53 protein-coding genes and 3 pseudogenes (2 of these 56 only partly in view) are annotated in these 55756 nt (G+C 67.6%); 26 read left to right on the forward strand and 30 right to left on the reverse strand.

The window, feature by feature from the left end:
• The 3 genes and pseudogenes from BST11_RS04200 to BST11_RS04210 all read right to left on the reverse strand — a co-directional run.
• Positions 1-70, reverse strand: a pseudogene (locus tag BST11_RS04200) (PPOX class F420-dependent oxidoreductase) (it extends 375 nt beyond the left edge of the window).
• A 4-nt stretch (positions 71-74) separates the two neighbouring features.
• Positions 75-1190: an acyl-CoA dehydrogenase family protein gene (locus BST11_RS04205; protein ID WP_083136737.1), complete on the reverse strand. Its 1116-nt coding sequence runs from the start codon at positions 1188-1190 to the stop codon at positions 75-77.
• 7 nt (positions 1191-1197) lie between these two features.
• Entirely contained in the window at positions 1198-2358 is a 1161-nt protein-coding gene (locus BST11_RS04210) for an acyl-CoA dehydrogenase family protein (RefSeq protein ID WP_083136738.1), read from the reverse strand.
• Between the two features lie 195 nt (positions 2359-2553).
• Between BST11_RS04210 and BST11_RS04215 the strand changes: the two genes are divergently transcribed.
• From BST11_RS04215 to holA, 3 genes are all read left to right on the forward strand, one after another.
• Positions 2554-3423, forward strand: a complete 870-nt coding sequence (locus BST11_RS04215) for a ComEA family DNA-binding protein (RefSeq protein ID WP_083136739.1) — start codon at positions 2554-2556, stop codon at positions 3421-3423.
• 74 nt (positions 3424-3497) lie between these two features.
• Positions 3498-5027 carry a ComEC/Rec2 family competence protein gene (locus BST11_RS04220; protein ID WP_083136843.1) on the forward strand — a complete coding sequence of 510 codons (1530 nt, stop codon included), beginning with the start codon at positions 3498-3500 and terminating at the stop codon, positions 5025-5027.
• A gap of 30 nt (positions 5028-5057) precedes the next feature.
• The gene (gene holA / locus BST11_RS04225) at positions 5058-6017 is read left to right on the forward strand and encodes a DNA polymerase III subunit delta (protein ID WP_142276189.1); all 960 of its coding nucleotides are present in this window, start codon (positions 5058-5060) and stop codon (positions 6015-6017) included.
• A 9-nt stretch (positions 6018-6026) separates the two neighbouring features.
• On the opposite strand, the gene rpsT is transcribed toward holA, so the two are convergent.
• On the reverse strand, positions 6027-6287 hold the full coding sequence (gene rpsT / locus BST11_RS04230; protein ID WP_067320858.1) for a 30S ribosomal protein S20: 261 nt from the start codon (positions 6285-6287) through the stop codon (positions 6027-6029).
• Between the two features lie 261 nt (positions 6288-6548).
• Here rpsT and BST11_RS04235 point away from each other — a divergent pair, with 261 nt between their 5' ends.
• On the forward strand, positions 6549-7121 hold the full coding sequence (locus BST11_RS04235) for a hypothetical protein (protein WP_083136844.1): 573 nt from the start codon (positions 6549-6551) through the stop codon (positions 7119-7121).
• Here the strand turns inward: BST11_RS04235 and BST11_RS04240 are convergent.
• Positions 7089-7931: a ribonuclease Z gene (locus tag BST11_RS04240; RefSeq protein ID WP_083136741.1), complete on the reverse strand. Its 843-nt coding sequence runs from the start codon at positions 7929-7931 to the stop codon at positions 7089-7091. The two genes, BST11_RS04235 and BST11_RS04240, sit on opposite strands and share 33 nt — an antisense overlap.
• 171 nt (positions 7932-8102) lie before the next feature.
• Between BST11_RS04240 and BST11_RS04245 the strand changes: the two genes are divergently transcribed.
• Positions 8103-8531 carry a CBS domain-containing protein gene (locus BST11_RS04245; RefSeq protein WP_083136742.1) on the forward strand — a complete coding sequence of 143 codons (429 nt, stop codon included), beginning with the start codon at positions 8103-8105 and terminating at the stop codon, positions 8529-8531.
• Between the two features lie 102 nt (positions 8532-8633).
• Here the strand turns inward: BST11_RS04245 and BST11_RS04250 are convergent, their stop codons facing one another.
• Positions 8634-9248: a type II toxin-antitoxin system PemK/MazF family toxin gene (locus BST11_RS04250; protein WP_083136743.1), complete on the reverse strand. Its 615-nt coding sequence runs from the start codon at positions 9246-9248 to the stop codon at positions 8634-8636.
• On the opposite strand from BST11_RS04250, the pseudogene lepA reads away from it, so the two are divergent.
• The 3 genes and pseudogenes from lepA (at position 9249) to BST11_RS04265 (ending at position 12862) form a co-directional block, all read left to right on the forward strand.
• Positions 9249-11209: pseudogene (lepA, locus tag BST11_RS04255) on the forward strand (translation elongation factor 4).
• Positions 11210-11211: 2 nt separating this feature from the next.
• Positions 11212-11961 (forward strand): sensor domain-containing protein, encoded by a 750-nt coding sequence (locus tag BST11_RS04260; RefSeq protein ID WP_083136745.1) that lies wholly within the window; start codon positions 11212-11214, stop codon positions 11959-11961.
• A 100-nt stretch (positions 11962-12061) separates the two neighbouring features.
• Positions 12062-12862: a sensor domain-containing protein gene (locus tag BST11_RS04265; protein WP_083136746.1), complete on the forward strand. Its 801-nt coding sequence runs from the start codon at positions 12062-12064 to the stop codon at positions 12860-12862.
• 28 nt (positions 12863-12890) lie between these two features.
• Here the strand turns inward: BST11_RS04265 and BST11_RS04270 are convergent, their stop codons facing one another.
• Both BST11_RS04270 and BST11_RS04275 read right to left on the reverse strand, forming a co-directional pair.
• Positions 12891-14918 (reverse strand): glycoside hydrolase family 15 protein, encoded by a 2028-nt coding sequence (locus BST11_RS04270; RefSeq protein WP_083136747.1) that lies wholly within the window; start codon positions 14916-14918, stop codon positions 12891-12893.
• Positions 14919-14977: 59 nt separating this feature from the next.
• A pseudogene (locus BST11_RS04275) lies at positions 14978-16265 on the reverse strand (FAD-dependent oxidoreductase).
• A gap of 35 nt (positions 16266-16300) precedes the next feature.
• On the opposite strand from BST11_RS04275, the gene BST11_RS04280 reads away from it, so the two are divergent.
• From BST11_RS04280 to BST11_RS04300, 5 genes are all read left to right on the forward strand, one after another.
• Positions 16301-16495 carry a hypothetical protein gene (locus tag BST11_RS04280; RefSeq protein WP_083136748.1) on the forward strand — a complete coding sequence of 65 codons (195 nt, stop codon included), beginning with the start codon at positions 16301-16303 and terminating at the stop codon, positions 16493-16495.
• Positions 16496-16819: 324 nt separating this feature from the next.
• On the forward strand, positions 16820-17866 hold the full coding sequence (locus tag BST11_RS04285) for a sulfate ABC transporter substrate-binding protein (RefSeq protein ID WP_083136749.1): 1047 nt from the start codon (positions 16820-16822) through the stop codon (positions 17864-17866).
• Positions 17863-18747 (forward strand): sulfate ABC transporter permease subunit CysT, encoded by an 885-nt coding sequence (gene cysT, locus BST11_RS04290; RefSeq protein WP_083136750.1) that lies wholly within the window; start codon positions 17863-17865, stop codon positions 18745-18747. The genes BST11_RS04285 and cysT overlap by 4 nt, the downstream gene beginning before the upstream one ends.
• Positions 18744-19556 (forward strand): sulfate ABC transporter permease subunit CysW, encoded by an 813-nt coding sequence (gene cysW / locus BST11_RS04295; RefSeq protein ID WP_083136751.1) that lies wholly within the window; start codon positions 18744-18746, stop codon positions 19554-19556. Before cysT ends, cysW begins: the two co-directional genes overlap by 4 nt.
• 21 nt (positions 19557-19577) lie before the next feature.
• Positions 19578-20663 (forward strand): sulfate/molybdate ABC transporter ATP-binding protein, encoded by a 1086-nt coding sequence (locus BST11_RS04300; RefSeq protein ID WP_083136752.1) that lies wholly within the window; start codon positions 19578-19580, stop codon positions 20661-20663.
• Positions 20664-20704: 41 nt separating this feature from the next.
• Here BST11_RS04300 and BST11_RS04305 read toward each other — a convergent pair whose 3' ends face one another.
• The 4 genes from BST11_RS04305 to BST11_RS29200 form a co-directional block, all read right to left on the reverse strand.
• Complete coding sequence (locus tag BST11_RS04305) at positions 20705-21406, reverse strand: sirohydrochlorin chelatase (RefSeq protein WP_083136753.1); 702 nt, start codon at positions 21404-21406, stop codon at positions 20705-20707.
• Positions 21403-22146, reverse strand: a complete 744-nt coding sequence (locus tag BST11_RS04310; protein WP_083136754.1) for a phosphoadenylyl-sulfate reductase — start codon at positions 22144-22146, stop codon at positions 21403-21405. The genes BST11_RS04305 and BST11_RS04310 overlap by 4 nt, the downstream gene beginning before the upstream one ends.
• Positions 22143-23810 carry a nitrite/sulfite reductase gene (locus BST11_RS04315; RefSeq protein WP_083136755.1) on the reverse strand — a complete coding sequence of 556 codons (1668 nt, stop codon included), beginning with the start codon at positions 23808-23810 and terminating at the stop codon, positions 22143-22145. Before BST11_RS04315 ends, BST11_RS04310 begins: the two co-directional genes overlap by 4 nt.
• A gap of 114 nt (positions 23811-23924) precedes the next feature.
• Positions 23925-24023, reverse strand: coding sequence for an Ms4527A family Cys-rich leader peptide (locus tag BST11_RS29200; protein ID WP_372509706.1), 99 nt, complete (start codon positions 24021-24023; stop codon positions 23925-23927).
• A 194-nt stretch (positions 24024-24217) separates the two neighbouring features.
• Here BST11_RS29200 and hemW point away from each other — a divergent pair, with 194 nt between their 5' ends.
• The gene (hemW, locus tag BST11_RS04320) at positions 24218-25390 is read left to right on the forward strand and encodes a radical SAM family heme chaperone HemW (protein WP_083136756.1); all 1173 of its coding nucleotides are present in this window, start codon (positions 24218-24220) and stop codon (positions 25388-25390) included.
• 3 nt (positions 25391-25393) lie between these two features.
• Here the strand turns inward: hemW and BST11_RS04325 are convergent, their stop codons facing one another.
• Positions 25394-26599: a sodium-dependent bicarbonate transport family permease gene (locus BST11_RS04325; protein ID WP_083136757.1), complete on the reverse strand. Its 1206-nt coding sequence runs from the start codon at positions 26597-26599 to the stop codon at positions 25394-25396.
• Between the two features lie 623 nt (positions 26600-27222).
• On the opposite strand from BST11_RS04325, the gene BST11_RS04330 reads away from it, so the two are divergent.
• Together BST11_RS04330 and BST11_RS04335 are read left to right on the forward strand one after the other, a co-directional pair.
• Positions 27223-28575, forward strand: coding sequence for a salicylate synthase (locus tag BST11_RS04330; protein ID WP_083136758.1), 1353 nt, complete (start codon positions 27223-27225; stop codon positions 28573-28575).
• 112 nt (positions 28576-28687) lie between these two features.
• On the forward strand, positions 28688-29692 hold the full coding sequence (locus BST11_RS04335; RefSeq protein ID WP_083136759.1) for an acyl-ACP desaturase: 1005 nt from the start codon (positions 28688-28690) through the stop codon (positions 29690-29692).
• A 3-nt stretch (positions 29693-29695) separates the two neighbouring features.
• Here the strand turns inward: BST11_RS04335 and BST11_RS04340 are convergent, their stop codons facing one another.
• The 4 genes from BST11_RS04340 to BST11_RS04355 all read right to left on the reverse strand — a co-directional run bounded on the left by BST11_RS04340 (position 29696) and on the right by BST11_RS04355 (position 33821).
• Complete coding sequence (locus BST11_RS04340; RefSeq protein ID WP_083136760.1) at positions 29696-30859, reverse strand: NDMA-dependent alcohol dehydrogenase; 1164 nt, start codon at positions 30857-30859, stop codon at positions 29696-29698.
• Positions 30860-30969: 110 nt separating this feature from the next.
• Positions 30970-31764 carry an SDR family oxidoreductase gene (locus BST11_RS04345; RefSeq protein ID WP_083136761.1) on the reverse strand — a complete coding sequence of 265 codons (795 nt, stop codon included), beginning with the start codon at positions 31762-31764 and terminating at the stop codon, positions 30970-30972.
• 248 nt (positions 31765-32012) lie between these two features.
• Positions 32013-32645 (reverse strand): TetR/AcrR family transcriptional regulator, encoded by a 633-nt coding sequence (locus tag BST11_RS04350; RefSeq protein ID WP_083136845.1) that lies wholly within the window; start codon positions 32643-32645, stop codon positions 32013-32015.
• A 51-nt stretch (positions 32646-32696) separates the two neighbouring features.
• Positions 32697-33821, reverse strand: coding sequence for an NAD(P)H-dependent amine dehydrogenase family protein (locus BST11_RS04355; RefSeq protein ID WP_083136762.1), 1125 nt, complete (start codon positions 33819-33821; stop codon positions 32697-32699).
• Between the two features lie 140 nt (positions 33822-33961).
• Between BST11_RS04355 and BST11_RS04360 the strand changes: the two genes are divergently transcribed.
• Complete coding sequence (locus BST11_RS04360) at positions 33962-35107, forward strand: ABC transporter substrate-binding protein (protein ID WP_083136763.1); 1146 nt, start codon at positions 33962-33964, stop codon at positions 35105-35107.
• On the opposite strand, the gene BST11_RS04365 is transcribed toward BST11_RS04360, so the two are convergent.
• Positions 35099-36172: a dihydrodipicolinate synthase gene (locus BST11_RS04365; RefSeq protein WP_083136764.1), complete on the reverse strand. Its 1074-nt coding sequence runs from the start codon at positions 36170-36172 to the stop codon at positions 35099-35101. The two genes, BST11_RS04360 and BST11_RS04365, sit on opposite strands and share 9 nt — an antisense overlap.
• Before the next feature lie 114 nt (positions 36173-36286).
• Between BST11_RS04365 and BST11_RS04370 the strand changes: the two genes are divergently transcribed.
• Positions 36287-37525, forward strand: a complete 1239-nt coding sequence (locus tag BST11_RS04370; RefSeq protein ID WP_083136765.1) for a cytochrome P450 — start codon at positions 36287-36289, stop codon at positions 37523-37525.
• Between the two features lie 81 nt (positions 37526-37606).
• On the opposite strand, the gene BST11_RS04375 is transcribed toward BST11_RS04370, so the two are convergent.
• Entirely contained in the window at positions 37607-38644 is a 1038-nt protein-coding gene (locus BST11_RS04375) for a dihydrodipicolinate reductase (RefSeq protein ID WP_083136846.1), read from the reverse strand.
• 312 nt (positions 38645-38956) lie between these two features.
• Between BST11_RS04375 and BST11_RS04380 the strand changes: the two genes are divergently transcribed.
• Genes BST11_RS04380 through BST11_RS04390 form a run of 3 tightly spaced genes read left to right on the forward strand, consistent with a single transcriptional unit; the run spans position 38957 to position 41922 of the window.
• A complete protein-coding gene (locus BST11_RS04380) occupies positions 38957-40030 on the forward strand; it encodes a spirocyclase AveC family protein (RefSeq protein WP_083136766.1) in 1074 nt (357 codons plus the stop codon).
• Between the two features lie 54 nt (positions 40031-40084).
• Entirely contained in the window at positions 40085-41188 is a 1104-nt protein-coding gene (locus tag BST11_RS04385) for a dihydrodipicolinate reductase (RefSeq protein WP_244897507.1), read from the forward strand.
• A complete protein-coding gene (locus BST11_RS04390) occupies positions 41185-41922 on the forward strand; it encodes an alpha/beta fold hydrolase (protein WP_083136767.1) in 738 nt (245 codons plus the stop codon). Before BST11_RS04385 ends, BST11_RS04390 begins: the two co-directional genes overlap by 4 nt.
• On the opposite strand, the gene BST11_RS04395 is transcribed toward BST11_RS04390, so the two are convergent.
• A complete protein-coding gene (locus tag BST11_RS04395; protein ID WP_083136768.1) occupies positions 41866-42678 on the reverse strand; it encodes a mycofactocin-coupled SDR family oxidoreductase in 813 nt (270 codons plus the stop codon). The two genes, BST11_RS04390 and BST11_RS04395, sit on opposite strands and share 57 nt — an antisense overlap.
• Before the next feature lie 109 nt (positions 42679-42787).
• Between BST11_RS04395 and BST11_RS04400 the strand changes: the two genes are divergently transcribed.
• On the forward strand, positions 42788-43570 hold the full coding sequence (locus BST11_RS04400) for an SDR family NAD(P)-dependent oxidoreductase (RefSeq protein WP_083136769.1): 783 nt from the start codon (positions 42788-42790) through the stop codon (positions 43568-43570).
• Here BST11_RS04400 and BST11_RS04405 read toward each other — a convergent pair.
• Both BST11_RS04405 and BST11_RS04410 read right to left on the reverse strand, forming a co-directional pair.
• Positions 43567-44652 carry an NAD(P)H-dependent amine dehydrogenase family protein gene (locus BST11_RS04405; RefSeq protein ID WP_083136770.1) on the reverse strand — a complete coding sequence of 362 codons (1086 nt, stop codon included), beginning with the start codon at positions 44650-44652 and terminating at the stop codon, positions 43567-43569. The two genes, BST11_RS04400 and BST11_RS04405, sit on opposite strands and share 4 nt — an antisense overlap.
• Before the next feature lie 57 nt (positions 44653-44709).
• A complete protein-coding gene (locus BST11_RS04410; RefSeq protein ID WP_083136848.1) occupies positions 44710-46320 on the reverse strand; it encodes a class I adenylate-forming enzyme family protein in 1611 nt (536 codons plus the stop codon).
• Positions 46321-46435: 115 nt separating this feature from the next.
• On the opposite strand from BST11_RS04410, the gene BST11_RS04415 reads away from it, so the two are divergent.
• The 3 genes from BST11_RS04415 to BST11_RS04425 all read left to right on the forward strand — a co-directional run bounded on the left by BST11_RS04415 (position 46436) and on the right by BST11_RS04425 (position 49559).
• Positions 46436-46966: a nuclear transport factor 2 family protein gene (locus tag BST11_RS04415; RefSeq protein ID WP_083136849.1), complete on the forward strand. Its 531-nt coding sequence runs from the start codon at positions 46436-46438 to the stop codon at positions 46964-46966.
• A gap of 131 nt (positions 46967-47097) precedes the next feature.
• Entirely contained in the window at positions 47098-48330 is a 1233-nt protein-coding gene (locus tag BST11_RS04420) for a CaiB/BaiF CoA transferase family protein (protein WP_083136771.1), read from the forward strand.
• Complete coding sequence (locus BST11_RS04425; RefSeq protein WP_083136772.1) at positions 48327-49559, forward strand: cytochrome P450; 1233 nt, start codon at positions 48327-48329, stop codon at positions 49557-49559. Before BST11_RS04420 ends, BST11_RS04425 begins: the two co-directional genes overlap by 4 nt.
• Before the next feature lie 11 nt (positions 49560-49570).
• Here BST11_RS04425 and BST11_RS26990 read toward each other — a convergent pair whose 3' ends face one another.
• The 6 genes from BST11_RS26990 to BST11_RS04450 are packed head-to-tail and all read right to left on the reverse strand — an operon-like array spanning position 49571 to position 53557.
• Positions 49571-49735: a hypothetical protein gene (locus BST11_RS26990; RefSeq protein WP_211284622.1), complete on the reverse strand. Its 165-nt coding sequence runs from the start codon at positions 49733-49735 to the stop codon at positions 49571-49573.
• Positions 49736-49756: 21 nt separating this feature from the next.
• Positions 49757-50308 (reverse strand): hypothetical protein, encoded by a 552-nt coding sequence (locus BST11_RS04430; RefSeq protein ID WP_083136773.1) that lies wholly within the window; start codon positions 50306-50308, stop codon positions 49757-49759.
• Between the two features lie 14 nt (positions 50309-50322).
• On the reverse strand, positions 50323-51276 hold the full coding sequence (locus BST11_RS04435; protein ID WP_083136774.1) for an LLM class flavin-dependent oxidoreductase: 954 nt from the start codon (positions 51274-51276) through the stop codon (positions 50323-50325).
• 7 nt (positions 51277-51283) lie between these two features.
• Positions 51284-52117 (reverse strand): SDR family NAD(P)-dependent oxidoreductase, encoded by an 834-nt coding sequence (locus BST11_RS04440; RefSeq protein ID WP_083136775.1) that lies wholly within the window; start codon positions 52115-52117, stop codon positions 51284-51286.
• Complete coding sequence (locus BST11_RS04445) at positions 52110-52517, reverse strand: nuclear transport factor 2 family protein (protein ID WP_083136776.1); 408 nt, start codon at positions 52515-52517, stop codon at positions 52110-52112. Before BST11_RS04445 ends, BST11_RS04440 begins: the two co-directional genes overlap by 8 nt.
• Complete coding sequence (locus BST11_RS04450; protein ID WP_083136850.1) at positions 52517-53557, reverse strand: zinc-binding dehydrogenase; 1041 nt, start codon at positions 53555-53557, stop codon at positions 52517-52519. The genes BST11_RS04445 and BST11_RS04450 overlap by 1 nt, the downstream gene beginning before the upstream one ends.
• Positions 53558-53657: 100 nt before the next feature.
• On the opposite strand from BST11_RS04450, the gene BST11_RS04455 reads away from it, so the two are divergent.
• Complete coding sequence (locus BST11_RS04455) at positions 53658-54530, forward strand: helix-turn-helix domain-containing protein (RefSeq protein ID WP_083136777.1); 873 nt, start codon at positions 53658-53660, stop codon at positions 54528-54530.
• A 162-nt stretch (positions 54531-54692) separates the two neighbouring features.
• Here BST11_RS04455 and BST11_RS04460 read toward each other — a convergent pair whose 3' ends face one another.
• Positions 54693-55292, reverse strand: coding sequence for a TetR/AcrR family transcriptional regulator (locus BST11_RS04460; protein ID WP_083136851.1), 600 nt, complete (start codon positions 55290-55292; stop codon positions 54693-54695).
• Between the two features lie 23 nt (positions 55293-55315).
• Positions 55316-55756, reverse strand: the end of a protein-coding gene (locus BST11_RS04465) for a lipid-transfer protein (RefSeq protein WP_083136778.1). Its footprint extends 738 nt past the window's final position; the window shows 441 of its 1179 coding nt (coding positions 739-1179); its start codon lies beyond the right edge, outside the window — the gene reads right to left on this strand; its stop codon occupies positions 55316-55318.

The following is a 55756-nucleotide window of genomic DNA, read 5'->3' on the forward strand; positions in this document are numbered from 1 at the left end:
ATGCACGGTGCGGGCAGCCTCAGAAAAGCAGCGAGAGGGACTCGACGACCTTGCCCGAGGACTCGGCCATGGCCTCAGAGGCGGGCCAGGTCGTAGCCACCGAGGTGGTCGATGAGGTTGTGCAGGTGGTCGCCCGAGGTGCCCAGGGTGTGCTCGATCGCGGTGATCCGGGCCGCGTAGTGGCTGACCGGGTATTCCGCGGTCACCCCGATGCCGCCGTGCATCTGGATCGATTCCTGCGCGATGTGCCGGCCCGACCGGCCGATCTGCACCTTCGCGCGCGACGCGATCAGCGGGTCGAGGTTGCCGTCGGCGATCGACATCGCGGCGTACAGGCTCATGCTGCGCGCCAGCTCCAGCGACACGTACATGTCGGCGGCCCGCTGGGTGAGCGCCTGAAACTTGTTGAGCGTCACGCCGAACTGCTTGCGGGTCTTGAGGTAGTCGGTGGTCAGGCGCAGCGCCTCCTCCATCGCCCCGACGGCCTCGGCGCACAAGGCGGACTGGACGCGGATGATGGCGTCGCGGATGGCCGGCGAGGCGTCCCGAACCTCAGGCGCGTCGCCCAGCGGTTCGGCCGGGGCGCCGTCCAACTCGACCTGCGCGCCGCGCTGTCCGTCGAAGGTCCGGTACGGGTGCCGGGTCACCGAGCCGGCGTCGACCAGGAACAGGCCGGTGCCTCCGTCCGGCAACGCGGCGCTGACCACCAACGCGTCGGCGCAGTCACCGGCGAGCACCGGGTTCTTGCGTCCGGTCAATGTCCACGAATCGCCTTGCCGCGCGGCCTGAGTCGCGACGGTGGCGGTCGGCGTGCGCTGGCCCGGTTCCAGATGGGCGAAGGCCAGCAGGCGCTGCCCTGCCGCGACGTCGTCGAGTTGTTGCTTCTGGGCGTCGGTGCCCAGCCCGGCGATCAGCGCACCCGGCGCGAGCGCGGCGTGCAGGATCGGTTCGGGGGCCAGCCGGCGCCCGACCTCGGTGAGCACCACCATGATCTCGATCTGGCCCGCCTCCTCCGGTTCGAACCCGAGGCCGAGGATCCCGGTGTCGGCGAGCTGGCTCCAGACCTCGCGGCTCCAGCCGAGATCGGTGCCGATGACCTTGTAGCGGGTCTCCGGGTCATAGGTGCGCGACAGCAGGTCGCGGGTGGTGTCGCGGAGGAGCGCCTGCTCGTCGCTCAGCTGAAAGTCCATGGCTGCCTCACAATCCGAGAATGGTGGACGCGATGATGTTGCGCTGCACTTCGCTGCTGCCGCCGTAGATCGACGTCTTGCGGTAGTTGAGGTAGTGCGGGGCGCTGGTTTGCGCCCAGCCCGGGGACGCGATGTCCTCGCCGTCGGCGGGCAGCGAATCCGGGCCGGCGACCTCCACGAGCAGCTCGGTGGCCACCTGTTGCAGCTGGCTGCCGCGCAGCTTGAGCACCGACGACGCCGGGTTCGGTTGCCCGTCCGCGGAGTCCGAGACCACCCGCGACTGCGTGAGTTCCAGTGCCAGCAGCTCGTTTTCGGCCTCGGCCAGCCGCGCCGCGAACAGCGGGTCGTCGAGGACACCGGTCGCCGCCGCGTGCCTTTTCACCTCGGCCAGGCGCACCTTGGTGCGCCCCACCCCGGCGATGCCGGTGCGTTCGTTGCCCAGCAGGAACTTTGCGTAGGTCCAGCCCTGGTTCTCTTCCCCGACAAGCTGATTGGCCGGCACCCGAACGTCCTCGAAGAAGACCTCGTTGATCTCCTGGCCGCCGTCGATCGTCTTGATGGGCCGTAACGTGATGCCCGGCGTCTTCATCTCGAAGAGCAGAAACGAGATTCCGGCCTGACGCTTGGGCGCCTGCGGGTCGGTGCGCACCAGGCAGAAGATCCAATCCGCGTACTGGCCGAGCGTCGTCCAGGTCTTCTGGCCGTTGACGACGTACTCGTCGCCGTCGCGGACCGCGGTGGTGCGCAGCGACGCCAGGTCCGAGCCGGCATCGGGCTCGGAGAACCCCTGGCACCACCAGATGTCGAGGCTGGCCGTGGGCGGCAGGAAGCGTTGTTTGATCTCCTGGGAACCGAATTCGGCGATCACCGGGCCGACCATCTTGGTGTTGAAGTTCAGCGGCTCGGGCACGCACGCCAGTTGCATCTCGTCGGCCCAGATCTGGTGCTGCGTGGGCGTCCAGTCCTTGCCGCCCCATTCGACCGGCCAGTTCGGCACCGCCAGCCCGTGCTCGTGCAGGATCTTGTGGCTGGTGACGATGTCCTCGCGCCGCACCGCTGCCGAACCCCGGCGCACCCGCTCGCGCAGCTCCTCGGGGATCTTGGTGGTGTAGAAGGCGCGCAGCTCGTCGCGGAACGCGGTTTCCTCGGGTGTGAGCGCCAATTGCATGGCAGCCTCCTTCGTCTGGGGTGAGCGCGGCGACCCGCCGCGGATGAGGTTGCCCGGTCCCGGTCGATCGCTCCGTCTTCCATCTTGACCCATCGCGTTCGGCGGTTGTGCACAGCCTCGGATTAGTCCACACCCCCGCACCGCGACCCCGTCGCGGGGAGCCGCCCCGGCGGTCGGCGCGCCTACGGTCGGCCCATGCGAACAGAACTGCCCGCCGAACGGCTGCAGCGCCGGCTCGGTGCCGACCCCGAGGCCGATCCGCGCGCCGACCCCGGCGACGAATCGGGCTCGAACCACGACGCCGCGGACGGGGACCAGAACTCGCTGTTGCCGCGGTGGCTGCCCGACGCCTCCGAGGGTCGCGGCTGGGTCGCGAAGCTGCGCGCCGACCCCGGCCGCGCCGGCGCCATCGCGCTGGCGATCGTCGCCGTCCTCGCCGTGCTGGTCACGGTGTTCACCCTGATGCGTGACCGGCCCCCGCCGGTGATGTCGGCCAGGCTCCCGCCGGTGGAGAAGGCCCACACGGCCGACCCCCGATCGTCGGCGGCCCCGGGTGCCGGCCAGCCCGCCGGCCGCGACGGGCCGGTGGTGGTCAGCGTGGTCGGCCTGGTGCGCACGCCCGGGCTGGTCACCCTGGCGCCCGGCGCGCGCATCGCCGATGCGCTGCAGGCCGCCGGGGGTCCGGTGAACGGCGCCGACACCATCGGATTGAACATGGCCCGCCCGGTCGGCGACGGCGAGCAGATCGTGGTGGGGCTCGCCCCCGCGCCGGGCCAGCCGGCGGTGCTCGGCAGCTCGGTGGCCACCGGTGGGCCCGCCGCGGCCGGATCGCCGGCTCCGGCGGGGCCGGGGTCGCCCAAGCCCCGGGCCGGTGACGTGGTCGACCTCAACACGGCTTCCGTGGAGCAACTGGACGCCCTCCCCGGGGTCGGGCCGGTCACCGCCGCCGCGATCGTGGCGTGGCGGCAGGCGCACGGCAAGTTCACCAGCGTCGACCAGCTCGCCGATGTCGACGGCATCGGCCCGGCGCGGCTGGAAAAACTGCGCCCGCTGGTCCGTGTCTGACACCGGTGCGCGACCCGGGCCGCGGCGAGTCGGCGGTGTCGCACGCCGCGGCGCACGTCGTGGAGCGTGTGGACGTGCGGCTGGTACCGGCCGCGGTCACCGGCTGGGTGGTGACCGCCGCCGGGATATGGTGGCCGCTCGGCCGGGTCGCGGCGTCCTGCTGCGTGGTGCTGGCCGCCGCCGGGGGCGCGCTGGCCTGGCACGCGGGGCGGCGACCCGGCCGGGCCCGGCGGCTGGCCGCGCTCGGCGCCGGCCTGGTGGCGGTGGGCGTGGTGGGCGCGGGGTTCGGGCTGGCCATCGCGCTGCGGGCCGACGCGGTCGGTCACCACCCGATCACCGCGGCGTTCGGCACCGCGGCCCCGGTGACGGTCACCCCGACCGAGAGCCCGCTGCCGTTGGGTAGCAGCCGGTTGATGTTCCGCGCCACCCTGCAGCGCCTCCGCGACGACGCGGCGTCGGGCCGGGTGGTGGTCTTCGCCCGCGCCGGGGACTTCGGCGACCTGATGGTGGGGCGGCCGTTGCGATTCACCGCGCGCATCAACCGCCCGGCCCGCCGCGACCTGACCATCGCGGTGCTCAACGCGTCGGGCCGCCCGACCGTGGGCACCGCCGGCGCGGTGCAGCGCGCGGCGCATGCCGTGCGGGCCCGCTTCGCCCGCGCCGTGCGCGAGGTCTTGCCCGCCGACCAGGCCGCCATGCTGCCCGCCCTGGTCCTCGGCGACACCACGGCGGTCACCGGCGAGACCAGCCGCGACTTTCGGGCGGCGGGGATGACGCACCTCACGGCGGTGTCGGGGGCGAACGTCACGATCGTGTGCGTGGCGGTGCTGTTTTCGGCGCGGTGGGTCGGGCCGCGCGCCGCGGTCGCGCTCGCCGCCGTAGCACTGGTGGCGTTCGTCATCGTCGTGCAGCCGACGGCAAGCGTGTTGCGGGCGGCGGTGATGGGCGCCATCGCACTGACGGGCGTGCTGTCTTCCCGTCGGCGCCAAGCGATTCCGGCGCTGTCGGCCACGGTGCTGTTGTTGCTGGCCGTGGCCCCGCACCTGGCCGTCGACGTGGGCTTCGCGCTGTCCGTGCTGGCGACCGCGGCGCTCATCGTCATCGCGCCCGTCTGGTCGCGGCGCCTGGTCGCCAGGGGCTGCCCCAAGCCGCTGGCGGACGCGCTGGCCGTCGCGTGCGCGGCGCACGCGGTGACCGCCCCGCTGGTCGCCGGCATCTCGGGGCGGCTCAGCCTGGTCGCGGCGGCCGCCAACCTCGCGGTGGCGCCCGTGATCGCGCCCATCACCGTGCTGGGCAGCGCGGCGGCCGCGTTGTGCGGGCTGTGGCCGGCCGGGGCGCAGCTGTTGGTCCGGTTCACCGGGCCGGAGGTGTGGTGGGTCCTGCGGGTGGCGACGTGGGCGGCCGGTCTGCCCGCGGCGACGGTTCCCGTTCCGGCCGGCGTGCCCGGCGTGGTGGTGGTGTCGGCCGGCACGTTGTCGGCGCTCGCCGCGGCGGCGCTGCTGTGGCGGCGCCGCTGGTTTCGCCGGGCGCTCGGGTTGGCCGGAGCCGCCGTCGTGATGTGCGCGGTGGCGTCGACCCTTTCGGGTCTCGTCGCACCCGCGTGACACCATCGTGGGGTGAGCGAGATTGCGCAGCTGCACCTGGTCCTGGGCGACGAGGAGTTGCTGGTCGAGCGGGCGGTCGCCGACGTGCTGCGGGCGGTGCGCAAGCGGGCCGGCGGCGCGGAGAACCCGGACATCCCGGTGAGCCGGATGCGCGCGGGTGACGTCGACGCCTACGAGCTGGCCGAACTGCTGAGCCCGTCACTGTTCGCCGACGAGCGCATCGTCGTGCTGGAGGCGGCCGCCGAAGCGGGCAAGGAGGCGGCGGCGGTGATCGCGTCGGGCGCCGCCGACCTCACCGCGGGCACGGTGCTGGTGGTGGTCCATTCCGGTGGCGGGCGGGCCAAGGCGCTGGCCACCGAGCTGCAGTCGCTGGGAGCCGAGGTGCACCCGTGCGCGCGCATCACCAAGCTGAGCGAGCGCATCGACTTCGTCCGCAAGGAGTTTCGTGCACTGCGGATCAAGGTCGACGAGGAGACGGTGACGGCCCTGCTGGACGCGATCGGCTCCGACGTGCGGGAGCTGGCCGCGGCGTGTTCGCAGCTGGTGGCCGACACCGCCGGCGAGGTCGACGCCGCCGCGGTGCGCCGCTATCACAGCGGCAAGGCCGACGTGAAGGGATTCGACATCGCCGACAAGGCGGTGGCCGGCGACGTCGCCGGGGCCACCGAGGCGCTGCGCTGGGCGATGATCCGCGGTGAGCCACTGGTGGTGCTGGCCGACGCGCTGGCCGAGGCCGTGCACAGCATCGGACGCGTGGGCCCGCTGTCCGGCGACCCGTATCGCCTGGCGTCGCAGCTGGGGATGCCGCCGTGGCGCGTGCAAAAGGCGCAGAAGCAGGCCCGGCGCTGGTCGCGCGACACGGTGGCCACCGCGATGCAGGTCGTGGCCGCGCTCAACGCCAACGTCAAGGGGGCCGTCGCCGACGCGGACTACGCGCTGGAATCCGCGGTCAGGCGGGTCGCCGAGCTGGCCGCCGACAGGGGCCGCTGAAACAGGCGCTCAGAGCTTGTTGAGGGCCCTTGCCAGGGCCGACTTCTTGTTGGCCGCCTGGTTCTTGTGGATCACGCCCTTGCTGGCCGCCTTGTCCAGCTTGCGGCTGGTCGACACGAGCAGCTCGCCGGCCTTCTCCTTGTCGCCGGCGTGGGTGGCCTCGCGGAACGCGCGCACGGCGGTGCGCAGGGACGACTTCACCGCCTTGTTGCGCAGCCGGGCGCGCTCGTTCGTGCGGTTGCGCTTCTGCTGCGACTTGATGTTGGCCACGCGTCAGTTCCTTCTCGAATCCGTGCTTGCGGTGTTTTCGGGGGGTTTCCACACCCGATGGCACCCGATGGCGACTGCCCAGGTTATCAGCCGGCCAGGCTTTCCCCCAAAAAAGGTAGGCGTGGCCTGCCCGAACGCCGGGCCGGCGGGGTAACGCGACCCCGGGCATATCGTTCACGCATGAAGGATGTGCGCCCCCTGGTGGTGCTGTCCGGGCTGTGCGTGGGCCTGCTCTTCGGTGGGATCGCCACCGGCGTTGCGCTGGGCGGCGTGCCGCCGTTGCCCTACGGATCGGCCGGCGCGGTCACGGCGTACGTCCGTGCGCAGCCGGTCGCGGTTCACGTCATCGCCACCGCCACGTTCGCGTCGTCGGTGCCCCTGGCGCTCTACGCCGCGGTCGCCGGCGCGCGGTTGCGGCGGCTCGGCGTCACCGGGTCCTGGCCCGCGATCGCGCTGACGGGCGGCACCCTGACCGCCGGGTCGCTGGGCCTGACCGGGCTGCTGGGCTGGACGCTGTCACGGCCGGACATCGCCGCCGATGCCGTGGCGGTGCGCGCCCTCTACCTTCTGGTCTTCCTGGTCGGCGGCGTCGGGCACGTCGCCGCGCTGGGCCTGCTGGTCGCCGGGGTCGCGGTCCCCGGCCTCGTGGCCGGGTTGCTGCCGCGGCCGGTGGCCTGGTCCGGCGCGGCGACCGCCACCCTCGCCGCATCGGCGACGCTGGTGTTGGTCTGGCCGGCCCTGGGGGTGATCCTGCCCGTCGCGCGGGTGTGCGCGTTGGCCTGGCTGGTGGTGGCCGGCGCGCTACTGCCGCGCGCGCACCTCGACGCGGTGTAAATCGTCGCCGAGTTCGACGCGCCCGCCGAACTCCGACGCGGCCAGCGCGCGCCACTGTTCTTCCTGGCCGGGCACCAGCGCCGGCACGTAGTGCGTCATCACCAGCGTCCCCACGCCGGCGCGGGCGGCGGTCGCGGCGGCTTGCTCCACCGACGAGTGGTAGTCGCAGATGTCCCGCAGCCGCTGCTGCGGGATGTTGATGACGATGTCCTTGCGGATCACCGTGTGCACCAATGCGTCCGCGCCGCTTGCCAATTCGTCGAGGCCAGCGCAGGGCACCGTGTCTCCGGCCAGCACGACCGAGGTGTTTTCGGATTCGATGCGGAAGCCGATCGTCGGCGTCACCGGTCGATGATCGGTCGGGGCCGCGCGAATCGATACGCCGTCGCGGTCCCACACCGGGCCGTCGGTGTATTCCTGCACCTCGACCGCCGGCGGCGCGTTGAGGTCGGCGTGATGGGCGATGCGGTAACCGATGTCGTGACGGAACGCATTCAGCGTCGCCTCCACCGCCTCGGCGGTTCCGGGTGGCCCGATGATCGGCAGCGGCGCGGGCTCGGGCGCAAACGTGGTGATCCACCGCGTGATCAGCAGGTCGCCGAGGTCGCCGATGTGGTCGCTGTGCAGGTGGGTGAGCAGCAGCGCCGACAGCCCGGCGGCGCCCACGCCGACCGCCGCCGCGCGCTGCAGCACGCCGCGCCCGCAATCCACCAAGAAAGCCTGGCCGCCGGCGCGCACCAGGGTCGCCGGCCCGGCGCGGTTGGGGTCGGGGATGGGGCTTCCGGTTCCCAGCAACGTGATCTCGATCATGGGCCCATCCTCGCAAGCCGCATCGAAGGGCCTCGGCTATTCGGCGCGGCGTGTTTGGCGCCCGAGGCCGGGGGTATGGGAGCCGTCGGCTGCCGGTCTTCGTGCTTTCCCGCCGCGCGAGTTAGCCGTAGCCTGGTGTGAAGCGGATCACAAGCGGCTTGGAGGCCTTTGATGCGGATCGCGGACGTCTTGGGGAACAAGGGTGCGGCGGTGGTGACGATCAACCCCGAAGCAACCGTCAAGGAGCTGCTCGCCGGGCTGGCCGAGCACAACATCGGCGCCATGGTGGTGGTGGGCGACGAGGGCGTCCTCGGCATCGTCTCCGAGCGCGACGTCGTGCGCGAGCTGCACACCCACGGCGCCAGCGTGCTGTCGCGGCCGGTCTCCAAGATCATGACCGCCACGCTCGCCACCTGCACGAAATCCGACACGGTCGACTCGCTGAGCGTGCTGATGACGAGGAACCGGGTGCGCCACGTGCCGGTGCTGGACGGCAAGAAGCTGATCGGCATCGTCAGCATCGGCGACGTGGTCAAAACGCGAATGGAAGAACTCGAGGCCGAGCAGCAACAGCTGCAGTCCTACATCACGCAGGGATAGTGCAGGGATAGTCCCGCCGCGCCGAACGCGCCCTCACGGCGGCGATTTCGGCGATTTTCCGCGGTGGCTTCCCGCTCGGCGGGCCCAATAGTCCCCAATAATCTAGGTCCAGGCGTATTCCGCGCGCAGCCGGGCCGCCACCACGTCGAACAGCTCGCGGTCCAGGATCGCGCCCTCGCGGCGGATGCCCTCCTCGGGCACGTCGAGCACCCGGTCGAGGCGGACCCAGCTTTCCCTGCCCTCGTAATCCCAAGCGCCGGCACCGATTCCGACCCAATCGGGGTCGCCGGCGCGGCGCTCCTGGCTGGACACCATCAGCCCGAGCAACACGCGGCGGTCGCGCCCCACCACCAGGACGGGGCGATCCTTGCCGCGGGTCGGGTCGTCCTCGTAGGCCACCCAGGTCCACACGATCTCTCCCGGGTCGGCGCGCCCGTCGAGGTTGGGCGCGTAGACGAGCCTGCGCGCGCGCTGGGCGGTGGGGAAGCTGACGCTGGTCACCGGGCGGCCCGCGGTGATCGCGGAGGGTGGCTGCGGCGCGGCGGCGGCGATGACGTCGGCGGTCAGCTTCACGGCGTGCTGGAGTTCGCGCAAGACGGTCTGCGAGTTTTGCACCTGCCGGACCAGACGCGGAGCCCGGTCGAAAACCAGGTTCTCCGCGAACCGTTGAAACGTCTTCCACTGTGACTTTCCGGGCGACTTCCTGTCCGGTGCCATATTCGCAGCATAGACGCGCCAATTGTGTCCGGGCCGCGACGCGTGGATACGCTTGACACACCACCGAACCGCCAGTCGACCAGGAGATTCCCATCAGCAGCTTCGCCGACAAGACCTTCACCGCGCCGGCGCATATTCGGAATTTCTGCATCATCGCCCACATCGACCACGGCAAGTCGACGCTGGCCGACCGGATGCTTCAGCTCACCGGCGTCGTCGACGAGCGGTCGATGCGTGCCCAATACCTCGACCGGATGGAGATCGAGCGCGAGCGCGGTATCACCATCAAGGCGCAGAACGTGCGGCTGCCGTGGGAGGTATCCGGCGGCAGAAAAGACGTTGTCGCCGGTGACTACGTGCTGCACCTGATCGACACCCCGGGCCACGTCGACTTCACCTACGAGGTCTCGCGCGCGCTGGAGGCCTGCGAGGGTGCGATCCTGCTGGTCGACGCCGCCCAGGGCATCGAGGCCCAGACCCTGGCCAACCTGTACCTGGCGCTCGACCGCGACCTGACCATCATCCCGGTGCTGAACAAGATCGACCTGCCCGCCGCCGACCCGGACCGCTACGCCGGCGAAATCGCCCACATCATGGGCTGCGAGCCCGGCGACGTGTTGCGGGTGTCCGGCAAGACCGGAGAGGGCGTGCCGGAACTGCTCGACGAGGTGGTCCGCCAGGTGCCGCCACCGCAGGGTGACGCCGACGCGCCCACCCGCGCCATGATCTTCGACTCCGTCTACGACATCTACCGCGGCGTGGTGACCTACGTCCGCGTGGTGGACGGCAAGATCACCCCGCGCGAACGCATCGCGATGATGTCCACCGGCGCCACCCACGAGCTGCTCGAGGTCGGCATCGTCTCACCGGAACCCAAACCCAGCGAGGGCCTCGGGGTGGGGGAGGTGGGCTACCTGATCACCGGTGTCAAGGACGTCCGCCAGTCCAAGGTCGGCGACACCGTGACCACCGCGCGTCACGGCGCGACGGAGCCGCTGACCGGCTACCGCGAGCCCAAGCCGATGGTGTACTCCGGGCTGTACCCGGTGGACGGCTCGGACTACCCGGACCTGCGCGACGCCCTGGACAAGTTGCAGCTCAACGACGCCGCCCTGACCTACGAGCCCGAGACGTCGGTGGCGCTGGGCTTCGGGTTCCGCTGCGGCTTTTTGGGCTTGCTGCACATGGAAATCACCCGCGAGCGCCTCGAGCGCGAGTTCGACCTGGACCTGATCTCGACGTCGCCGAACGTCGTGTACCGCGTGGTCTTGGAAGGCGGGGCGGACGACTCGATCATCGTGACCAACCCGTCGGACTGGCCGGAAGGCAAGGTCCGCACCGTCTACGAGCCCGTCGTGAAGACCACCATCATCGCGCCGAGCCAGTTCATCGGCACGATCATGGAGTTGTGCCAGTCCCGCCGCGGCGACCTCGGCGGCATGGATTACCTGTCGCCCGAGCGGGTGGAGCTGCGCTACACCATGCCGCTGGGCGAGATCATCTTCGACTTCTTCGATTCGCTGAAGTCGCGCACCCGCGGCTACGCCAGCCTCGACTACGAGGAGGCCGGCGAGCAGGAGGCGGACCTGGTCAAGGTCGACATCCTGCTACAGGGGGAGGCGGTCGACGCGTTCAGCGCGATCGTGCACAGGGATGCCGCGTACGCCTACGGCAACAAGATGACCACCAAGCTCAAGGAACTCATCCCGCGCCAGCAGTTCGAGGTGCCCGTGCAAGCGGCGATCGGATCCAAAATCATTGCGCGCGAGAACATCCGGGCGATCCGCAAGGACGTCCTGTCCAAGTGCTACGGCGGCGACATCACCCGCAAACGCAAACTTCTGGAAAAGCAGAAGGAAGGCAAGAAGCGGATGAAGACCATCGGCCGCGTCGAGGTACCCAACGAGGCGTTCGTCGCCGCGTTGTCCACCGATGCCGGCGGGGACAAGGGAAAGAAGTAGCCGTGCGAATCGTCGGGCCGGCGGCGGCGTTGACGGCCGTCGCCGCGTTGGCCGCCGGTTGCGGCACGGTGGTGGACGGCACCGCGAAACCGGCGCCCAACCTCAAGCCGCGACCGCTGAGCGGGGCGACGGTCAAGCAGGTGCTGTTGGACGGCGCGGCGCTGTCGCGGATGCTCAACCAGCCCTTCGTCTCCCGCAAGCCGGCCGAGTTCGGCGGCCCCGAAAAGCTGTACGCCTCGCTGCCGCCGGCCAATTGCCTGGGCGTGACCGCGATGCTGCAGCGCAGCGTCTACCAGCCCGCCGACATCAAGGACGTCGCCTCGGCGGCGTGGTGGAACAACGGCGAGCCGGCTCAGGTGATCAGCGTCCTCGAGGGCGTGGTCGCGCTGCCGTCTGCCGCGCAGGCCGAGGCGCTGTTCGCGAAATTCTCGGACCAATGGCAGCGGTGCACGGGCACCACGACGACGGAGAACAACGGCCCGATCACCACCACCAACGCCATCAGCGACGTCCGCGTCGCCAATCTCGTTGTCGCGGCGACCAACACCGCGACGTCGGTGTTGCCCAACATGCCGGCCCTGCGGCCCACGCCGCAGGCGCGGGCCCTGGGGGTCCGACTGAACTGCCTCGTCGAGGTCGAGGTGGTCTTCTTCGGCGAGCGGCGGCCCTCCGATCCGGGGTCGGCCACCGTAAACGCCAGCGCGATCGACGTTGCGCACGCCATGATGGACAACGTCAGCGCCCTGAGCTGATCGGCGCCGAGGATCCCCGGCGGCGGGGATCGACGTGCGCGCGGGGCAAAATTAAACTCACGGTGAACAAAAAGTTAAGCCAAGGGATTGGGTGAGGGTCATGCGGTTGCGCGCGCCGGGCCGGGGAGGCCGCTGGCTTCCCGTGGTGCCGCTTGCGGCGGTGATGCTCGCCGCCGGCTGCGCCGCGCACGTCGGCGGCGCCGCGCAACCGTCCCCGAGCCCCAAGCCGCGCTCGCTCGCCAGGCAGACCGTCAACCACGTGCTCCTGAACGACACGGCGTTGGCGCGAATCGTCAAGCAACCGTTGGACATTGACCCCCGGTTCCCGCCGCGGTTCGGCGGCCCGGAGGAGTTGCAGGACGCCGGGACGGCCCTGCCGGACGGCTGCTTGGGCGTCGCGGCGATGCTGCAGCAGAACGTCTATCCCGCCAGCGACATCGAGCAGGTCGCGGTGGAGACCTGGCGGCACGCCGCCGCGCCGACGGCCGTGACGGGCGTGCGGGAGGCGGCGGTCAGCCTGCCCACGGCCGCGGACGCCGACGCGCTATTCGCGGCGTTTTCGCAGCAATGGCAGGAGTGCGACGGCGCGACGACGTCCTTGCCGGCCGGCGTGTTCCGGCTCAAGGGCACGATCTCCCACGTGCAGGTTTCGCCGTCCGTTCTCGCGGCGACGGTTGCGATCGGGTGGACGACCCCCAAGTCGGAGCCGAATCCGGACCCCGACGGCGTCCGGACCCTGCGCGCCGTCGGGGTGCGCAACAACTGCCTCGTCGAGGTCGAGGTCGACGTGTTCAACCCCTCGAGACCGCCCGGCCACCTTGCGGGCGAATCCCATGCCATCGATCACAGCGCCACCGACATCGCGAGCGCGATGCTGGAAAAGGTCGACGCGCTGATCTGACCGCCGGCCTGTTCGCCGCGGACGCGGCCTACATCGGGGCGTTGGCGGGCTGGAAGCCCCCGGTGCTGTCGGCCTCCTCCTCGGCGCGAATCACGTGGACCACCGCGTTGATCAGCGCCAGGTGGGTGAACGCCTGCGGGAAGTTGCCCAGATGCCGCCCGGTGCGCGGCTCGATCTCCTCGGCGTAGAGGTGCAGCGGGCTGGCGTACGACAGCAGCCGCTCGCACAGCCGCTTGGCGCGGGCCACCTCGCCGATCTCCACCAGCGCGGACACCAGCCAGAACGAGCAGATCGTGAACGTGCCCTCTTCGCCGGACAGCCCGTCGTCGGTCTCCTCGACCCGGTACCGCAGCACCAGCCCTTCCTCGGTGAGTTCGTTGGCGATCGCCAGCACGGTGTTGCGCACCCGCGGGTCGTCCGGCGGCAGGAAGCGCGTCAGCACCACCAGCAGCAGCGAGGCGTCCAGCGCGTCGCTGCCGTAGCGCTGGGTGAACACGCCCCGGGAGTCGACGCCGTTCTTGAGGATGTCGGCCTTGATCTCCTCGGCGATGGCCCGCCACTGCTGGGCGTAGCTTCGTTCGCCCTGGCGCTCGGCGAGCTTGGAGCCCCGGTCCAGCGCCACCCAGCACATCACCTTCGACGACGTGAAGTGCTGCGGCTCCCCGCGCACCTCCCAGATCCCGCGGTCGGGCTCGCGCCAGTGCTTGATCGCCTCTTCCACCTGCTTCTTGAGCACCGGCCACAGGTTCTCCGGGACCTGCTCGCGGGACTTGGCGTGCAGGTAGAACGAGTCCAGGATCGAGCCCCAGATGTCGTGCTGGACTTGGTCGTAGGCGCCGTTGCCGATGCGGACGGGGCGGGCGTGGTCGTAGCCGGAGAGGTGGTGCAGTTCCTCCTCGACCAGGCTGCGCTCGCCGCCGACGCCGTACATCACCTGCAGCGGGTGGCGCTCGTTGCTGTTGGCGCCCGACACGTCGGCGATGAACGCGAAGAAGTCGTCGGCCTCGCGGTCGAGCCCCAGCGTGTAGAGGCCCCACAGGGCGAACGTCGAGTCGCGGATCCACGCGTAGCGGTAGTCCCAGTTGCGCTGGCCCTGGGGCGTTTCCGGCAACGACGTGGTGCTGGCGGCCAGCAGCGCGCCGGTGGGCGAGTACGTCAACCCCTTGAGCGTGAGCGCGCTGCGCTGCAGGTAGGCCCGCCACGGGTGGTCGGGGAAGTTGCCGATGTTGATCCACTGGCGCCAGCACTCCGTGGTTTCCCACATCTTGTCGGCGGCTTCCGCGTAGGTCTGCGGCGCCGGGTGCTTGGTCCAGCTCAGGGCGACGAACACGTCGTCGCCCTCTTTCATCCGGGTGCGGGCGCGCGCTTCGCGGCCCTCCAGGCCGATGCGCAGGTTGGTGGTCAGCCGCAGCGTCGGGTGGGCGTCCGGTTGCCGGGCGGCCCTGGCGATGGCCTCGCCGTAGGCGTTGGCCGAGTATTCCCAGGTGGAGCCCACGCGGTGGTAGTCGAACGCCGGCTCGCAGCTCATCATCAGCTCGACGGTGCCGCTGACGCAGCGCACCGTGCGCAGCAGGATGTGCTCGGCGTCCCAGTCCATCGGCGTGCGGCGGTGCGTCCGCGACCGCCGCTCGATGTCGTGCCACTTGCCCATCACCAGCGCGTCCCGCACGATCAGCCACCCGGTGTGGGTCTGCCACGTGGTCTCCATGATCAGGCTGCCCGGCAGGTAGCGACGCGCCGACGGCACCGAGACCCCGTAGGGGCCCAGCCGGAAATGGCCCGCGCTGCGGTCCAGGATCGCGCCGAACACGCTCGGGGAGTCCGGACGCGGCACGCACAGCCATTCCACGGACCCCGCGGGGGAGATCAGGCACGTCGTCTCCCAGTCCGACAGGAACGCGTAGTCGGCGATCGGCGGAAAGGGGTTCCGCAGCGACCCGCTGGTCGCCAGGGGCGCGGGAGCGTTGAAGTCGATCGGCGACGGCAGCGCCGTCTCGGGGGGCGCGCGGAACGCCTCGTCGGGGGTGCCGTCGGCGGGCTCGGCGTGCAGGACCATGCCGACATCATCGACCGTCGACGCGTCCCGCGTCCATTTTTTGCCCCGGGTGTCGCGCCCTACGCGCGGCGCCTGGCGAACGTCGGCGCGTGTTCGGGAAGCGGCCCGATCGCCACCATGTAGCCGATGAATCGCCGCAGCGCCCGCGTCCGGCTCACCGCGCGGACGGCGCGCGGCGGCGTGGGGTCGGCGTCGCCATCTTTGGAAGCCACCGCGACCGCGATGACGTTGGCGTGGATCGCCCGCTGCGCGGCCTGCAGGATGGCCGTCGGCAGCCAGCGGCGCGCCTGCACCCTGGCCAGCGTGCGGGTGGGGACCCGCCCCCCGCGCAGCGGGCCGGCCAGGATGCGCGCGGCGGCCACCGCGTCGGCGACCGCGAGGTTGATGCCCACCCCGCCGACCGGCGACATGGCGTGGGCCGCGTCCCCGATCAGCAGCGCCCCGTCGGCGTACCAGCGGTCGCAGCCGATTGAGCTGCACGTTAAGCAGTTTAACGTCGTCGAACGACGTCAGCGCGTCCACGCGGTCGGCCAGCCACGGCACCATGCCGACCAGCGCCCCGTGCAACGCCCCGATGCCCCGGGCCCGCAGCTCGGCGTCGCTGCCCTTCGGAATGATGTAGGCGACCTGGTAGTAGTCGCCGCGGTCGATCATGATCGTCGCGTGCCCGGCGCCCAGCACGCCGGCCAGTCCGCCCGGGTCGTCGGGGCGCCGCGGCAGCCGGAACCACCACACGTCCATCGGCGCGCCGAAGCTGCGGGGCGTCAGTCCCAGCGCCGATCGCACCGTCGACGCGCGGCCGTCGCAGGCCACCGTCAGCGGGGCGCGCATCTGCTTGGTCTCGCCGGTCCCGTCGCGGTAGGTGACGCCGACGATCCGTTCGGCGCGGTCACCCCGCTCGCGGATCACCCCGGTCACCTCGGCGTTGCGCAACAACCGGAAGGTGGGTTCGGATTCGGCGGCGGTGGCCACCATCTCGAGGAAGTCCCACTGCGGGACCAGGGCGATGTGCTGATGGGCGCCGGGCAGCCGGGTCAGGTCGAGGCTGACGGGGGCGTTCTGTATCTCCATGTGCACGGCGTCGATCAGACGATGCGGCAGCCGGGCGAACCGCGGCCCCAGGCCGAGCTCGTCCAGCAACCGCAGCGTGCTCGCGTGCACGGTGTCGCCGCGGAAGTCCCGCAGGAAGTCGGCGTGCTTTTCCATCACCGTGACTTCTATCCCGGCGCGGGCGAGCAGCAGGCCCAGGATCATGCCGGCCGGGCCGCCGCCGGCGACCAGGCAGGTCGTTGCCGCCGATTCGGGTGGCGCTGGGGGCGGGGGTGCCACGGGCCGATCTTGGCACATTGGTTTCGGGTGCCGGGACGAATAGGGTGAGCCGGGTGAGCGGGTTCCTGAATTGGTGGGACGGCAACGAGCTGTGGCTTTCGGGCCTGCCCTTCGTACTGCAGGCGCTGATCGTGATGCCCGTCGTCTTGGCGGTGGCCGGCGGCACCGCGGCCCTGCTCGACCGCCTGCTCGGCAAAAGCATCACTTTGATGCGCCGCGCCCGGCACGCGGATGGGGCGCCCGGGTAGCGCGCATGCCTCGGTCACACGTGACGTTGATTCTGGTCGCGCTCGTCGTGCTGGTGATCGTCACGTGGTTGCTGACCCGCTGAGACGATGCCGTCCGGTGGCGGCCCAGCGAATTCCTGTTAGGCTTCGCCCCATGCGCGCGGCATCCGGTGTTTTCGAATGCGTTGTCTTCGTGCACTGTTGTCGCTGACTCCCAACCCCGTGCGCGGTCCGGTGGTCAGTGGTGAATTCTCCTGACGTTGTAGGCGCCTTTCCAGCCTGGTTCGCGGCCACGGGCTACCAGACCCGAAATTCCCGAAACTGAGCTGTAGCGAAAGGCCACCAATGCCCGACGACATCGGCAACGCACCGCGTTGGCGGCGAGCGCGGTGGGCCGGGGCGCTCGCGCTGACGGTCGGGGTCGCCGCCGCGTGCGGGGGCGGCCCCAGCGACGTCGTCGGCGGCGGCGGGCTGGCCAACGCGCACACGAGCATCACCCTCGTCGCCTACTCGGTCCCAGAACCGGGCTGGAGCAAGGTGATTCCCGCGTTCAACGCCTCCGAGGAGGGCAAGGGCGTGCAGGTGATCACCTCCTATGGCGCCTCGGGCGACCAGTCCCGCGGTGTCGTCGACGGTAAGCCCGCCGACGTCGTGAACTTCTCCGTCGAGCCGGACATCGCCCGGTTGGTCAAGGCCGGCAAGGTTTCCAAGGACTGGAACACCGACGCCACCAAGGGAGTCCCGTTCGGATCGGTCGTCACGCTGGTGGTGCGCAAGGGCAATCCGAAGAACATCAAGGACTGGGACGACCTGTTGCGGCCGGGCGTCGAGGTGGTCACTCCCAGCCCGCTGAGTTCGGGGTCGGCGAAGTGGAATCTGCTCGCCCCGTACGCGGTCAAGAGCCAGGGCGGGAACAACAGTCAGGCCGGCGTCGACTTCATCGCGAAGCTCGTGAGCGAACACGTCAAACTGCGCCCCGGGTCGGGCCGGGAGGCCACCGATGTCTTCGTCCAGGGCAGCGGCGACGTGTTGATCAGCTACGAGAACGAGGCCATCGCCACCGAGCGGGCCGGCAAACCCGTCGAGCACGTGAACCCGCCGCAGACCTTCAAGATCGAGAACCCGGTGGCGGTGGTGACCACCAGTGCGCACCTGGACGCCGCCGTCGCGTTCAAGAACTTTCAGTACACCGCGGCGGCGCAGAAGGTGTGGGCGCAGACCGGCTTCCGGCCCGTCGACCCGGCGGTGGCCGCCGATTTCCGCGCCCAATACCCCGTGCCCGTCAAACTGTGGACGATCGCCGACCTCGGCGGTTGGGGCACAACGGATCCGCAGCTGTTCGACAAGACCAACGGCAGCATCACCAAGATCTACACGCAGGCCACCGGATGACCGAAACGGTTACCCCCGACCCGGAAGCGATTCGGCCCGAGCTCGACACCGACACCCGCGACGCGCTTGCCGGTCCATGGCGGACGCGCGGACCGGGCGGCACCTCGCTGCGGCTCGGCGTCGCGACGCTGTGGCTTTCGGTGATCGTGCTGCTGCCGCTGGCCGCCATCGCGTGGCAGGCGGCGGCCGGCGGCTGGCACGCCTTCTGGCTCGCGGTCACCTCCAACGCCGCCCTGGAGTCGTTCCGGGTGACGCTGACCATCTCCGCCGGGGTCACCGTCCTCAACCTGGTGTTCGGCCTGCTCATCGCCTGGGTGCTGGTGCGCGACGACTTCGTCGGCAAACGCCTCGTCGACGCGATCATCGACCTGCCGTTCGCGCTGCCGACCATCGTGGCCAGCCTGGTGATGCTGGCCCTGTACGGCAGCAACAGCCCGGTCGGCCTGCACCTGCAGCACACCGCGTGGGGTGTCGCGGTGGCGCTGGCCTTCGTCACCCTGCCCTTCGTGGTGCGCGCCGTCCAGCCGGTGCTGCTGGAAATCGATCGCGAGACCGAGGAGGCGGCGGCGTCGCTGGGCGCCAACGGCCCGAAGATCTTCACCTCGGTCGTGCTGCCGTCGCTCATGCCCGCGTTGTTATCCGGTGCGGGGCTGGCGTTTTCGCGGGCGATCGGCGAGTTCGGTTCGGTGGTGCTGATCGGCGGCGCCGTCCCGGGCAAGACCGAGGTGTCATCGCAGTGGATCCGGACGCTGATCGAGAACGACGACCGCACCGGTGCCGCCGCGATATCGATTGTGCTGCTGGCTATTTCATTCGTTGTGCTGCTGATCCTGCGGATCGTGGGTGGGCGCGCCGCCAAACGCGTGGAGCTGGCCGCATGACGTCGTCTCGCCGCGTTCGCTACCTGCTGCGGTTCACCGCGCTCGCCTACATCTTTGCGCTGCTGGTCGTCCCGGTGGCGCTGATTCTGTGGCGCACGTTCCGGCCGGGGCTCGGGCAGTTCTTCGGCTGGGTCAGCACCCCGGCCGCGGTATCGGCGCTGAACCTCTCGCTGCTGGTGGTGGCCATCGTGGTGCCGCTCAACGTGGTCTTCGGCATCCCCACCGCTCTGGTGTTGGCGCGCAACCGTTTTCGCGGCAAAGGCGTGCTGCAGGCGATCATCGACCTGCCGTTCGCGGTCTCCCCGGTCATCGTGGGTGTTGCCCTGGTGCTGCTGTGGGGATCGGCCGGCGCGCTGGGTTTTGTCGAAAGGGACCTGGGGCTCAAGGTCATCTTCGGGCTGCCCGGGATCGTGCTGGCCAGCATCTTCGTCACCCTGCCGTTCGTGGTGCGCGAGGTGGAGCCGGTGCTGCACGAGCTCGGCACCGACCAGGAGGAGGCGGCCGCCACCCTCGGTTCGGGCTGGTGGCAGACGTTTTGGCGGATCACCCTGCCGTCCATCCGGTGGGGGTTGACCTACGGCATCGTGCTGACCGTCGCGCGTACCCTCGGCGAATACGGCGCGGTGATCATCGTGTCGTCCAACCTTCCGGGGAAATCGCAGACGCTGACGTTGCTTGTGTCGGACCGGTACAACCGAGGGGCCGAGTACGGCGCCTATGCGCTGTCGACCCTGCTGATGGGGGTCGCCGTCTTGGTCCTGATCTTCCAGGTAATTCTCGACGCCCGCCGGGCACGAGCGACAAAATAGGCCCGGCAAGGAGATTTGTGGATGACCGATAACGCAACCCCACGCGGCGACGTCGCGATCATCGTGCGCGACGCCTACAAACACTACGGCGACTTCGTCGCGCTCGACCATGTGGACTTCGTCGTACCGAAGGGGTCGCTGACCGCGCTGCTGGGCCCCAGCGGGTCGGGCAAGTCAACGCTGCTGCGGGCCATCGCCGGCCTCGACCAGCCCGACAGCGGCACCATCACGATCAACGGTCGCGACGTGACCGGGGTGCCCCCGCAGCGCCGCGGCATCGGGTTCGTGTTCCAGCACTACGCGGCGTTCAAGCACCTGACCGTCCGCGACAACGTGGCGTACGGCTTGAAGATCCGCAAGCGGTCCAAGGCGGAGATCAAGGAGAAGGTCGACAACCTGCTGGAAGTGGTGGGGCTGAGCGGCTTTCACACCCGTTATCCCAACCAGCTGTCCGGCGGCCAACGCCAGCGGATGGCGCTGGCCCGCGCGCTGGCCGTCGACCCGGAGGTGCTGCTGCTCGACGAGCCGTTCGGCGCGCTGGACGCCAAGGTCCGCGAGGACCTGCGGGCGTGGCTGCGGCGCCTGCACGACGAGGTGCACGTCACCACGGTGCTGGTCACCCACGACCAGGCGGAGGCCCTCGACGTCGCCGACCGGATCGCCGTGCTGAACAAGGGCCGGATCGAACAGGTCGGTTCCCCGACCGAGGTGTACGACGCCCCGACGAGCGCGTTCGTCATGTCGTTTTTGGGTGCGGTGTCCGAGCTCAACGGCGCGCTGGTGCGCCCGCACGACATCCGCGTCGGCCGCAGGCCCGACATGGCCATCGCCGGCGGGGACGGCACCGCCGAGTCCATCGGCGTCGTGCGCGCCACCGTCGACCGGGTGGTCGCCCTGGGGTTCGAGGTCCGCGTCGAATTGACCAACGCGGCCACCGGGGGCCCGTTCACCGCGCAGATCACCCGCGGTGACGCCGAGGCGCTGGCGCTGCGCGACGGCGACACCGTCTACGTGCGGGCCACCCGGGTGCCGCCCATCCCCAGTGACATCGTCGTTCCCCGCGCCGGTGAGGCCGGCGCGGCGCCGACACCGACCGCAGCGCGCTGACGTCCGCGGGAGCGATGAAAGGCAGCCGGCCTGACTGACGCTCAGGCCGCGACGCGCTCGGCCAGCGCCCGATCGAAGCGATCCAGCACCGTCTCGGCCACCAGTGCATGCGAGCCCAGTGGCGGCGCCATCGCGAGGCCGGCGTCGTCGGCGAAACGCTGCACCCGGTCGGGCAGCCGGCCCGGCGCCAGGAACCACGGCGCCACGACCACCCGGCGGGCGCCGCGGCGGCGGAGCGCGTCGGCGGCCTCGGCGAGCGAGGGTTCCGGGCGCGTCACCAACGCCGTCGTCGCCGACCATCGCGTGCCCGCCAACAGCTTCGGCGCGATCCGCGCGGTGCGCGCGTTGGCCGTCGCGTCGGACGACCCGATCGCCGCCACCAGCACGCCGACCCGGTCGTCGAGCCGGGAAACGCCCAATTCCGTTACGCGCCGGCGCAACAGCGAGACCAGCCGCGGATCCTCGCCGAGCACGTCGGCCTGGCGCACATCCGCGAAACCTGCGATCTGGCCGGGGATGTCGATGCGCGCGTGATACGCATCGGACAGCAGCAGGGGCGTGACGATGGCCGGATCGGAAAGCTCGCTGAGCACGTCGGCCAGGCTGGGCGTGTTCAGCTCGCAAAAGGCCAGCCGCACGTCCAGGCCGGGACGCATGCGCGCGACCCGGTGAGCGACGGCGCTCGCATTGGCCGCCGACCGTGGATCCTTGCTGCCGTGCGCGGTCAGCACGAGGGTGCTCACGACGCGTGCAACCCGCATTCCGTCTTGGACAGCCCCTGCCAGCGCCCGCTGCGCGGGTCGGCGCCCTCGGCCGGTTTGGCCGTGCAGGGAGCGCAGCCGATCGACGGATAGCCGTCGTAGACAAGCGGGTTGACCAGGACGTCGTGCTCGTCGATGTAGTTCTGCATGTCGTCGTCGGTCCACATGGCCAGCGGGTTGACCTTCACCAGCTTGTAGCCCTCGTCGAAGCTGATCAGCGGAGCATTGGCGCGGGTCGGCGCGTCGCTTCGGCGCAGCCCCGTCACCCACGCCGAGTAGCCGCGCAACGCCTTGCCCAGCGGCTCGACCTTCCGCAACCGGCAGCACTCGCTCGGGTCGCGGGCGAACAGGTCCCTGCCCATGAGCCGGTCCTGCTCGGCCACGGTGTGCTCGGGCGTGACGTTGACCACCCGGATGTCGTAGACGGACTCGACCGCGTCCCGGGTGCCGATGGTCTCCACGAAGTGGTAACCGGTGTCGAGGAACATCACCGGCACGCCCGGGCGCACCTTGGCCGCCAGGTCGATGAGCACCGCCTCCTGCATGCTCGACGCGACGACGTAGTTGCATGTCGCCCAGCCGCGCGGCCCGTTGACGCCGCCGAAGTTCTCGTCGGTCCAGCGCAGCAAATCCGTGGCGCTGGCGCCCCGCAGCTCCGCGGCGCCGCGGGCCGCCAACTCCCGCAGCTCGCCCTCCGTCGGGCTCGTCGCTTCCCCCCTCATCGCAGGTCGCCCTCCTCGGCGCGAACCACCCACTGCGCGAACCGTTCACCGTGGTCGCGATGCTTGACGAAGTTGCGTACCACCCGCTCGATGTAGTCGCCCAGCTCGTCGCTGGTGACCTTGTGCTGCCGCAGTTTTCGGCCGAAGCCGCTGTCGAGCCCGAGGCTGCCGCCCAGGTGCACCTGGAAGCCCTCGACCGAGCCGCCGTGGCCGTCGTCGACCATCTGACCCTTGAGCCCGATGTCGGCGACCTGTATTCGCGCACACGAGTTCGGGCACCCGTTGATGTTCACCGTGACCGGCACGTCCAGCAGGGCGTTGATGTCCTCGAGTCGGCGCTCCAGCTCGGGCACCAAATCCTGTGCTCGACCGCGGGTTTCGGCGAACGACAGCTTGCAGTATTCGATCCCGGTGCACGCCATGAGGTTTCGGCGCCAATGCGACGGGCGGGACTGCAGTCCCAGCGCCTCCACACCCGCGATCAGCTCGTCGAGCTGGTCGTCGGGCACGTCGAGGATGATGAGTTTCTGGTAGGGGGTGAACCGGATCCGGTTCGAACCGGCCCGCTCGGCCAGGTCGGCCACCGTCGACAAGATGGTGCCGGAGACCCGCCCGGCGATCGGGGCGACCCCGACGGCATTCAGGCCGTTCTTCAGCCGCTGCACCCCGACGTGATCGATCGGATGCTTGACCGGTTCGGGGGCCGGGCCGTCGATCAACGGACGCTTCAGGTACTCGGTTTCGAGGACTTCCCTGAATCTCTCGATGCCCCAGTCCTTGATCAAAAACTTCAGCCGCGCCTTGGACCGCAGCCGCCGGTAGCCGTAGTCGCGGAAGATCGACGTCACCGCCGCCCACACTTCGGGCACCTCGTCGAGCGGAACCCAGGCGCCGACGCGCTGCGCGAGCATCGGGTTGGTGGACAGGCCGCCGCCCACCCACAGGTCCAGGCCGGGGCCGTGCTCGGGGTGGTCGACGCCGATGAACGCGATGTCGTTGATCTCGTGCGCGACGTCCTGCAGCCCGGAGATGGCGGTCTTGTACTTGCGCGGCAGGTCGGCGAAGTCCGGCTTGCCGATGTAGCGGCGCACGATCTCCTGGAGGGCCCAGGTGGGGTCGATCACCTCGTCGAGCGACTCGCCGGCCAGCGGCGAGCCCAGGATCACGCGGGGGCAGTCGCCGCACGCCTCGGCGGTCTGCAGGCCGACCTCGTCGAGCCGCCGCCAGATCTCGGGGACGTTGCGCACGTCGATCCAGTGCATCTGGAGGTTCTGCCGGTCGGAGATGTCGGCGGTGTCGCGGCCGAATTCGGTCGAGATCTGGCCCACGGTCCGCAGCGCGGCCGTCGACAGCGCGCCGCCGTCGCAGCGCACGCGCATCATGAAGTACTTGGCTTCGAGCAGGTCGGCGTTCTCGTCGCCGGTGAACGACCCGTCGTAGCCTTGCTCGCGCTGGGTGTAGAGGCCCCACCAGCGGAAGCGCCCGCGCAGGTCAGCCTTGTCGATGCTGTCGAATCCGCCCTTGGCATAGACGTTTTCGATGCGCTCCCGCACGTCGAGCGGGGCGCCGGCCTGTTTCATCTCTTCGTTGGGGTTCAGCGCCTCGCGATGTCCCAATGCCCACTGGCCCTCGTTGCGGGGCTTTGCGGGAGGGGCTGTTGTCATTCCGGGCTTCTCCTTCACGGACTTCAAGGGCGTCAGACAGCGCAACTCACCGTTTTATTCCGGCGGCGCAGATCCGGCAGCCAGCTGGAGGTTCAGTGGGGCGGGTCTACGAGATCAAGGCAGACAGCAACAGCTGCAGACACGCTTGAGATCGATGTGCCGCCGAGCCACGAGGGCAATGCGCAGGCTGAGGTTGGCGGTCACGGGAGCCATTGTGCCATGGACCGTGACCCGGATTGCGAGCAGGTCATATTTTTTCTCACGCTGACCCAAACTACGGCGCAACCCTGGGCGCCCGGGCAAACGGAGCGGGGAACTCGCTGGGAAGCCGTTTGCGGGGCCGTGCCCGGATTATGCCGTTGACCTGCCGTTATACGAGCACTACCGCCGCCGTGGGAGTATTTGGCATGCCACTTCGCGAGGCCCCGGCCGAGCTGCCCGCCCTACAGCCGAGCCCCGGGCGGCCGTTCGGGCTCTACGTGCACGTGCCGTTCTGCATCACCCGCTGCGGCTATTGCGACTTCAACACCTACACCCCGGCGGAATTGGGCGGGGTCAACCCCGACGCCTGGCTGGCGGCGCTGGGCAGGGAGCTGGAGGTGGCGGCCGCGCGGCTGGGCGGACCGACGGTCGACACGGTCTTCGTCGGTGGCGGAACGCCGTCGCTGCTGGGCGGCCAGCGCGTGGCCAAGCTGCTGGGCATGGTGCGCGACCAGTTCGCCCTGGCACCCGACGCCGAGGTCACCACCGAGGCCAACCCCGAGTCCGCCTGGCCGGACTTCTTCGCCGCGATTCGTGACGCGGGTTACACGCGGGTGTCGCTGGGCATGCAGTCGGTGTCGCCGCGGGTGCTGGGGGTCCTCGACCGGATTCACACGCCCAACCGCTCGGCCGACGCGGCCCGCGAGGCACTGGCGGCCGGCTTCGAGCACGTCAGCCTGGATCTGATCTATGGAACGCCGGGGGAGTCCGACGACGATTTGCTGCGCTCGGTCGACACGGCGGTCGAGACCGGGGTAGACCACGTGTCGGCCTACGCCCTGGTCGTCGAGGAGGGGACCGCGCTGGCCCGGCGCGTCCGGCGCGGGGAGCTGGCCGCCCCCGACGACGACGTGCTGGCGCACCGCTACGAACTGGCCGACGCGCGGCTGGCCGCGGCCGGGCTGACCTGGTACGAGGTGTCCAATTGGTGCCGGCCGCGCGGCGAGTGCCGGCACAACCTCGGCTACTGGGACGGCGGCGAGTGGTGGGGCGCGGGTCCGGGCGCCCACGGATACGTCGGGGCGACGCGTTGGTGGAATGTCAAGCACCCCAACGCCTATGCGGCCTCGCTGGCCAACGGCGCGCTGCCGGTATCGGGCTTCGAGCGGCTCGACGCCGACGCCCTGCACACCGAGGAAGTCCTACTGAAAATCCGGCTGCGCCAAGGGCTTTCGCTCGACCGGCTGGGACACGCCGAACGGCAACGGGCCGAGACGGTGGTGGCCGACGGGCTGCTGTCGCCGGAGGGCGACCGGTTGGTGCTCACCCCGCGCGGCCGGCTGCTGGCCGACGCGGTGGTGCGGACCCTGCTCGGCTAGGGATCAGGCGCCCGGGAACAAGTGCCCGACGAGGCGGACGATCTCGATATAGAGCGGGATCCCGATGGTGACGTTGTAGGAGAACGTCAGACCCAGCGACGCGGCCAGCGGCAGGGTCGGGCTCGCCTCGGGGATCGCCAGCCGCTGCACGGCCGGCACGGCGATGTAGGACGCCGCGCCACACAGCACCGCGAACAGCACGTACGTTCCCGTCTTGAAGTCGGTGTGGGTCAGGTGGGCGTAGCCGTAGGCGACGAAGATCCCCAGCGTGGCAAACAGGTTCGGCGCCAGCAGACCGAAGAAGATGAAGCCCGGGCCCGCGGCGCGCAGGTCCTTCAGCTTCCGCGCGGCCGTCATGCCCATCTCGAGCAGGAACAGGCACAACACGCCCTGGAACGCCAGGACGAAGAACTTGTCGTCGTCGGCGACGACCTTTTGCCCCTGCAGCCCGCTGACGAGGCCGATGACGATTCCGCCGAAGAGCAGAACCAGCCCGGGGTTGAGGAAGACCTCTTGCAGGAGCTCGCGCGAGAAAAGGGCCATCCTCTTCGCCGTTGCGGCCGGGGCGACCTCGCCGGCCTCGGTGGGGGTGCGGTCCAGTTCGTGCTCCCCGTCCAGGCTCTGGCCGGGTGCGGGCCGGTCCGCGGCGCCGGGCCCGACGGAAACCCCGGCCGGGGGCGGGTAGCCGGGCTCGCCCGGCAGGCGACCCGCCGAGTCCATGCCGCGATGCCGCAGTCGCGCCACCAAATACAGCGCCACCAGGCAGCCTGGAATCTCCATGACGGCCAGCATCACCGGCATGAACGCGTCGAAGGCGATGTTGACGGCGGCCAGGACGGCCACGCAGGTGGCGAACGTGCCCGCCGAATCCGAGCCGTAGTACCCCGCGACCGTCGCCCGGTCGACGCTCTTGAGCGAGCTCACCAAATTCAGTAGCAGGTAGGCGATTCCGCCGATCATGACGTTCAGCACGAAACCCAGCACCATGAATCCCACGATCGCCCCGACGCTGGAGGCGCTGACTTTGGCGAGTTCCTCCCCACCGTGCCAGCCGATGGCCAGCAGCAGGTACATCGTCAAGCCCTGGTAGAGCACGTGGGGAAATTCGAACCGCACCTTCAAAACCGGGATCGAGAACCCGAAGTAGAAGAACAGCAGCAGCGGCTTGAACAGGTTGTGCGTGAAGTTGTGCCAGAACTCTTGCAGCATGGGTGCCTCTCGTTTTGAAGCAGCGATCCCGGGCGGCGACAGCCCGGGATCGGGGCAAAACGTAACCCGGCCGGCGAGGGCCCGCCACTCGGACACGCGGGAGAAAACCCGCATGTCCAGCGCCCATCCAGAGCCGACGTGCCGAAATCGTCGACTTTGCTGACACCCGTGGCCACAGCCGCGCTGGTCGGACCGCATGAGGCGCGAAAAGTGTGAATTCGCTGCGTCTTTTCTTCAGACTCACTGTGGGGATAACGGGATTCGACGCATGGGGAAATCAAGTATGGCCAGCCGGCGAACTTTTGCATAACGGCGCTATCGGGGTCGAAGGCGAACGAAGCGAGGCGATTTCACGCCGGCTTCCGTTCGGTCGGAAGCCACACGGCGGGCCGTCGGTGACCGCGGCCGGTCGCCCCCAAGCGGACCGATGCGTGCCCTGCGACCACGGCGGCCAACGGTGGAGGCGCCTCACCGACGATCACACCCGGCCGCGCCGGCGTTAGCCGCGGTGGGCGCCGACGATCGTCATTAAGTTTCGGTAAACGCTGCGCGACGGCGGCGTCGCGCGGGCGCCCGGGGCCCCGGTTGTCGTTATTAGATAGGTTAGGCTACATTTACTTACCGTGACCGAGGTCAGCGTCGAGACGAGTCCCGCCGGCACCACGTCACCGTCGATTCCCCTGCCCCCCGACGTTCATCCCGCCGACCTGGCGGCCCAACTGGCCGCGGCGCTGCCGGAGCGACTGGGTGAGGAGTACCTGCTCTACGAGCGCGACGGGGAGTGGGTGCTGGCCAGCGGGGTGCGGGCGATGGTGGAGCTGGACAGCGACGAGCTGCGCGTCATCCGCGACGGCGCGACTCGGCGGCAACAATGGTCCGGCCGGCCGGGGCCGGTCCTGGGCGAGGCCATCGACCGGCTGCTCCTGGAAACCGACCAGCTTTTCGGCTGGGTCGCCTTCGAATTCGGCGTCTACCGCTACGGGCTGCAGGAGCGACTGGCACCGAAAACACCGTTGGCGCGGGTGTTTTGGCCCCGGGCCCGCATCGTGGTGACCCCGGAGGCGGTTCGCCTCGATGGCGCCGAACCCGGCGACCGCGCCGCGGTCTGTGAACTGTTGACGAACGGGGTGCCCGGTGTGCCCGACGCGCGCGAGGTCGACGTGACCGCGGACCCGTCGCGCTTCCGCGATCGGGTGGCGGCGGCCGTGCGGGAGATCGCGTCGGGCAAGTACCGCAAGGTGATCCTGTCCCGATGCGTCAAAGTCCCTTTCGCAATGGACTTCCCGTCCACCTATCGACTGGGCCGCCGGCACAACACCCCCGTGCGGTCGTTCCTGTTGCGGCTGGGCGGCATGCGCACCGTCGGCTACAGCCCCGAGCTCGTGGCGGCCGTTTACCGCGACGGCGCCGTGGTGACCGAGCCGCTGGCCGGCACGCGGGCGCTCGGTCGTGGGGTGGTGCGCGATCGTCAGGCGCGGGACGAGCTGGAATCGAACTCCAAAGAGATTGTCGAGCATGCCATTTCGGTGCGCAGCTCGCTGCAGGAGATGACCGAGATCGCCGAACCGGGTACCGCGGTGGTCGCCGACTTCATGACGGTGCGGGAACGGGGGAGTGTGCAGCATCTGGGTTCCACCGTCACCGGGCGGCTGGACCCGTCGAGCGACCGGATGGACGCGCTGGAGGCGCTGTTCCCGGCCGTCACGGCGTCGGGCATCCCGAAGGCGGCCGGGGTCGAGGCCATCCTGCGCCTCGACGAGGGCCCGCGCGGGCTGTACTCCGGTGCGGTCGTGATGGTTTCGGCGGACGGCGGACTGGACGCGGCGCTGACCCTGCGGGCGGCCTATGAATGCGACGGGGAGACGTGGCTGCGGGCCGGCGCCGGAATCATCGGGGAGTCCGACTCCGAGCGCGAATTCGAGGAGACCTGCGAAAAGCTCTCCACGCTCGCGCCCTATCTGATCGCACGGCAATAGCCACCGTCCCGGCCGGCGGCGCCGGGGACTTTCGGCCCTAGTTGGGCCACTCCCACCGTGTCATCTTGGTGTAACCACCCGACACAGATAATAGGGAGGCTCCGTGTCCGGCATGACGAATCTGCAGCTACTCCGCGAGCTCGAACCCGTCGTCGAGCAGCTGCTCAACCGCCATTTGTCGCTGTTCAAGGAATGGCACCCGCACGACTACGTGCCGTGGTCGGACGGCAAGAACTTCTACGCCCTGGACGGTCAGGACTGGGAGCCCGGGCAGAGCCGGCTCTCGGACGTAGCACAAGTGGCGATGGTGCAAAACCTGCTGACCGAGGACAACCTGCCCTCGTACCACCGTGAGATCGCGATGAACTTCGGCATGGACGGCCCGTGGGGACAGTGGGTGAATCGGTGGACCGCCGAGGAGTACCGGCACAGCACGGCGCTGCGCGACTACCTGGTGGTCACCCGCGCGGTCGACCCGGTCGAATTGGAGAAGCTGCGCATGGAGCAACTGACCCGCGGGTTCAGCCCCGGCCAGAATCACCAGGGCGACATGTTCGCCGAGAGCCTGTTCGACTCGGTCATGTACGTGTCGTTCCAGGAATTGGCCACCCGCGTCGCGCACCGCAACACCGGCAAAGCCGCCAACGACAGCATCGCCGAGCAGTTGATGGCCAGGGTGTCGCACGACGAGAACCTGCACATGATCTTCTACCGAGACGTCAGCGCCGCGGGCCTGGACATCGCGCCCGACCAGGCGATGCGCTCGCTGCACCGAATCCTGCGCAACTTCAAGATGCCCGGGTTCACGGTGCCGGAGTTCCGGCGCAAGGCCGTGATCATCGCGGTCGGCGGCGTCTACGACCCGCGCATCCACCTCGACGAGGTGGTCATGCCGGTGCTGAGGAAGTGGCGCATCTTCGAACGCGAAGACTTCGCCGGCGAGGCCGCCCGGATGCGCGACGACCTCGCCGTGCTGGTCAAGGAGCTCGAGGCGGCCGGCGACAAATTCGACGAGTCCAAGCAGCGCTACCTCGAGCGCGAGGCCCGCAAGGCCGAGAAGATCACCGCCGACAAGGTGCTGAAAACCGAAGGGACGCTGACGCTCAGCGGACGTTGAGCCTCACTCGAAGGCGATGACGCCGCGGATGTTCTTGCCGTCGCGTAGGTCTTTCATGGCCTCGTTGATATCGTCGAGCTTGTATTTCTGGGTGACCAGTTCGTCGAGCTTGATCAGGCCCGCCTCGTACATCGACAGCAGTTTCGGCATCGCCTCGCGCGGGTTCATCTCGCCGTACAGCACGCCTTTGAACGTCTTGCACGAGCTGACCATGTCAGTGAGGACCATCGGCACCATGAGGTCGGTGATCTTGGGCATCCCGGTCAGTACACACGTTCCGCCCTTGCGCACCAACATCATCGCCGTCATTATCATGTCCGCCGGTACGATCCCGGGTGAGAGCACGACCCGGTCGGCCATCACACCCCAGGTGATTTCCTTGACCAGCTCCAGCGCAGCAGCCGTGTCGGTGGCGGTATGGGTGGCCCCGAACGTCGGCGCGGCCGCGCGTTTGAATTCGTTGGGATCCACGGCGACGATGTGCTTGGCCCCGGCGACCTTCGCGCCCTGCACGGCGTTCATGCCGATCCCGCCGACACCGACCACGACGACGGTATCGCCGGCCTGGGTACCCGCTGCGACCGACCCTGACCCGAATCCCGTTGTCACACCGCAGGACACCAGCGAGGCCGCCTCCAGCGGGACCCAGTCGTGGACTTTGACCAGCGAGCGTTCGGACGCCACCACGTACTCGGAGAAGGTGCCGACCTGCATCATCGCCATGAGGTCTTCGTCGCCCAGGTGGCGACGCCGGGTGCCGTCGGTGGTCATCGCCTTGTCGTAGATGTCGGCGCCCACGTCGCACAGGTAGGTGTAGCCGCTGGCGCACCACCGACAGTGCCCGCAGGAGGGCAGAAATGAGATCGCCACGTGGTCACCGGGCTTCAGCGTCTTCACCTCGGGACCGACCGCCTCGACGACGCCGGAGCCCTCGTGCCCGCCGAGCATGGGGAACCATTCGGGCACCGGAAGGCCGGACGCCCGCATCATCTCTTCCATCTCCGCGGTCGGCACACTGTCACCGGTGTAGAAGTGCTCGTCGGAGTGGCAGATCCCCGCGTAGGCCATCTTGACGAGCACTTCACCCGCGTGCGGGGGATCGAGCTCTACCTCAGCGACCTCCCAGTCCAGGCCGACACCGCGCAACACCGCTGCTTTGGACTTCATAATGCCTCTTTCGTCAAGCGGATCCGATCAGGACGACGGCCAGCCGACAGTCGTTTCTTGGTAGAGTTCGAGCTTGACCTTGCCGTCGATGAGCACTCGCGATTCGTGGATCACCATTGCCGCAATTCCTTCACGGCCTCGGAAGCGCGCGGGGCGAGGGTCAGATAGGGGATGAAACTGCTGTTGCCGCAGCGGATGACGGCATTGACCACCTCGGTCAGATGCTCGGCGTCAACCAACCCGCCGAGCATGTACTTGTTGTCCATCCAGTACCTGATCGCCGTCTCCAGAACGTCGGGATCCCAGCTCTTGTTGAACTCGGTTTGCGCGTCGCCGGCGCCGCCCAGGCTGTCGCCCACGGCGAGGCAGGTGAAGCCGATCTCCGGGTGCTCGGCGCGCCAGGCCTCGACGAGCTTGTCCAGCGCGCCTTTGGTCACCGCATAGGCCCCCAGCATCGGCCACGGCGTCGTGTAGGAAGCGCTCAGTGACGACAGGTACACGGCCGAGCCCGCCGAGGCGGCCAGGTGCGGCGCGGCGGCCGCGGTGACGAGCGAGGCGCCGGTGACGTTCGTGGCGAACAACTGCGCCCATTGTTCTGCGGTGACCTCGCGCAGGGGCGCCAGCACGCCCATGCCGGTGGTGTACACCAGGGCGTCGAGACCGCCGAGCGCGGCGACGGCCTCCGCCATGGCCTTCTGACAGTGGGCGGCGACGGTGACGTCGCACGAGACGGCCACCGCACCGTTGCCGGCTTCCTCGGCGGCATCGACCAACCTGTCGTATCGACGTGCCAGCAGCGCGACGCGTGCACCGCGTTGGGCGAGTCCCGTGCCGATGCATCGGCCCAGACCGGAGGACGCGCCGACGACCGCGACCCGCAGCGGTAGCTGTCCCTTGTCAGACATAGTCAGACATTGTCAGACATCAAGTTTGGTGCTGACGGCACCGATGAACGCGACCCCGCCATCGAGAAGGTTCGGAGGCTCCATCAGATGGTCATCGACACTCACCGGGATCATGTCTTCAAGCCGCATGGGACTCCTTGCAGAGGGGTTGAGGGTGAGGCTATCAGTTCACAGAGCAACCATTTCGATTTACGGAAACCAGCGTTTCCGCGCCCGCGGCCGGCGGCAGTGCGCGTCAGTCACCACGATCACCGCCTCATTGCTTCTCGGGGCCCGACGGCGAAGGAGAGCAGCAACCGGTCGAGGATCTTTGCGGCCCGACGGCGCGCCTTGCTGGGATTTGTCGCATGCGCGACCAGGAGCGCGGCCTCCTCGAGCGCCGCGACCAACATGTGGGTCAATTCCCCGACGGGCTGGTCGTCGATGATGCCCGCCGCGATCGCCTCCCGGACCACTTCGTTGATGAGGGCAATGCTGTTGCCCTCCTGGATTTCGCGTAGTGTCTGCCAGCCCAGCACCACCGGTCCGTCCACGAGTATCACCCGCTGCACTGCGGGTTCGGTTGCGGCTTCGAGAAATCCGCGCAGACCACTCGTGAGCCGCTCCCACGGATCCGTCCCCGGCGGGGGAGCGGCGATGGACCGGAGGGTCAGGTCGTTCTCGACGTCCTCGAACACGGCGCGAAACAGCTCGGCCTTGTCCTTGAAGTGGTGGTAGAAGGCGCCGCGCGTGCCAACGCCCGACTGCGTCACGATGTCGCTGATCGTCGTATTGAAGAACCCGTGTTTCACGAAGAGTTCCCGACCCGCACCGATCAGGTCGCGACGGGTCTGCTCGCCACGCAAGCGACGATCATCGTCGGTCCCGCCACGCTGCGCCATGGCGACGATCGTAGCAACATTCAGCATGAATGTTGAGGGGGTACGGGCCGTTCAGCGGACGATCCCGCGAACGGTCATGAGCCCAAGTTCGGCGTGGGACTTGAATCCGGGCGGCGCGTCGCAAATGGCGGGAATGGCGTTCACGGGTTCCATCGCGGTCCAGGCGTAACCGATATAACCCGGTTTCGCGTGCGCTCGTGCCTCCTCGCTACCTCGCAGGATCAGCTCGGTGCCCGGCTCGCCGTCGATCACCACGCGGTAGTGGTAGTACGGCTCCCAATCGGGCTTCGGGTCGATGGCGTCGTGCTCGATGAACGAGTAGAGCTCGTGCAAGGTGATGAATGGCCTGCCCTCCACCCACGCCGTCCAGAGGTGATGCTGGGACGCGACGGTGCCCTTCTTGATCACACCCTTGAGGCCCGGCATGTCCATGTCCGGAGTCCCCTCATAGGGGATGTCGCGGGTGGCGGTGCCCAGCTCGACGTCCGTCGTGAACTTCTCCACGGTTTTGCCCAGCCCTTCGACAACCATCGTCAGCGACTGGGCGAACAACGACCACGCGTCTTGGAACAGGTTGCCCTTCGCGAACTCGGACGGCGTTTTTCCAAACCCCATCTCGTCCAAATACTTCAAGGTGTCCTTGTTGAAGTTCACCGCCTCGTAGATGTGGATGTGGTCGGTCTTGCCGACGATCCGGGCAAGCGTCAGAACGAGCAGGTCCGCCGCGTAGCCGGGGTGGATGCCACCCGCATGGAACGACGTGCCGCCGGCGTGGCACGCCGCTTCGATCTTGTCGATGTCCGCGCTGTTGGTTTCGGTCCGGTGCCACCACGCGCCACCGGAGGCGACGACGTTCTTTCCGCTGCGCAGCAGGCGACAGATCTCATCGACGTCCGACCAGAGTGGCGCGTAGAAGACGCAGTCGGCGTCCAGCGCCTCCAGGTCGGACTTGTCGGTGGTCGCGAGCACGCCGATCGGCGCGACTCCGACGAGCTCGCCGGCGTCCCTGCCGACCTTCTCGGGGCGATTGCAGAGCACCCCGACCACCTCGTAGAGGGGATTGTGCGCGAAGTGGCGCAGCGCCAACGTGCCGACATTGCCCATGCCCCACTGGATCACGCGGTACCTTTTCTCGGCGGCCTGGCGGTGAGATTCCAGCGGGGATGCGAGCGTCATGGCGTCTCCTTCCGGGCGGCTCCCACTCGAAAGCTACACCGCCAGAAGTCAGATATGCACTTTTCGTAAACCATTGTTTCCGATCTGTGGGGTTCGGGATCCGAGTCGGGCTCGCAACCTTCATCCGGTATGTTGCCGCTATGGCAGACGACGAGGTTCGCGCTTACGGTTCAGTCGCTCCGTTGAAAGTCGGTCTGCTCAACGACTATCCGACCACCGGCGATACCGACAACGACAGCGTCGACGCGCTGCGCCTGGTGATGGACGAAGCCCATGGCTCGGGGATGCTCGACCGGCCGATCGAACTCGTCACGCGCAATGTGGTCGGCCTGCCGAACGGAACCTATATCGCGGTCGAGCGAGCCTTCGACGAGCTCGTGGCCGAAGGCTGTCTTGCCGTCTTTGGCCCGTGGGTATCGGACAACGTGGTGCCGCTGCGTTCGCATGTCGAGGCCACCGCGCGGGTGCCGATTCTCACGCTCTCCGGCTCCGAGGGGGCGCTGGGCGAGTGGTGCTTCGCGCTGAACAACGGCTCGATGTCGGAGGAGCCGGTGATGCTGGCCGCGGTGATGATCGGCGACGGCCGGTCGCAAATCGCCATCGCCTACGAGGCGTCGCTGATCGGCAAGGAGTATCTCGCCTCCGCCGAGCGGGTCTACGACGCCGCGGGTTTGAAGATCGTGGCCACGGTCGCGATCCCCCAGGTGGAAGCCGACAAGTCCAGCGCGGTCGCCGCGCTGCGCGCTGCGCGGCCCGACGCGCTGGTGCACGTCGGGTTCGGGCACGGGCTGTGGGGTTTCACCGACGCGCTACTGGCCGCCGGCTGGGATCCGCCGCGGTACACGACGACGGCGTTCGAGATGGCGCATATCAGCGCCGAGTGGAGGCGGCACCTGTCCGGCTGGATCGGCCTCGACAGCTACGACGAGCGCAACGCGGTCGGGCAGGCCTTCCTCGACCGCTTCGAGGCCCGATATGGTCGTCGGCCCACACACTCGATGCCGGGCCTGTCCCACGACGCAGCCACGGTGATCGTGCGCGGGCTCGCCGCCGCGCGCCCGCTGACCGGGGAGGGCGTGAAGAACGGTATGGAGCAGGTGAAGCTCGTCCCGTCGGCCAGCGGCGCCCCGGGGACGTTCCTGCGGTTCGGCCGCTTCATCCGACAGGGCTGGATGGGTTCGGACTATCTCGTGGCCCGACGGATCCTGCCCGACGGCAGCGGGCACGTCTTCCATGCGTCGCCCAGCGATCACCTCGCACGCGCGGCCGCTCGTGCATCAGGCTAACCGGATCGCCCCGAACACCGGCGCGGTCACGATGCCGGGCGGCCGGGCGAGCACGTAGGGGATGGCGCGAATCGCGCCCATCGCGATCATCAGGTGGCCTGCCACGGCGTGCTGGCCGGCCGGCGCCGCAGTGTCTGAGCCCACGTCGAGCTGGAGTTCGAAGCTGGGTTCACCCTTGATGACCGCGCGGATCAGCGGCGCCTTCTCGCCGGGCGCCAGCGGTGCCATGCCCCACTGGGGAAGGTCGCGGGTGAGGACCCACTCCTCGTGGATGGCCAGCAGCGGGCGACGCGACCAGTGACCGACCCACGAGAATCGCTGTCCGACAACCGTTCCCGCATCGATCGTGCCGGCCGGAACCTCGATGTCGCGGGCCAGTGTGGTGGCGTCGACCGACACGTCGATGTGCGACAGGGTGATCCCGAGGACGTCGGCGGTGGCATTGAGAGCCTGACGGTAGGCCAAGTCGAGCTTCTTGATGATCGGGGAATCGATCCCGACATCTTCCGGCGGTCTGCCCATGCCCATCAGGTCCACGAGCATCGCCCGGCTGTCGACGGCCGAAACATCGGTGGCCTCGTAGAGGTCGATTCGGTCGATCGTCTTGCTCAGGCCCGTCACCGTGGCGACGAGCCGCTCGAACATGAAGCCGGGGTTCTCGCCCGCGGCGTGGAACCGTGACCCGCCCTGCCGGCAGGCATCGACGAACGCCGCCTCGGTTTCCGCGCCGTAGGTGGGCAGGTGGTTGTACGACGTCGTGGTGATGACGGTGCTGCCGGCCGCGAGCAGGCGACAGATGTCCTCCGCGTTCGTCTCGACGGCGTGGGCCTTGCTGGCCGCGTGGACGACGACGTCGGCTCCCGATGCGATGATCTCGTCCTTGTCCGTCGTGGCGATCACGCCCGTCGTCGGTGGCAATCCGCAGAGCGCACCCGCGTCGAGACCGGCCTTCGCCGGGTCGTAGACCAAGACCCCCACCAGCTGATAATGGGGATTCTCAATGAGCTCCTGCAGCGCCGCCCGGCCGACTGCGCCGGTCGCCCACTGCGCGACTCGAATGACCAATCGATCGCTCCAGGTTGTGCTTTCGCGGTTTTGCGGGGTCTGGTTGGTTCAACCTACATCATGTAGGTTTGCAACCGACGGAATGTAGGTTGCAGACCCCACGAGAGGTGGCACGTGGCGGAGCAGACGGTTACCGACGACGTCGAGCAGCGGATCCGTGAGGCGCAGAGAAAATTCAACGCCGGGATGGGTGCCGACGGTGACGCCACCCCGTACCCCCTGCTTCGCGAACTGCGCCGGAAGGCCCCGGTCCACCCGGGCTGGCCGGAGATGGGCGTTCCCGCGGACGGGCCGGACGGCAAGAAGACGTTCACGGCGTACTCGTTCGACGCCGTCAAGGCCGTTTTCACCGACAACATCACGTTCAGCACCCGCATCTACGAGGACATGGTGCGCCCGCTGCAGGGCCCGACGATTCTGGAGATGCAGGAGCCCGAGCACGCCACCTACCGCAGGTTGCACGAATTCGCGTTCGCCAGGTCGTCGATGAAGCGCTGGGACACCGAGCTCGTCGGCCCCCTGGTGGATCGCACGATCGCGAGATTCCGCGACAAGAAGCGCGCCGACTTGGTCGAGGCGGTGTTCATGCCGATACCGGTGCGCGTCATCGCGGCCCTGCTCGGGTTGCCGGAGTCCGACATCGGTGAGTTTCACCGGCTGGCCATCGACCTCCTGGGCTTTCGCGCCGACATGGAAACCGCGCTGAAAGCGTCGGCGGAGATGAAGGAGTACTTCGTCGGGGTGCTGGCGGATCGGCGCAAGTCACCGAAGGACGACATGGTGACCATCCTGTCGCGGGCCGAGATCGACGGCGTCAAGATGTCGGACGAGCAAATCTACGGGTTCATGCGCAATCTCCTGCCCGCCGGGGCGGAGACCACCTCGCGATCGACCGCCAGCCTCGCCCTGGGTCTTTTGACTCACACCGACCAACTCGACGCGGTGCGTGCCGACCGCGGCCTGTTGCCGCAGGCGATCGAGGAGGGCGTCCGGTGGGAGACGCCGCTGCTCAACTTCATTCGGGAGGTCAGCAGCGACACCGAATTCTTCGGGCTGCACATCCCCAAGGGTTCGACGATGATGGTGAACCTGGGCAGTGCCAACCATGACGAGACCCGCTGGGAAAACCCCGAGTCCTTCGACATTTTCCGGGAGCGCAAGCCGCACATCGGCTTCGGCCACGGCGCGCACGTGTGCCTGGGCATGCACCTGGCGCGGCTGGAGAGCACCAAGATCTTCAATGCGCTGCTCGACGAACTGCCGGGGCTGCGGCTCGACCCCGACGCCCCGCCACCGTACGTGAGCGGCACGATGTTCCGTTCGCCGCCGCGCCTGGACGTGGTGTGGGATTGAAAAACCCCGTCCGGATCGTCGTGGACTGGACGGAGCGCGGTGCTGCGGCTACCAAGCGGCCGCGCCGGACCCCACGGGGGGTTAGTCGGGGATGACGACGGGCCCGTTGCCGAAGCCCGTATGGCTGCGGATAAGTGGCAGATCCGCCATGGTGGCGAAACCGGCTGGCGCAGCGCAGATTGCGGGGATCGCGTTGACGACCTGCAGCGCAACGGCGACGAGGGCCGCCCGCACATGTTCCTCGACTGACGCCGGCCGCGAAAAGCTGGCCAGGCAGAAGAAGTGCACGCGCATGGATGGGTCCCCCTCGAGCGTGAGGGTCCAGCCGTCATCCGGTTTCGGCCAGTGCGCCGGGTATTCGCCGCCCACCGTCCACAGTGTTTCGAATTCGATGAGCGGCTCGCCGTTGCGGTGCCCGACGAAGTTCCAGCGCTGCCCGGCGGTCGTGCCCGCGCGCACGTGATGGTCGAAGATATCGAAATCCCTGGTGGCCGGCACCGCGTCGATGGTGACCGTGACGCCGTCGATCGCGGCGTTGAGCGTATCGGCGATGAACCAGGTCTGCTGGGTGAACAGGGCGGTGTTGAACGTCAGGAAGTCGTTGGCGGTCGGAGTGATGTCTTCGGTCGGTCGCCCGAACCACATTCCGTCGAAGGTGATGTCGGTGCTTTCCCACAGCGACCAGTCGGCGCGCTCCTGCAGGGTGAATCGATCGATGGAGCGGCTCATCCCGGACAGCGCCAGGGGCAGCACACCGGACAGGTTGCCCGGGTTGAGGCCGCTGGCATGGATCGTGCTGTTGCCCTTCCGACAGGCCGCCAGTAGCCGCCGACGGTCGGCTTCGCCGATCCGGCGGGGGTGGAAAAGGAACGAGACGGTCGCGACGTTCTTCCCGCTCGCCAGCAGCGCGCACACGTCGTCGAGGCTGGTGAACGACGGCGCGTAGAGCACGAGATCGGCGTCCATCGCCAGGATCTCGCCGACATCGGTGGTGGCGGCGACGCCGATCGGAGGTCGGCCGACCAGCGTCCCGACGTCGACACCGTTCTTGGAGTCGGAGTAGACGCGCGCCCCGACCAGTTCCAGGTCGGGCCGGCAGTCGAGGATCGTCTTGACCATCTCGGTGCCCACGGCTCCGGTGGCCCACTGGATGACTCGAAGCCTGCGGGAATTTGCGGTCAATTTCTAGACTCCCTTCGGATCTCGAATATGTTCGCAAAAGGCGGTGGATGCCGGTCGCTCCTAGCCCGCATCCTTGCGCCGAAGTTGAGCCGATTCTCGCATACGAGAATTAGGATTCTCCTCCAGACGGCGCAGGATCGCCGGTCCGGAGGAGTAGGCAAACTTGGCGAAAGGCTTGTTCGGATTTCGTGATGACGCATACCCTCGAGAGGTTGAGCGCATCCCGTCGGGTCGAAGGCAGGTTGTGGTATGGCGAATAGCGTTGACTCCACCACCAATTCGGCCCCTGTCCGGCCGGCTGGAGCGGGCGGATCGCCGTCGCTGTCCAGGGCGGGGTGGGCGCTGTTCATCGTCGCCTACCTGGCCTTCGCGGTCGTGACCGTCGCGACCCTCCAGTCCGGCACGCACGGCGATCCGCGGACCACCAACCCCCACCCGGGCGCGCCGCCGTATCCACCGTTCCTCGGCTTCGACAACTGGCCGTTGGCGGTCTCGTTCAGTTCCATTCCGATGGCGATCGGACTGATCGCCACGTTGGTCTGGCTCTCGGTGCGACAGCGCAAGGTGCACTGGTCGGTGGTGATCGCTTTCGCGGGCTTGGTTACCGGCGCCCTGGATCCGCTCGCCAATTGGGCGACTTTCGCCGTCTTCGATCCGCGCATGCTGCACTTCCCGCTGTCGTGGCCGTATGTGAACATCGCACCGAACCTCGAGCCCGCACTGTCGTTCCTCGGCGGCTATGCGGCCTACTATCTACTCACCGGGCTGGCGATCCTGCACCTGCACAATCGATTCCTGGATCCGGTGGTCCGTCGCACCGGTTGGCTTGCGCCCCGTCGGCTGCTCGGGGTCTTTCTCGGCGCGTTCGTCATTGCCCTACCGCTCAACGGGATTGTCCAGTTCACCTGGATGAGGTTCGGCATCTTCTACTACACCGAGGCGGTTGGCCCGACGGTGCGGATCGGCCACATCCATTTCCCCCTCATCATGGCGGTGTACGACTCGTTCATCTTCGCGATGGTCGCGGTGATGTGCGTCCGCGACGAGCGCGGTGAGCTGGTGCTGATCAACCGGATCGCCCGCCGGCTTCCGGCGCGACCGGGCCACGACAAGCACGACCAGGTGGGGCTGACGCGTCGGCTCGTCGTTTCGGCCGCAGTGGGTCTGCTGTCGTTCGCGATACCGCTGGCGGTGCTGGCCGGCCTGCGCTCTGCGGGGCTGTCTAAACCCGCTTACGAGCAGAACCCGTATCCGAATCTCAAGGTCTACGACCCCTACGGACATGTCGAGAAATCGGGCAAACCGGGGCCCTTCTATAAGTGAGCCACTTCGTTCGAGTCGTTCGGGCAAGTTGATAGTGAACCGAGAGGGGTGACGATGGCTGATCACGCAGTCGATCGGTACCGTGTCGTCCACGTCGGGACGGGTCTTACCGGCCGGGAAGCGCTCCGAGCGACGATCCTCGACCCGGCACTGCAGCTCGTCGGGGTCAAGGTCTCGACACCGGGCAAGGTCGGAACCGACGCGGGGCGGCTCTGCGGTCTGGCGGACGTTGGCGTGGCGGCCACGGGGGACATGGCAGAAATCATTGCGCTGAAACCCGATTGTGTGTCCTACTGCGCGACGGCCGTCCGCCGCGAAGATGACGCAATCGCGGACATTGCTGCGCTCCTGGAATCGGGCATCAACGTCGTCACGATCTCGACGATTCCGATGGTGTACCCGGCGGCAGCGCCGCGGCGCTGGCGTACGGCGCTCGATTCGGCTGCCAAGAAGGGCGGTTCGACGTTTTACGCGACCGGTAGTGAGCCCGGCTTCATCAGCCTCAATCTTCCCACCGCCCTTCTCTCCGGTGCGGGCACCGTGGTCTCGTACCGGATGGACGAATACGCGGTCGACCTGGACAAGGCCTATCCGATCTGGGATGTGCTGCATGAATCGATGGGTTTCGGCAAGCCTGATGGCCACATACCGGTCCGCATAGCATCGGGCAAGGTCAATCACGACTGGGAGACGGTCGTGCGCTATATCGCGGACCTGCTCGGCATCGAACTCGACGGTGTAGAACTCGACTGGGAGACATTGCTGGCCCCCGCCGATCTACCAACGGCCCTCGGCGTGGTGCCCGCGGGCACGATTTGTGGGCACCGCTGGCAGCTGGCCGGAGTGGTCGACGGCCGAAAAGTGGTCGCCGTGCAATACTTCGCGACCGTGAGTTCGACGCCGTGGCCCGAACGCTGGCCCAGGCCCTCGCGGCAGGGACAGGGCGGCATGGTTTTTCGTGTCGAAGGCGACCCCGGCATGAGCCTGGAATTGTACATGGAACAGTCGAGCGGAAGTCGGGTCAATCCGGGGATCACGGCCACCGCGATGGCCGCGGTGAACGCCATTCCGTGCGTGGTGGCCGCGGCGCCCGGCGTCATCGGATCACCGCTGGCCGGAACTGGAATCGTCAGTCGACTCTCCCGCACCCCAAGGTGACCCTATTCGCGCTGCTGCACGGCGGGCTGCACTACGGCTCCTGCTGGGATGCGGTGCGTACGGAGTTGTGGCGGCGAGGCCATCGCGCGGTCGCACCGAATCTCCCGGTCGATGATGACTCGGCGGGAGCGCTCAAGTGGGCGCAAGTGGCGATTGATGCGATCGAGCGAGAAGCTGACGGCGCTTCCGAGGATGTTGTCGTTGTCGCACACTCGATCTCGGGGCTGTGCGCACCCGTCATCGCTACCTTGTACCCGGCCCGCCACATGGTGTTCGTCGGTGGCCTCCTGCCCGTCCCCGGCCAGTCGTTCGTCGAACACCTGTGGGCCAACTCCGATGCGATCACGTTTCCCGAGCCGCAAGAGCATGGTGACGGCCCGTTCGGTCTCAGTTGGGAGTCGGTGCGGGACGGCTTCTACCACGACTGCCCGGAGGCGTTGGCGCGTCATGCATTCGACGAACTGAGGTACCAATCGTTCACCGTGTTCACCGAGCGGTGTCCGATCAACCGCTGGCCCGATACGGCATCGACCTACGTGCTGATGCGGGACGACCGCGCGGTGGGGGAGTCGTGGGCCCGGCGCAATGCGGTCGCCAGGATCGGGGCACACGTCGTCGAATTGGACGGTGGCCACTCACCCTTCTTTTCCCGCCCGGCCGAACTGAGCGCCGTCCTGCTACGCCTGAGCGACTCCGACATCCACGGAGATCGCGGCCGCGGTGACGAATTTTGACTCATCCGAGGCCAGCCACGAGACGGCGTTTGCCACATCCTCGGGCATCGTCACCGCGTTGGGTAGCAGTTGCTTGCTGAATCCATACTGAGGATGGGAATAGGAATCCGCCGCCTGCTGCATCGCTTCGATCATCCGGCCGCTCCCCATCGGCGTCGCGACCGACCCGGGGTGAAGGCTGTTCACCCGGATGTCGTAGCGGCCGAGCTCCACCGCGAATGATCGCGCGAGTCCCGTGACGCCGTGCTTGCTTGCCGTATAGGCGACCATGAAGGGTTCCATCTTCACACCCGCCACCGATCCAATGAGAATGATCGACCCACCGCGTCCCCCGGCAATGATGTGCTTGGCGCCGGCCATCACCGTGTTCCACGTCCCGACCAAGTTGATGTTGATGGTGTCCTGAAAGTCGGAGGGGGAGACCTGATCCCAGGGAGCCGGACAGCAGATACCCGCGTTGGCGACGATCACGTCGAGCCGGCCCAGTTCGGCTACACCCTTGTCGACGGCCGCGCACAGGCCGTCGTGATCGCGGGTGTCGACGATCGCGGTGACGGCGCGCCTGCCATTGGCCGCGACGAGGTCGGCGGTCTCCGCCAAGTCATCGGGCGTGGCGGAATCGTATGGAACGCTTGGTGGCAGGGGGCCGGCGAGGTCGACGAGGATCGCGTCGGCGCCGTCGGCGCTCAACCGGACGGCGTGAGCGCGGCCCTGGCCGCGGGCGGCCCCAGTGATGAATACGACCTTGCCTGTCATGTCTGGCACATCGGTACGCTACACCAACGGGCAGCTGGTGAGAACAGCCTTTACCTGTGTCTGAGAATGAGTATTCTACCGGTGGTAGACAATCGAGAGGGAATGGTCCATGGGCGTGCTCGACGGACACACCGCGTTCATCCTGGGAGCATCGGCGGGAATCGCCCAGGCCAGCGCCAGGCTCCTGGCCGCGGACGGCGCCACGCTGTATCTGCTCGGCAGATCGAGCAAGCGCCTCGACGCAACTCGCGAAGGAATCCTTGCGGTGGCTCCGGAAGCCGAAATCGTGCTGCAGAAGGGAGATCCGGAGGACGAACCCACCGTCGCGGCAGCGGCGCAGGCGGCCCACGACGTCCGGGGGCGACTGGACATCGTCGTCGGCACTGTGGCATCCGGGGGCACCGGACCGCTTGTCGAACAGGATCTCGACACCTTCACCAACTTTGTGATGGGAAATCTCCGGTCGAACTTCCTGGCGTTGCGGTACTCCGCGCCGCTCATGACGAACGGTGGGTCGATCGTGTTCATCTCGTCGACCTCTTCGAAGATTCCGATGGAGGGCCTGGGACACTATTCGGCGGGGAAGGCCGCGCTCGAGATGATGATTCGGGTCGCGGCATCTGAGCTCGGCCCAAAGGGAATCCGCGTCAACGCCGTGCGTCCGGGCTTGACCGAGGCGGCCACGACCCAGGGCTACATACACCTGGAGGAGTTGACCAGCAGCTTTCTCGAGCGCGTTCCGTTGGGGCGGCTCGGGGTGTCCGACGATATCGCTCCCGGCGTCCGGTACCTGGCGGGCCCCGAGTCGAGCTGGATCACCGGGCAGAGCTTTGCGATCGACGGCGGCAACGAGGTCAGGGGCGCACCGCGCGGCCCGATGTTCACCGTCTAGTCGAAATCCAACGCGTTGCGTGGCGCGGTGATCGGCAGGTCCAGTGACGTCGCGATGCCCGGGGCCGCGTCGACGACGTACGGGATGGCGTTGACAACGCGCATGGCCGTCGCCTCCATGGCGTTGTCATTCGCCGAAGCTGCGGTGTCCTCGGTGCCGAAGCGAAGATCGCATTGGATGTGTGGTTCGCCCTCGATGACGATGCGATAGGTGCCATTCGGCGCCGACGCCCACTCCGGCGCCAGGTCTTGCGCCATCCTGTTGATGTGTTCGATGGTGATCATCGGGTGGCCGTCGACGACCCCGGTGGTCTCGGCCCGCACCGCCCCACAGGTGCCGGCGGGAATGAGCCCGCATGCCACGTGCAAGTCCCTGGGCGTGGCCACGCGTTCGTAGCTTTCGGTGATTTCATCGAGCTCGACACCGAGGGCGCGCGCCACCAGACCGATCGGTGGTCCCCAGGCGAATTGCTGTGCCCCCTCGAGCTCCAGCAGCGGCGTGAAGTCCAGCGGCCGGCCGAAGCCCATCGCGTCGAACATCAGGTATTCGTTCGGGTAGGCCGAGTAGTCGAAGATCTCCTGCGCGCGGACCGAGCGGATGGTGTTGGACAAGGTCGACAGTACGACGGCGAACTGGTCGCCGGCGAATCCCGGTTCGATACCCGAGGTGTATATCGTGACACCGCCCGTCAGCGCCGCAGCACGCACCTGGTCGGCCAGGACCGGAATCCACCTGTCGGGAAACATCATTCCGGGCGTGTTGGTGGTGACCACGTTGATTCCGGCCTCGAGCAAACGGACGTAGTCGCGAACCGCGGCCGCGTCCATCTCGTCGCTCGCGGCCGCATACACGACGCAGTCGGGCTTGAGCCTGATGATGTCGTCGAGATCGGATGTGGTGGTCACGCCGATGGGGCCCAGCCCGACGACCTCGCCCGCGTCGCGGCCCGTCTTCTCGGGGCTGTGCACCCACACACCGACCAGGTCGAGGTGCGCGCGGCGGTTGATCGCCCGCAGCGCGATGCTGCCCACACCGCCTGTCGATATGACTGCAACGCGTTGTATCTTTTCTGCCACGGTCATGCTCCTTCTTTGGTGGGCGACAGATCTCGGATCGAAAGAACGGGCAGCCGGTTGTCATCAGGGGCGAGCCAACATCTCACTGAGCCGCTGCGCCAACTCCGGCTTCTTGATTTTTCCGGTCGCGGTGAACGGAAGATCGTCTTTTGCAGTGACCCAGATGAACTTGGGCACCTTGTAGGCCGACATCCGGCCACGCAGTTGCGCCCGCAAGGATTCGCCGTCGAGCGCCCACTCTCCGTGTGGCACTACCGCCGCGGCCACCACCGTTCCGTCATGGCTCTCGGCGCCAACCACGTACGCTTCGAGCACCCCGTCGCAGTCGGCCAGCGCCAGTTCGACTTCGCTGGGTGTTACGTTGGTGCCGCCACTCGTCTTGATCAGGTCACCCAACCGCCCGGTGAATCTGATCCACCCGTCGTCGTACTGCACGCCGCAGTCACCGGTCCGGTAATAGCCGTCCGGGGTGAACACGTCCTCGCGCTCGCGCTTGTGCAGGCGCTGCATCAAAGCGTAACCGCGAACCCAGATCTCGCCGGGCGTGCCCGCTGGCACCGGCAGTCCTGTCTGGGGGTCTACGAGCACATGATGTAGCCCTTCGATTGGCAGACCGCCGGTTTCGCACCGATCGGGGGGCTGCGACAGATACGGGTCGACCCCGATGTGATTGCCGCACAGCTCTGTCATTCCCAGGCCACTGGAGCCCTTCGGCTGACGCTCTGGTGGCACCATCGCGGGCATGCTGGTGCGTTGCACCGAGCTCAGGTCGCGTGCGGGAAACTCGGGATGCTCCGCCAGCGTCTTGCCCTGTTGCGGCCAGCCCAGCGCGATCGTCGCGCGGTGGCGCTCCATCAATTCCAGCGCTTCTGCTGCGTCGAACGCGGTTTGGGTGACCAGTGTCGCGCCGTGGTGGATCACCGCGAGTAGTCCTGTGATCAGTCCTCCCACCCAGAAGAAGGGCATGGCGGTGAACATCACGTCATCGTGGGTGACGCCGTACATGAAGGTGAGGTTGTAGGTGTGCCGTACGACTGTGCCCTGGCTGTGGATCGGCCCCTTCGGGTCACCGGTACTGCCCGAGGTGTAGATGATCATCGCGTCATCGGCTGGTGTCACACACGATTCCACGTCGACGAGGAAGTCGACGTGGCCGGCCAAATCTCCGGCGTCGGCCTTGATCGTTGTCGTCCAGGTCCGATTGGATCGCCCCCAAACAGCGACAGTTCGCAGGAACGGGGCTTCACGGACCGTGATGCGGCCAGGCTCGCGCTGATCGGCCAACCCCGGCAGCGCCTCCTCCAGGAGGGCCAGAAAATCATGATTGCGGAATCGTGGCCACGCCAGAATCGCCCGCAGGTCGGCATGGCGGATTGTCCAGGCCAGTTCGGAAGCCTGATAGAAGGTGTTGAGCGGAACGGCGACGGCTCCGATGCGTGTGCTGGCAAACCACGCCAGCGCCCAGTCGATGCTGTTGGGCATCAGGATTCCGACGTGATCGCCCTTGCCGATGCCTTCGGACAGCAAGGTGACCGCCAGTGTGGCCGAGCGCCGGTCGAGGTCGGCATAGGTCAATTTCTGGCCGTCGACGATGAGCAGGGGCCTGTCCCCGAAACGTGCTGAGCACGACCTCACCAGCGCGGGGATCGTCGGTGAAATGTTCGGGAAGGGCATGAGCGCAGGATAGTAGGCCTCGCGGTGAGAAGAGAACACCGGTTCTCACCGATCGATTTGCGCATACAATCCCGCCATGGCGACAGAATCGGGAAGTTCGGTCGCTGCCGACCGCTTGGACCGCGTGGAGTCGAGCCTCGCGATCGGCCAGCTGCCCAGCAGGTACGCGATGGCACTCGATGCCCGTGATCTCGACGCGCTGGTGGCGCTGTTTGTCGACGACGTGGACGCCGGCGCGGAGGGTCGCGGCCGCGATGCGTTGAAGCGTTGGTATGACCGCGCGCTCCGGCGGTTCTACCGCAGCATCCACCTGATCTGCGGCCACCAGTTCGATTTCCTCGACGCCGACCACGCGAGCGGATCGACGTACTGCCGCGCCGAACACGAGGACGGCGACGGGTGGTTCGTGATCACCATGCGTTACGACGACGTCTACGAGCGTCGCGACGGCCAGTGGTGTTTCGTCAAGCGACGGGAGCATCCCTGGTATTCGGTCGACGTGACGGAGCGCCCGGGACCGGAGTTCATCCGCTGGCCGACCGATGTCCGGTTGCGCGCGGCGATGCCGCAACGGATGCCGACCTGGGGGGCCTTCTGGGCCGCCGGAGATCCGGCGCTGCCCGAACGGCTGTCGGCGCGTCCGTAGCAATTGGTGCCGGTTGCGTTGCTGGTCGGCGCGGTTTACAAATCTGTGCGGAACTGACATTCTCAACAGAGGCAAATGGGCGTTATCGCCGTTGACCTGTCGGTGCGCTCGCACCCGTACCACCGCGACCAATGGAGGACGCCATTTCCGTCGACAAAGTACTCAACGGCGTCCGCGTGCTCGAGGTCGCCGCGTGGACCTTCGTACCGTCGGCCGGCGCCGTGCTGGCGGAGTGGGGTGCCGAGGTCATAAAGGTCGAGCCGCGCGAGGGTGGTGACCCGCAGCGCGGTCTCGTCACGATGGGCATCGTGGACGAGGGTGGTGGCACCGTCAACTACATGATCGAGATTCCCAATCGGGGGAAGAAGTCGATCGGCGTCGATCTGAATACTCCCGGCGGCCAGGAGGTCATCCGTAAGCTCGCCGCGACGTGCGACGTCTTCCTCACCAGCTATCTGCCGAGCCGTCGTAAGAAGTTGGGCATCGACCTAGACGACATCAGAGCCGCGAACCCCGGCATCGTCTACGTGCGCGGGTCGGGCCACGGCCCGAGAGGCCCCGATTCGGACAAACCCGGCTACGACGGCGTCTCCTACTGGGCCCGCGGTGGCATCGCTACCGTGCTCACCGAAGGCGCCGAGGAGTTGGTGCGCTCCCGTCCTGCCTTCGGAGATCTCCTCGGGGGCATGGCCATCGCGGGCGGAATTGCGGCCGCGTTGTACAAGAAGGCGACCACCGGTCAAGGGTCGGTCGTGGACGTCTCCCTGCTCGGGCTCGCGGCCTGGAATCTCAGCCCCGACGTCGCCGTGAGCCAGATCCACGGCGGCAGCTCCATCCCGAAGTTCGGCCACGCGGATTCGCCCAACCCGCTGGTGGGCGCCTATCGGACAAAAGACGGCCGCTACGTCCAGCTGATGATGCTGCAACTCGACAAGTTCTACCCCGAAGCGATGCGCGCGATCGGCCTACCCGAATTGATCGAAGACGAGCGATTCGCCGATCCCGCAGCGCGATTCGCCAACCGGACGGAGCTCATCTCGCTCATGGACGATGCGTTCGCCCGGCGCACGCTCGCCGAATGGCGGGAACGGTTGGCGGGCCTCTCCGGCGCCTGGGGCGTGGTGCAGACGCCGGCGGAGCTGTGCCACGATCCCGCGGTGACCGCGAACGGCTACGTAGCCCACACGACGACGATGAACGGCGCGCCGTACTCGTTGCCCACCAACCCCGTTCAATTCGACCAGCAGGCCGTCATCCCGCCGGGGGCGCCCGAACACGGCCAGCACACCGAAGAGGTGTTGATGGAGGCGGGCATCGACTGGGACACCATCGACGGGTACAAGCGTGCCGGAGCGATCCTGTGAGCGCGACCGCGTCGCGGGCCCTTTCGGGCGATTCGGTTGAGTTTGACCCGTTTTCGCCGGACTTCTTCAACGGGGCGTTTGACACCTACCGGCGCCTGCGCGACGAGGCGCCGGTTTATTACAGCGCCAAATGGGACTTCTGGGCCCTGACCCGTTACGACGACGTAGCGCCCGCCACCAAGGACCACGTGACCTTTTCCTCGGCCAAGGGCGCCACGTTGGACATGGTGCAGGCCCACGACGATGCGCTGCCGGTGCCCAAGGTGATCATCTCGATGGACCCGCCCGAACACAATAAGATGCGCGGGCTGGTGAGCAGCGTGTTCACCCCACGCGCCATCGCGGCGCTGGAAGACATGGTGCGCGACAAGGTCTACGAGCGCATCCACGCCCTCGACCCGTCGTCCTTCGATGTGGTGGCCGACTTCTCGGCCCGGTTCCCCAACGAGGTCATCACCACCATGCTGGGCGTGCCGAAGCGGGACCGCGACCAAATCCGGGTCTGGCTCGACCTCCTGCTCGAACGCCGCCCGGGCGAGATCGCCACCACCCCTGAAGGGTTCGACGCCTCAACGAAGACCGGTCTGTATTACTACAACCTGGTACGGCAGCGTCGCGCCGAACCCCGCGACGACATGATCAGCCGACTCATCGAGACCGAGATCGAACGAGACGGACAGGTGGAGAAGCTCACCGATGTGGACATCACCGGATTCGCGACCATGCTTGGGGGGGCGGGCGCCGAGACCGTGACCAAGCTCATCGGCAACGCCATGGTGGCGTTCGCCGACTTCCCCGATCAGTGGCAGAAGTTGCGGGAGGACCGCGGCAAGATACCCGCGGCGATCGAAGAGTTGTTGCGCTACGAGGCGCCGTCGCAGTACCAGGTCCGCACCGCCACCCGCGACGTGATGTTGCACGGCAAGGTGATTCCCGAGGGCGCCGCCGTGCTGCTCGTCACGGGCTCGGCGACGCGCGATGAGCGGATGTTTCCCGATCCCGATCGGCTGGACATCGACCGGGAGCGCAAGATGGGCTTCAACCTGGCGTTCGGCTACGGCATACACAGCTGCCTGGGTGCGGCGCTGGCGAGGATGGAAAGCCGCATCGCGCTCGGGGCGCTGCTCGACCTCATCCCTGAGTACGAAGTCGACCGCAGCGGGTTGCGCCGGGTGGCAATGTCGAATGTTTTTGGCTGGGCCAACGTTCCTGTGCGCAAGAAAGGCTGATTCGCTTCGAATCACTCTGATGGTGCCTCATGCTGGACGGCGCTGCCAGTGGTGGCCGAAGCATTGATGAGCATCACCGGCTTGTGCTCGGGTATCACCGTGCCATGAAGCTCGACATCGACTTTGCTCCAACGGATGTCGTATTGCGATGGTCCCTCGTAACGCGGCAGAATCACGAACGCTCCTTGGCTGGAGCGCTAGGCCCCGACGCCGCCCTCCTTCAGGAAGTTGACGGTGTACTCCTGGCTCGTCAGCCCGTCGGGCTCGAGCCCGATCAGTGCCAGCAACGATTTCCACTCGGCCGAGTCGACAAACCAGTCCCAGCGCGTGATATGCCCGTTCTCGTCGGTCCAGATATAGTCCCATTCCCGCAGTTCCAACCGTGTCCCGTCGGGCAGTGTCCCCGCATAGGTATCGCAGGAGGAGAAGCCCCAATCGCCAGCCACACATTCGAATGGGCTGATTAGCCGGTAGTCCGGCATGTGCTTCCACCACATGCGCCACTCCGGGGTGAGAATATCGCCGTCCGGCGCATACTCGGCGATGGCCGCCGCGACCTCGCCGGAGAGCATATCGGCGGCCGACTGCGGGACACCGTCGTTAAACAGGGGGCTCATCATCACAGAATCGGGTGCCCAGACGAATTCGTCGCCGAATGTGACGTGGCGGTTGCGTTCAATCGGTTTTGCATAGCCCTCCCACTTCGCGAAGGCGATCCTTTCGTGTAGCGCCACGCGGTCCCGGGTCATCTCATGTCCTTTCGCTAGTGCAACTCGGCGAATCTCTTCAAATAGGGCCATGCGATCGCGGGCGGTATCCCGCCGCACAACGGCGAGATGTTGAACACCTCACCCGCTGCGACGCGCTTCCGCGCTTCGTCGACCGAGAGGATCACATGCGACGACGTATTGCGAAGCTCGTCGATGGTCGTGGCGGTGGTGATGTTGGCAGACACGGCGTTGCCGGGGTTCCACTCCGAGTAGGCCATTGCATCGTGCAGGAGGTACTTGCCTATCTCGTCCCACGCCGCGTCGACGTCGTCGGCGACGAAGCAGTTGGTCGCCGCGTCACGCTCGGGGATGAGGACGAAGCCGGGCTCGAATCCGTTGTCGCGGCAGGCTTTTTCGTAGGCATCCCGCATTCCGGGCACTCCGCCGTTGGCAAGCAACCCGAGACCGTTGCGTCCAGCACGCCGGGCGGCTGCCAGGCTGGCACCGCCCCAACTCATCATGGGACCTTCCGGCGTGCGCGGCCGTGGGGTGACCCTCATTCGCCTGCCGCCGTGTTCGATCTCTTCGCCGGCAAGGAGGCGGCGTAGCACGCCGAGCTTCTCGTCCGCCAGCCTGCCGCGGTCGGACATAGAGAGTCCGAAGTGTTCGTATTCCTCAGCGCGATATCCGATTCCGAATACGTAGCTGGCTCTGCCCGCGCTGATATGATCCAGCACGGCGATGTCCTCGGCCAGCCGTGCCGGATCGTAGAAGGGCAGCAAAATCGTCAGGTTCAGCATCAGGTGCTTCGTGCGAGCGGCAATGGCCGCGCCGAGCAGCAACGGCGACGGCAGATAACCGTCGTCTGCGCAGTGGTGTTCGCACAGTACGACGGCGATACAGCCATGCTGCTCGGCCCATGCCGACATCTCACTGGCCGCGGCGTACAACTCGGTGGCCGGCGCTCCGATGGAGGGCGCTCGCATGTCGAAGCGAAGGGTGAACATAGCCTGTCTAACCGCGCTGCCGTGCGTCCGAACCCATGACTTCGGCACTTGCCTGCATGATCAAGCGAACCACTTCGTTGCGTGTCATGGACTTGAAGAGTTCAGACGCCATCCGGACGTCATCGCCCGTGGCGATCGTCGGTCCGTTGCCAAGGTTGGCGAACGCCTCATCCACCACGCTCGCCGCGGTCACCGCACCCTGGGGAATCTCGTCGACAGATTTGAGTCGGCCGCGCTCGAACTCCAGTTGCCGCAGAGCCGGTGTGTCGGTCATGCCGAGGACCAGACCCAGGACGTCCACGCCCTTGTCGTGCAACTCCGCCCACAGCCCCTCAGTGAAAACCATGTCGAAGGCCTTGGTTCCTCCGTATGCCACCATGTTTCGGCCGCCGGCCAGCGCAGCACCCGAAGTAAAGTTCACGATGCCGCCTCGTCCTCGCTCCACCATGAGGCCCGCGAAGTGGTGACACAACCGCATCAGCACCAGGCAGTTGCGTTGCAGCAGGGCTTCGGCTGCCGATACCGGATTGGCAAGAAAGGGTTGGTACTTCGGATCCCCGCCGGCGCAGTACACCAGCATGCCGACCTCGAGGTCTGCGGTGGCGTCGATAATGGACTGCGAAGCGTCGGCCTCGGTCAGATCGATGGCGAGCGTCCGAGTTTCGACACCGGTGCGCTCGTGAATTGCCTCGGCCACCGTGTCGAGAAGGTGCTGGCGACGAGCGACGAGCGCAACGTTCACTCCTTCCTGCGCCAACCGCTCGGCGAACAGCGCGCCGCATCCGTCGGATGCGCCGACGATCACCGCCCACGGTCCGTATCTCTGTGCGATGTCACCCATGGGCGCCCGTCACTGCAGCAAGCCGTACCGAGGTGTAGGTACGACGGTCGATCCGCCAACCGTCCGGCGTCCGTACGGCGTGGTCGTCGTAGTAACCGACGGGGTTCGCGCCCGAGCCGTCCTCCATCAGGACCAGTGCGTCGACGTAGGTGCGGATCGTCGCGGTGTCGGTGTCTATTGCTATGGCCTGGTTGGTCATTCGATGGATCGTGTGCGCCGCGCCGGCGTGGGCTGCCTCCATAAACTGTGCAACCTCCGCACCACCCGTCCACTGGCCGACCACACCGTAGTCGACGCGCGCATCCTCGGTGAAGACTGTCGTGAGAAGCCAGTATTGCTGGCTGTCGATTGCGGTTGCGTACCGGACCGTGAGGTCGAAAACGTCGTCGCGGTCCGACATCAGAGGTCACCGTTCGGGTGGATCACGACGCGGGGTGGCCCGTCGGACCGCCGCGCCGCCTCCAGTGCCGCGGGCACCTCGTCCAGACCGATGATCTTGCCGACGCTGGGCAGTGGGTCCAGCTTCCCCGCGACGACCGCATCCAGAACGCCGTACCAGTCCTGCGGTAGCGGCCCTCCACCGAACTGCAGAGTGAGGCCGTTTCGTGTGGCTGCGGTGATGTCGAGGGTGTCGCCGGTGTACCAGCCACCCGCGCAGTAGATGCGCGACGAGAACTCCGCCTCCGCGACAATCTTGTCGATGAGACCCGCAGCACCAACGCATTCGAATACCACGGCGGAGCCGGCCAGGTGGCGCTCGGCACGAACCTTGCGGAAGACCTCGAACACCGACTGCTGTGCCGGGTCGACCAGAACATGCGCGCCGAACCCCGTGTGGGCCAGTTCGCGGCGGTCGGCGCTGAAGTCGGACACGATGATCGGATCAGCCCCGCGCGCGCTCAGCGCAGCGACCGCGGACAGCCCGATGGCACCCGCGCCTAGGACGATCGGGATCTCGCCGGGCTGCAAGTTCGAGGCGCGGACGTAGAACTCGCCGACGGCGAAGGCGTCGACCACAGCGACCGCATCGCTGGACACCGCACCCTCTATCACCCTCGCCGTTGCCTCTGGTACAACGAGCAACTCACCGAAACTGCCCTGGGCCTCGGGGTGCTGTCCGATGATGCGTAAACCGCCGGCGCCGCCATCGACCAACCGGATAGGCATCGACGTCACCCTGGCCCCGGTCGGGAAGGCATCGCTGCATCCAGGGCCATGGCCGATCACCTCACCCACGAACTCGTGCCCCATGACGATGTCGCGGTCGGGGTCGTAGAGCGACCGGCCCGTCGGATCATCGACCGCCAACTCGGGATGGTCCATGTAATGCACATCGGATGCGCAGATCGCGGTGCTGAGCGTCTTGAGCAGCAGGTCACCCTGGCCGGGGATGGGATCGGCAGTCTCGCGAACCGTAAGCTCACCGCCCCGCAGCACCACGGCACGCACTGGCTCTCACATCCTCCGATATTCTCTACTATTAGAGAAGTTTTATCCGATTACTGAGTCGACCGTAGGATGCGGCGCGAAGGGAGTCAAGATGCGCGGAGTCGCTTCGGCGCCGGCCGAGCGTGTCCTCGATGTCGTTGAGTTGCTCAGCCGGCCGGAAAGTGGCGGGCACCGCTTTTCCGATGTCGCTCGCGAGCTCGGTCTTTCACAGGCGACGGCACACTCCATACTCAAGACTCTGTGCGACCGCGGTTGGGCGACCCGGGATCCCATTTCCAAAAAGTTTGTCCTCGGCCTGACTGTGGCCCTCATCGCGGAGAGGTTTGAAGCCACGCGCCCACTTCTGGCCGTCGCCCGCGAGGCCATCCGCCGTCTCGCAGAGACCACCCACATGCCGGCCTCGGTAGTCGAGCGCACTGGAGATGAACTGGTGATTACCGCGTTCGAAACTCCTGACGGGTCAACTAAACCGGTCGCTTCCCACGAGCGAATCCCATACGCCCCGCCGTTCGGGATCGCCTGCGCCGCTTGGGATATCCCAAGCGAGCAAGAATCGTGGATTCAGCGTGGCGCGGCAGGAGACACGTCGCTGGCAGAGCGCCTTCGCGCAGTGTTGGCTCAGACGCGAGACCGCGGTTATGACATCGATTGGATGACCCCGGCGCTGGCGCACGCGGCTCATGCGATCGAAACGTTGTCCAACGAGACAGTGCCCCACAATCTGCGCTCCGTCGTCGACCAACTGCGCGTCGAATTCATTTCGGCGAACCTGCTATCCGGCGACAGCGCCCGCGATGCGCTCCCGGTTGCCACAATCTCGGCGCCCGTGTTGGACGCGAGAGACCATGTGCGACTCATTCTCGGGATCCACCCGCTACGCGCTATGACGACGAGCGAAATCCGTGCTGCGGCGGAACCGCTGCTGCGCGAGATCGACCGAGTGGGAGGTCACAGAGCGCCATGACGTGGGCAGGCGGGGTCCACCCCGCGACTAACGGTGTTGGCTATGCGGCCCCTGAATAGCGCCGGGGGCTGGTTCGGATACCGTTCAACTTTGTGGCGTGCGCGTGATCGGGTTGACTCACTGGTCACGCCGTCAGTTGGCTGTCTCGTGAGCTACCCGCTGCTACCTCTTGCGTCGGTCATGGGCGAAACCCCGCACGACGTGGGCGCGCACGAAGTCGGCCACTGCGTCGTCATCGCTCGTGTCGAGGTAGGGCGATGGAGTGGTGAACAGCGAGAACAACATTCGCGCGAACCATTCGGTTGCCGCCTGGATGTCGAGGTCACTTCGCACCTCGCCGGTCAGTTTCGCGGCCGAGACATACGGCGCAAGGAATTCGCTGCATTCGCGCAGGAGGGTCGACGCGTTCTTGGTCAACATCAGGTCGACCTCATCGGAGTCGAAGTACGACTCGGGCTCCACCACCCGGCGAGCCTGGGTGACGAAGACGCCCGCCCGAGCCAGCTTGTCCTCGAGGGTGCTGCCGCCGTGGCGGTCGATTGCCCTGGCCAGCTTGCGATAGAAGCTCTGCGACGCCGCTTCCGCGCAGGCCTCGACGATCGTTTCTTTGTCCCGGAAGTACTCGTAGAACGTGCTCCTGGACACCTCCGCGGCGCGCACGATGTCGACGATCGTCGTCTTGCGCAACCCGTGCGTTCGGAAGCAGGTGAAGGCGGCCGAGATGAGCACCGCGCGCGTGTCGACGGCGGTCGCGCGAGTCATCAGGTGCCCCTGCATTGGCGAACTCAGCGATCCGGCGCGAGAATCAGACCGCTCGTCGGGACGCCCGTGCCGGACGTGACGAGCACGTGTTCGACGTTGTCCACCTGATTGTGTGACGTGCCGCGCACCTGGCGGACACCCTCGGTGATGCCGTTCATACCGTGGATGTAGGCCTCACCGAGCAAGCCGCCGTTGGTATTGATCGGCATGCGGCCGCCGATCGACAACTCGTCCACCGAGACGAAGTCCTTGGCCTCGCCGCGACCGCAGAATCCGAGTTCCTCGAGTTGAGTGAAGACGAACGGCGTGAAGTGGTCGTAGAGGAACGCAGTCGATATGTCCCGCGGCTTCAGACCGGAATTGCGCCACAGCTTGTCACCGACGACGCCCATCTCGGGCAGGCCCGTGATGTCCTGGCGGTAGTAGCTCGTCATCACCTCGCCGTCGTAGGCGGCGCCCTGCGC

The organism is Mycobacterium alsense (genome assembly GCF_002086635.1).
Classification (GTDB): Bacteria; Actinomycetota; Actinomycetes; order Mycobacteriales; family Mycobacteriaceae; genus Mycobacterium; species Mycobacterium alsense.

What these genes read in the sequence shown, in the direction of transcription:
- BST11_RS04205 (WP_083136737.1), bottom strand. Translation starts at nt 1,190, where the DNA reads ATGGACTTTCAGCTGAGCGACGAGCAGGCGCTCCTCCGCGACACCACC.
- BST11_RS04210 (WP_083136738.1), bottom strand. Translation starts at nt 2,358, where the DNA reads ATGCAATTGGCGCTCACACCCGAGGAAACCGCGTTCCGCGACGAGCTG.
- BST11_RS04215 (WP_083136739.1), top strand. Translation starts at nt 2,554, where the DNA reads ATGCGAACAGAACTGCCCGCCGAACGGCTGCAGCGCCGGCTCGGTGCC.
- BST11_RS04240 (WP_083136741.1), bottom strand. Translation starts at nt 7,931, where the DNA reads ATGATCGAGATCACGTTGCTGGGAACCGGAAGCCCCATCCCCGACCCC.
- BST11_RS04245 (WP_083136742.1), top strand. Translation starts at nt 8,103, where the DNA reads ATGCGGATCGCGGACGTCTTGGGGAACAAGGGTGCGGCGGTGGTGACG.
- BST11_RS04250 (WP_083136743.1), bottom strand. Translation starts at nt 9,248, where the DNA reads ATGGCACCGGACAGGAAGTCGCCCGGAAAGTCACAGTGGAAGACGTTT.
- BST11_RS04265 (WP_083136746.1), top strand. Translation starts at nt 12,062, where the DNA reads ATGCGGTTGCGCGCGCCGGGCCGGGGAGGCCGCTGGCTTCCCGTGGTG.
- BST11_RS04270 (WP_083136747.1), bottom strand. Translation starts at nt 14,918, where the DNA reads ATGGTCCTGCACGCCGAGCCCGCCGACGGCACCCCCGACGAGGCGTTC.
- BST11_RS04285 (WP_083136749.1), top strand. Translation starts at nt 16,820, where the DNA reads ATGCCCGACGACATCGGCAACGCACCGCGTTGGCGGCGAGCGCGGTGG.
- cysT (WP_083136750.1), top strand. Translation starts at nt 17,863, where the DNA reads ATGACCGAAACGGTTACCCCCGACCCGGAAGCGATTCGGCCCGAGCTC.
- cysW (WP_083136751.1), top strand. Translation starts at nt 18,744, where the DNA reads ATGACGTCGTCTCGCCGCGTTCGCTACCTGCTGCGGTTCACCGCGCTC.
- BST11_RS04300 (WP_083136752.1), top strand. Translation starts at nt 19,578, where the DNA reads ATGACCGATAACGCAACCCCACGCGGCGACGTCGCGATCATCGTGCGC.
- BST11_RS04310 (WP_083136754.1), bottom strand. Translation starts at nt 22,146, where the DNA reads ATGAGGGGGGAAGCGACGAGCCCGACGGAGGGCGAGCTGCGGGAGTTG.
- BST11_RS04315 (WP_083136755.1), bottom strand. Translation starts at nt 23,810, where the DNA reads ATGACAACAGCCCCTCCCGCAAAGCCCCGCAACGAGGGCCAGTGGGCA.
- BST11_RS29200 (WP_372509706.1), bottom strand. Translation starts at nt 24,023, where the DNA reads ATGGCTCCCGTGACCGCCAACCTCAGCCTGCGCATTGCCCTCGTGGCT.
- hemW (WP_083136756.1), top strand. Translation starts at nt 24,218, where the DNA reads ATGCCACTTCGCGAGGCCCCGGCCGAGCTGCCCGCCCTACAGCCGAGC.
- BST11_RS04325 (WP_083136757.1), bottom strand. Translation starts at nt 26,599, where the DNA reads ATGCTGCAAGAGTTCTGGCACAACTTCACGCACAACCTGTTCAAGCCG.
- BST11_RS04335 (WP_083136759.1), top strand. Translation starts at nt 28,688, where the DNA reads ATGACGAATCTGCAGCTACTCCGCGAGCTCGAACCCGTCGTCGAGCAG.
- BST11_RS04340 (WP_083136760.1), bottom strand. Translation starts at nt 30,859, where the DNA reads ATGAAGTCCAAAGCAGCGGTGTTGCGCGGTGTCGGCCTGGACTGGGAG.
- BST11_RS04345 (WP_083136761.1), bottom strand. Translation starts at nt 31,764, where the DNA reads ATGTCTGACAAGGGACAGCTACCGCTGCGGGTCGCGGTCGTCGGCGCG.
- BST11_RS04350 (WP_083136845.1), bottom strand. Translation starts at nt 32,645, where the DNA reads ATGGCGCAGCGTGGCGGGACCGACGATGATCGTCGCTTGCGTGGCGAG.
- BST11_RS04355 (WP_083136762.1), bottom strand. Translation starts at nt 33,821, where the DNA reads ATGACGCTCGCATCCCCGCTGGAATCTCACCGCCAGGCCGCCGAGAAA.
- BST11_RS04360 (WP_083136763.1), top strand. Translation starts at nt 33,962, where the DNA reads ATGGCAGACGACGAGGTTCGCGCTTACGGTTCAGTCGCTCCGTTGAAA.
- BST11_RS04375 (WP_083136846.1), bottom strand. Translation starts at nt 38,644, where the DNA reads ATGGTCAAGACGATCCTCGACTGCCGGCCCGACCTGGAACTGGTCGGG.
- BST11_RS04380 (WP_083136766.1), top strand. Translation starts at nt 38,957, where the DNA reads ATGGCGAATAGCGTTGACTCCACCACCAATTCGGCCCCTGTCCGGCCG.
- BST11_RS04385 (WP_244897507.1), top strand. Translation starts at nt 40,085, where the DNA reads ATGGCTGATCACGCAGTCGATCGGTACCGTGTCGTCCACGTCGGGACG.
- BST11_RS04395 (WP_083136768.1), bottom strand. Translation starts at nt 42,678, where the DNA reads ATGACAGGCAAGGTCGTATTCATCACTGGGGCCGCCCGCGGCCAGGGC.
- BST11_RS04400 (WP_083136769.1), top strand. Translation starts at nt 42,788, where the DNA reads ATGGGCGTGCTCGACGGACACACCGCGTTCATCCTGGGAGCATCGGCG.
- BST11_RS04405 (WP_083136770.1), bottom strand. Translation starts at nt 44,652, where the DNA reads ATGACCGTGGCAGAAAAGATACAACGCGTTGCAGTCATATCGACAGGC.
- BST11_RS04410 (WP_083136848.1), bottom strand. Translation starts at nt 46,320, where the DNA reads ATGCCCTTCCCGAACATTTCACCGACGATCCCCGCGCTGGTGAGGTCG.
- BST11_RS04420 (WP_083136771.1), top strand. Translation starts at nt 47,098, where the DNA reads ATGGAGGACGCCATTTCCGTCGACAAAGTACTCAACGGCGTCCGCGTG.
- BST11_RS04430 (WP_083136773.1), bottom strand. Translation starts at nt 50,308, where the DNA reads ATGACCCGGGACCGCGTGGCGCTACACGAAAGGATCGCCTTCGCGAAG.
- BST11_RS04435 (WP_083136774.1), bottom strand. Translation starts at nt 51,276, where the DNA reads ATGTTCACCCTTCGCTTCGACATGCGAGCGCCCTCCATCGGAGCGCCG.
- BST11_RS04440 (WP_083136775.1), bottom strand. Translation starts at nt 52,117, where the DNA reads ATGGGTGACATCGCACAGAGATACGGACCGTGGGCGGTGATCGTCGGC.
- BST11_RS04445 (WP_083136776.1), bottom strand. Translation starts at nt 52,517, where the DNA reads ATGTCGGACCGCGACGACGTTTTCGACCTCACGGTCCGGTACGCAACC.
- BST11_RS04455 (WP_083136777.1), top strand. Translation starts at nt 53,658, where the DNA reads ATGCGCGGAGTCGCTTCGGCGCCGGCCGAGCGTGTCCTCGATGTCGTT.
- BST11_RS04460 (WP_083136851.1), bottom strand. Translation starts at nt 55,292, where the DNA reads ATGACTCGCGCGACCGCCGTCGACACGCGCGCGGTGCTCATCTCGGCC.